Below are 45,458 nucleotides of genomic sequence, written 5' to 3' on the forward strand. Positions count from 1 at the left end.
GTTATTGTTAGGTACTACATACCCGTTTTTTAACGTAAAGGTGTTTTTTATTTGTCTCACTCTAGGGGGTCAGTCCCAAGGAGATACAGGCTTTTTCTTTTCTAATTTAGTTACCATAAGTTTGATTATCGATAGCCAAATAAACTTTTTAAATATTAAATTTTAAGGTTAACACTGACTTTAAGCTCTATCATTAAATACAAATTAATATAAAAAGGAGTATATTGAGAAGATTTAATAAATCAATTTTGATGGGTTGTAGTTTTGGCATTTATAACTATTAGTGACCATTAGCATATTTTTCCCACTACAACTAATTTATTGTAACCCATTGCTTTAGGTAAGTTAGCATAAGCCTGGTCCATTATCAAGATATTAACTAGTAAGGTTTTTAAAAGTATTAAAAATGGTTTTGACAGTAGAAAATGTCGGAAAGAATTTTCCCTTTTTGCAATTTATTATATGTTTCTTCGGCCTCTTTTTCTGTTTTGAATTCTAATATAGTAATATTATTTTCTCTTGAATAAGCATTTATTATAGTAACCATCCACATGAAAAAAACACTCCAGTTCAAAGATTATTTTCACTTTTATACGTATAAATATTCCGGACATGTTCCTTGAATTTTAAAGTTAGATTTTCCCTATTTCCTTCTGACTCTTTAAGGCAATTATCTTTTTATCAAACTTCATGGCTAATACTAATATAAAAGCTATAATTAAAATAATACTTAAGAAAATTAAACCAGATTGCATGTTTCCTGTAGAATCTTTTAACCATCCAACTGCATAAGGGCCAACAAAACCTCCTAGATTTCCAATTGAATTAATTATTGCAATCCCAACAGCTGCTGTGGCTGGACTTAATATCATAGTTGGCAATGACCAAAAAGGACCTTTGAAACAATACATTGCTGCCAATGAGGTTGTTATTAAAATCATCGCAATAAATGGATTAGACACCACCCCTACACTAAATAACGTTAAACCAGATACGAGTAACGGTAAAGCTGTGTGTACACGTCTTTCGCCAGTGCGGTCTGAACGCCTTGACCAGTAGTTCATTACTATTGAAGCAATAATGTAAGGAATTGTAGCAATGAATCCAATCTGTGTGTTTGTTAAGTAGCTCGACAATCCTTTAATAATTTGGGGCATCCAATAACCAACACCTAGTGTGCCTGCAGTATATACAAAGTAAATTAAGGAGAGGTGCCATAGTTTAGGATCAGTCAAGGCTGCCTTATGACTAGAGGTTTGTTGGCCTTTCTTTTCTCTTAGTTCTTCGTCTTTTCTTAATTCTGAAATCAACCAATTTTTTTCTTCATCTGTTAACCACTTTGCTTGTTCTGGTCGGTCTGTTAAGTAGAAATATGTTACAAATCCTAAAACAACAGCAGGGGCACCTTCTATAATAAACATCCAACGCCATCCAGGTATATTCATCCAATGAATATGATCCATAATTAGAGTAGAGACGGGGGCTCCAATAATATAAGAAACTGCGATTGCTGTCATAAACATCGCAATTGTACTTGCTCTTTCCTTAGCTCGAAACCAATAAGTAAGATATAGAATAACACCAGGAAATAAACCTGCTTCTGCTACTCCAAGAAAGAATCTAATAATATAAAGTTGATTAGCACTCTGAGCAAACCCGGTTGCCATAGAGATAATTCCCCAAGTAATGAGAATTCTAGTAATCCAAACTCTTGCCCCAAATTTTTGCATTAAGATATTACTTGGTACTTCAAAGATAAAATAACCAATAAAAAAAATACCTGTAACGAGACCAAACATTTTACTTGTTAGTCCCAGTGCTTCATTCATTTCCAATGCTGCATATCCTACATTTGCCCTGTCTAGATAAGAAATAATATAGAGTAAAAATAGAAATGGGATAATTCTTCGTGTTACCTTTCGAATTGTCTTCTTTTCGAAATTCAATTGAGAATTTTCCATTGAAATTCCTCCTTTTAAAATAATAAAAAGAAATTTTAATAGCGCTTACATTTGTTTTGAAAATAAAGAGATACTCTTATGATTTTGTAAGATGTGTAAGAGTATCTCCATTTATCCTTCTGTTTTCTCCTCAATACAGCCAGCAAAATTAACTAAATTAAGTCTGATAATAAAACTTTTTGTAATAGTGTCAAAAAACGTTTATTTTTAATTAAAAATGCTCTCAATGCTTGGTATACCGTTAAATATTAAATGTTTTGGTTGATAATTAATGTTACCTAACACAGTTTCTCCATCTACATCCGGAAAAGCAGTCTCCGTGGAAGCAGAATCCAGAACCACAAGGTTTTTTGGAGTAGAAGTAAAATTGTTAATTCCTAACAATTTAGGAGCTGTTACCAGAACTGCTCTAAAAGCTTCATCTAAAGACAGTCCACCTACAATCATTTTAGAAATTATGTAGCTCATGTTATAAACAGGGTATTCTCTCCATGACGCGCTTGTTAAATCTGTACTGATAGTGTCTGGTTTAATTCCCTCAGCTAAACATTTATAAAAAACATCCCAATTAAAGTGTTTTCTACCATGGCCGATATCTAATAATATTCCTCTTTCCACTGCAGCTAGAAATTCTTTTTTTACCTTTCCAGCAGTATTTAACACGTTTCCATTCCTTCCTTGAAATGGATGAGTTAGAATGTCCCCTTTATTAAAATATTGTGTTACCTCTTCAATATCTAGTTTTGTTCCAGTTAAATGAACCATTATGCGTAAATTAGTTTGATCGGCTGCTTTTCTTGCTAGTCGTAATAAAGACCGGTCAGTAGTTTCGTCCATCTGGCCTAAGCGAATCTTAATTCCTAATAAACTATCTTCAGCTGAAGATGCAACTTCAACAATTCGATCCAACGAAATGTTTTCTGGTTTGGTCGGGTTAGGGTTGGGGTGATTAGTTAGCCCTTCTGGTAAGGCTGATAACCAAGAACGTACTGTTAACGGGCTGTTTTCCCAGTAACGATTTGCCTCTTCCCATCCGTCATAACCAAAAGTACCTGCGTCCCCAACTGTAGTTACTCCTGAGGAGAGATATTGTTTATCTGTAACACCAATCTCTGCTCCAGGCGCCCATAAATGACAATGAAAATCTACTAGTCCCGGTACAATTACACTAGATTCAGATAAATGAATATCCCTATCATCCTCATGAGTAACTGTTATACTTGTAGACTTATTTGGAATGAACCCTTTTTCTGACCAAATAGAACCACCTTGAAAATTCCATACTCCCATGTAAATACACCCCTTAACTTAAATATTGATATAATAGATGAGTTTATTTAATTGTTTACAGTAACATCTTCTTTATATGCCTTGATAACATCCAACCAATGATCTGGCTTTTGTCCTTTAAACTTTTCTTTTAAATTAAATGAAGCCAATGTTTCTAGCTTACTTTTTGCTGCTTTAGACATAACAGAATCTAAATTACAAGCCTCTAACATTTGAATAGAGCCGTCTAACTCAATTGATCTTCTTAATGCATGTATAGACGTTCCGGTTACTAATCGGTTCATTGTTTCTCTAAAGCCCTTGCTATCAAGAGTTTCACTAATAGAATCTAAGACTAATTGTTCTACATTAAATTCATGAGAAGCTTCTAATAACTCTAGATAAAGAGCAACTACACCTTTCATATAAATGCTGCGGATTAGTTTTACAGCAGAAGCATCACCGGGTTTTTCACTTACTTTAGTTATGTTCATACTGTAAGGATTCATTAAGGATATTAATCGATCTACCCCATTTCCACTTGCTGAAATAGGGACCTTATGTTTGTAAACTGGCAAGGGACCTAGCATTGCGACATCCACAAAAAATGCATTTCTTTCTTGTATATTTGTATTGATTTTTTGTTTCACGACAGGAGTGGAAGCTGATACATCTACATAGATACAACCTTTCTTTATAAATGGTTTTAGCATCTCACTAACTTCAAGTGCTTTATCTGCGGGTACTGCTACCATTACTATATCTACTTGTTTTAAAACTTCTTGAGGTCTACAAAGAAGCTCCACTTGAGCTTGAGCAGCCCGTTCTTTAATTTGTGGACCAAATGTAGGATGGTCTATCATAACATCATGAGCGAAAATGGTTTCTAGCCCTTCGCCTTTTAGACCAATTGACAACTCAAAGGCTGCCTCTCCAAATCCAATAAAACCCAATCTCATTTTAAAGCTCTCCCTTCTGTTTATAACCCATATGCTTTCATTTGTTCTCTTAACCATGAAGGCTGAATGTTGCCTTCAGCTTCACCTTGCAGACGCGCTTTTTCAAATGCTTCAATCGTTTCTAAACGTGTTTTCTCATACTCTAATTTTTTTTCAGCTTTAGAAAGAACCTCTTCAATCTTTTCTTTTGGAACTACAACAACCCCGTCATCATCACCTATAATTAGATCTCCTGGAATAACGGCTACACCTCCACAAGAAATAGGTTTATGTAATTCACCTGGACCGTCTTTTAGAGGGCCATTCGGAATAAACCCTTTTGAAAAAATAGGGAACTCTGATTCGCTGAGCGTCTCCTTATCACGAACTGCCCCGTCTATAATAATGCCCTCTATTCCCATAGCTTTAGCTGCAGCTGCCATTAATTCTCCGAGATAAGCATTTGCGGTATGCCCCTTCCCATCAGCAACTAATACATAACCTTCTGTCCCATCATAGATTGCCTGGTGAAGAAATAAGTTATCTCCAGGTCTTAAACTTACAGTTAAGGCAGTTCCAACTACCTTCATTCCTGGAGATACAGGCTTAATCTTATAATCCATTGAACCTGTACATCCCATTGCATCAGAGATAAGGGTTGTATTAAGACGCTTAGTTCTCTTGATAATATCTTCGGATAGTGCTGGTGCTAAATGACTCATTAATATACACTCCTCTTCTTTTTTTGATAGTAAATAAATGGTACGTAATGAACCTCTTTGAATCTGTTCTACTTAATAAATAAAGGTAACGCTTACAAAATTTTAGATGGTTTAATAGAATTAGTGATGTATTTCTACTCAAAAAATACTTGCAGTTTGTTTGTTGTATCTTCAAAAAGATAAAGAAACATCGTAAAATAACAGTGTTAGTAATAAATATTACTAAAATTTATATTGTAGTAATATTTATTACTTTTAATTTAATTGTATGTTATCACCAATGCTTAATAAAGTAAATCTATTTTTATAAACAAAGCGTCAGAAAAACATGTCCTAAGATTTATTACTTAAAAGAAACATTTTTACATAAAAAATCAAACATGCTAAAATTCAAGTAAGTATTGTGATAAATACTTTTTATATACTTTAAAAAATAAAATTTACAATATAATCTGTTTAATTGGAGCGAATGTATGGAAAATCCAATATTAAAATTAAAAGATAATATATCACAACTAACAGAAACTCAACGTAGAGTAGCAGACTACATCCTTAAAAACCCTGTCGATGTAGCTTTTCTAACTGTTGACCAATTGGCATTAGCAGTAAAAACTAGTACAACTACGATAATGAGATTAACTTTTAGCCTAGGCTATTCTGGGTATGCAGAGTTTCAGAAAGGACTTCAGGAGCTGTTGCGTAATAATGCTGCTCCTCAAATTAGATTGGAAACAAATTTGAAGGGCTTAGATGAGAGTGATTTATGGATGCGTTGTGCAGAAAGTCAGTTCAACAACATTCAATCAACAGTAGAAATGATTTCTACAGAGAGTCTAAATAAAGCGTTAGAAATGATTGTATCTGCAGACCGTATATTTTGTACCAGTGTTAGAAGTGGTTTACCCGTGGCACAGCATCTATCTTTTGGCCTCAATCGATTGCTCGGAAACTGTGAGCTAATTGTATCTGACTTAAGTGATTGGGTGGATAAGGGTATTACCCTTACTTCTAAAGATTTAGTTATTGCAACCTCTTTTCCAAGATACGCTAGAAGAACTGTTGAGTTTGTAACAGCTGCCAAAAGTCACGATGCAAAGGTCATTTCAATTACCGACAGTTATTCTTCTCCTTTAGTTAAGTACTCAGATTTAGTACTGACTTGTAGTTCTAGTAGTATTGCTTTTCACAATTCGCCTATAGCATCACTATTCGTGGCTGATTACCTTGTAAGTGCAATAGCTATAAATTATCCAGAAAAGACAAAAGATCGTTTAGATAAAATTAATTCAGTTCTCACAAAAATTAACTACCATTACACTGATTGAATATATAAGCATGGTAAGAGTATGAGGTATCAAATTGAGAAAATAATTTGATATCTCATGCCCTTGCCATTTTTTATTGAATTAACCGGAGTACTTCCCGTTGACTTATTATTTCAATAAAAAAACATTTACTTTTCTTAAGAAGCCATGATAATATACTTTTAAATAGTCACAATTATTACAACTTTTAAATAAAAAGTAATAATTATTACTTCATTTAAGTTGTAGTGATTAATATGGTTACTTTTATGAAATCACTTTTAGATATCATCCGGAGTTATCTAACTGCTTGACTACTTAGATGCTGTAAAGTGACTATAAGTTTATTGGCTATACTGCTTGTACTTTTTTTAAAACATACAAATAAGAGGGCCTATCTATGTTCCTAATTCACGATTAACATAAACTTAGCATGGGAATGGTTAGTCAAGAATAGAAAGTGGGTTTGTTGATAACAAATTATAAACTATGAGCATTACTTAAAATTCGCGTTAAATTATTTGTAAACCCTTACATAGTATGAGCAAATTGTTAATGAATTACTTTGTAAAAATAAACAAGGGAAATTATAGAGGGGGTATAATATGTTAACACTTTTAGGTTTTTCTATGATTGTAGTATTCATGTATTTAATCATGAGTAAGCGCTTATCTGCTTTTAGTGCATTAACAGTGGTTCCTATCGTCTTTGCTTTATTGGGTGGATTTACTGATTTAGGTCCGATGATGATGAAGGGGCTTGAAACCATTGCTCCGACAGCAATTATGATTATATTTGCTATTCTCTATTTTGGGGTGTTAATTGATACAGGGTTATTTGATCCTTTAGTTGCTAAGATTATAAAGATGGTTGGTGGCGACCCTCTAAAGATTGTAATGGGTACTGGAGTACTTTCTTTAATAGTAGCTTTAGATGGCGACGGTACCATTACATATCTAATTGTAGTAACTGCATTTCTCCCACTATACAAACGATTAGGTATGAATAAACTTATTCTTGCTTGTATTCCAGCTTTAGCAATGGGTGTTATGAATTTGACTCCTTGGGGTGGTCCTGCTGTACAAGCTACGGCGGCCGTAAAGGCAGACGTAACAGACTTGCTATTACCACTTATTCCTTCTATGGTTGCAGGAACTATCTGGGTTTTAGGGATTTCTTATTTCCTTGGACGACGCGAGCGTAAAAGACTAGGTGTTATCAATATAGATACTGAATTTAATAATGAAATTGCTGCAGCTCTTGATGTAGGAATGGATGCATCAATAAAACGCCCAAAATTATTTTGGTTTAACTTAGTTTTAACACTTTTACTTCTTACTTCTTTAGTGCTAGGGTTCTTACCGTTGCCAGCCTTGTTTATGATTGGATTTGCTATCGTAATGATTGTTAATTATCCAAATTTACAAGATCAAAAGGAGCGTTTACATGCTCATGCAGGAAATATATTAACGGTTGTTTCCATGATATTCGCAGCAGGTATATTTACTGGGATTATAGATGGAACAGGGATTGTTAAGGCTATGGCGGATACTTTAATAGCAGTTATTCCTGATGCTCTTGGACCAAAATTAACAGTAATAGTTGCGCTTATAAGCATGCCATTCACATTTTTTATGGCAAATGCCCCTTTCTATTTTGGGATTATCCCTATTATGTCTGAAACAGCTGCTCATTTTGGCATTCCTCCATTAGAAATTGGTCAAGCTTCTTTACTTGGACAACCCTTACACCTACTGAGCCCACTTCAAGGTTCTATCTACGTCTTAGTAGGACTTCTTGGTATTGATATAGGTGATCACATTCGTTTTGCTGCCAAGTATGCCATTGGAACAGCGTTAGTTATGACGATTGTAGCTGTTTTATTTGGAACACTCTCCATATAAGTCATTTATAGTAACAAAAAAAGAGAGCTGACTTTTTAAAATAGCTCTCTTTTTCTCATCTGATTTAACAAATTTCTTTCTATTTATTTCACCAAAAACGTTCGTAAAGATGTAATTACAAAAAAGGACGTTCGTAATTTATTCTCAAACTTAAACGAACGATAGAAACAGTAGATTTCTGATAAAAAATAAACGTTCGTAAACGTATACTTTTACGGACGATGTATTCTTTATCATTTGAATGTAAAGACTTTTTCTACGCTCAAATTATTATCTCTATACAAAGAAAATTGGTATTTTCCTGCAGAGAGTTTCCCTGGACTAATTTTAAATTCGTAACCCGAAGTGGCCTCATCATTAGGAATAGTTTCTTCCATTAAAACATTGTCCTTATCCTTGATATTAGCTAATTTTAATACAAACTTTTTATTTTGCTTTTCTTTTCCTGAAGTGCTTTTAAAATGTGTAGAGACAATTATCTCCTTGTTTCGATCCACTTTATTTTGTAGATCGATGATTTGTTGAGATTCATCATTCGTTTTATATCCTATTTCTATGTTATCTCTGTTGATTTCTCCATCGTCTTTGAGTATAAAAAAGGTAATTACAATAGAGATTAATACAATAGATGAAATCAATAATTTTTTCCTTTTTACCATATAAATTACCTACTTTATTTTACTTATAATTACTCATTTAATTAATATCTAATGCTACGAGCTACATATAAAAAAGGGGTAGAACTTTTTTCTCCCCCTTTTTTCTTATAGAGAGAATTGCCTTTTATTTATTGTCATTAGTTATTTCTAAAGAGATGTTTTGGTTCCCAATTTTATTACCCAAATAAGTAAATAAAATAGTACTACACGTAATCATCGTTACAATGACTGCTGTTAGTACTTTATAGTCGATAATCAGCTTTCCAGGATCTACGAGTAATAAAATATAGGTTAATATAATCCCTAATACTATCCCTATAATTAATCCAATGATGATATAGGTAGTAACTTGTGAAAGGACTATGTTTCGAATTCCTTTAGGCTTAACACCCATTGTACGCAATACAGCATATTCTTTTCTTTTTGAGTAGATATTATTTGCCAGCGAATTAAACACACCAACCATTGTACAGACAACCAAAGTCGCTATTACTACTATAAAGATACCCCAACGTTGATAAAAAATGGATGTAGCTTGTTTAACGGATTGTTCATAGTTACTGATTTTAAGTTCTGGAAACTGACTCTTTATTCCCTCAAGCTCATTGACTGCATCTTTTATATGTGCAGAATCTACATAAAGTGAGTAGAAATCAACATCCATCAATTTTCCATTATTCCAATCCAGATAGGCATCCGCACCATTTAACATCTGCTTCTCTATAGAAGTAACGATATAGCTTCCATTTGGCTCAACAGCTTGTTTAGCTTCAGAGAATTCTCCTAATTGAACGGTTTGTCCTACTTTTAAATGATTTTGTTTTGCAAAACGCTCAGATATGATTAAGCTATTATCCGCAGGTTTACTTTTTAATTGAGACATTAGCCCTTGTGTTTGTAACCTTTCTAAATCAACTACTGCATAATCTATATTTATATTTTTGTCCTCTTCTTGTAAATACGCCAATCCTAAAGTGCTAAAATTACTAACAGACTCCACATCCGGTAACTTCTCTACTGCTTTAGTCAATTCTCTAGAGTTTATTTTTGTATTAGAAAGTCGAGTTTCAACAACAATAGGAGTTCGAAAATCATTTTTTAAACTCTCCTGTTCAGTTACTTGAATAGTCCTTAAGGTAACAGATCCAAACACAGCAATAATCATTAAGGAGCTTATTGTTAAAACAATCATTGTATTTTTTTTGACTTGAGGGATTAAATTTTTAATTGCTATGTAATATTCCCGACCAAATATTTTTTGTCCAAAAGGTAATAGTCCTTCTAAAATTTTGGGTAACCATACGGGGAAAATGATAAAGAACGCCAGTAGGACAAGAACAGCAGCGCTTAGTAAGAAAAAGACCCCATACTCACCCCTAGTGGGCAGCACTTGACTAGCTATTAGTAAAAATAAAGATACACCTATTAAAATCTTAAAAAGAATGACTCTAGCTTTAGAATAGCCAAAATCTAATTGTTCATTTTTCTGCATAACCTTAAGGGGTAATATTTTCGCGCTTCTATAAGACGGTATCAATAAAAATAATTGAATGATGATAAAACTACACAATGAAATAATAAGTGCTATTCCTAAATGAAACTGTGTTGGAGATGAAGAAATTTTAAAGAATTTGCCCATCCATGCATAAACGTATTTTTGACTTAAAGAAGTTCCTAACAGGCCTATGCATATACCTGAAAAATTAATAATAATACTTTGAGTAAAAATTAATTGGCTTATTTGCTTTGTGGTGGCTCCTAATGAGCGCATAATAGCAAATTGATTTTTCATTTTATAAAGTAGTAACTCGAAATTAGAAATAATTAAGAGTGAAGTCACTATTAATACTAAGAAGGATAATACAATAACAAACACTTGTAAGGATTGTAGATTATTCTTAACAAATGGATCTTGCTCTGCTACATCGATTCTTAAATCTTTGTCATACGATTTAATTTGATTCGACAATGTTAATACGTTCATGCCCTTTTTTGCTTTAATTAATAAGTAGGTAGCATCTGCATGTACATGCTCATTTAATCTGTTGTACTCTTTGGCTTTTTTCTGATTCATTAGGATCATGTCAGGAGCAATGCCTGTAGCATCTAAATCATTTATGATTTCTACTAAGGTAAAGGAGTTACCTTGAATAGACACTTCGTCTCCAACCTTAGCATGTAACGTTTTAGCTAGCCCCTTATTCATCGCTATAGAATCATCGTTTAAAACCTGTTTAAAATGATAACGACTCTTTGCTAAGTCACTGTTTTCTACACCTGCTGTGTAGGTAGAAGAGTTAATCTTATCTAGGGTAACATGCGTGACTGATACTCTAGATAGTTGCTCCACGTTCTTATTTTGTGCTATCTGCTCTGTTAAGCTAGGTGAAACAACTTTACTTTGATCGATGTTAAACCCCACAGATAAATCCATATCTCCATACATCTGCTTCAATTCATGTTTTAGAGTACTTTGAGCGTTAAATGAAAATAAAACCATGCTTAAAGTCAGCATGGCTGCAATAGCAATACTGAGTATGGAAGAAACAACAATAAATTTATTCGCACGAAAAAGTCTAAATGAAAGTCCTTTTAATGATTTCATACTACTTGCCTCTTCGTAATTAGTTTAAACTTCTCCAAGATATATTCTAAATCATTGTGTGCATTACACTTGTATTCATCTACGATATGGCCATCATGAAAAAATAGCACACGATCTGCATATGTGGCCACGTGAGGGTCATGCGTGACTAACAAAATGCTCTGTTTAAGCCTTGTTTTTGTATCTACTAAAGCATTTAAAATGTCTATAGATGTATTAAAATCTAAGTTTCCTGTGGGTTCATCAGCTAAGATGATAGGAGGTTCTGTAATAATGGCTCTTCCTATAGCTACACGTTGTTGTTGTCCACCTGACAGCTGAACAGGTCGATGAGATTTCCATTCTGTCAGTCCTATAAGTTCCATCACTTGATTTACCTTTGACGTAATGAGCCCTTCTTTTACTCCTTTTAGAATTAAAGGAAGGGCAATATTCTCCTCTACGGTTAAATCTTTTAACAAATGAAAGGACTGAAAGATAAAACCAATATTGTCTCTTCTATATAACGAGGCTTGAGGTTCCTGGAACATTTCTTTTGAATACTTTCCATTTACTTTAATAGATCCCGTTGTAGGTTCATCTAACGCACCTAAAATGTTTAAGAGCGTACTTTTCCCTGAACCACTTGTCCCCATTACAGCAACCATTTCTCCTTTATACAGTTGAAAGGAGATATCTTTTAGTGCTTCTACTTGTTGCTGTTCACTCTTATAAATTTTTGATAAGTCTTTAATGTCTAATACTGTTTGTTTACTCATGTATTCACCTCGAAGTATGTTTTCATCTTAAAAACTAAATCTGACCTTTCTTATTGTAAAAATACTTGTTCTTAACCCTTCACCACCTACAAGTAGTACGTCCTTAACTGGAAAAAGTTCCATACTTATGAAAAAAATACATAATTTACACATCAGCTGCTTTTTATGCTTATATTCCGTGAAGGAAAGTACGCTAACTAATATTCGATGGATAATATAGTAACTAGCTATTGCATAAGATACATACACAAACAAAAATTAAAGTTAATTAAAATATATATTTAATTTTATTAAAAATAGTTTTAATTTTATTTAACTTTATGGTATATTCTAAATATAGGAAGGGGAGGTTATTTGTGGATAATAAAGATGTTCCTTCGTGGATACTCTCGTTGGAAATGGATGATGTAGAATTTATAAGAAAATTTGTATTAAATTCAGGTTCATTAAAGAAGCTTGCAAAAGACTATGAGGTGTCTTATCCAACTGTTCGTATACGCTTGGATCGTCTAATACAAAAGATTGAAATAAATGAGGAGCATGATAAAGAAGAACTAATCAGTCTTGTTAAAAAACTTGCGATTGAAGAGCGTATTAGCTTGGAAGACGCAAAATTAATTATTGAAAAGTATAAAAAAGAAAAGGATGGCTGTTAATGAATGATACAACCAAGCTATTGGTAGTGATAATAATACTAGGATTTCAACATTTTTTCTCAACTCGAAACAATAAATATTTTGGTGCTATTCTTCCACTAGGATACACACTGGTAATGATTTGGTTGTTTGTAAATAATCAATTCGACAAACCACTGGCATTTATTCTATATCTCTTATTAGGATTAGCCTTTTTGTTATCAGGTTGGAAAGCAGGGAGAAATAAATATCAGAAAGATAGAAAAAACGAATTAAACAAAATGAAAACTAGAGATATATAAACAGGAAAGGGAGATTAAATAATGGATTGGAGTACTATTTTAGTTATTGCAATTGCAATCTTAAGTCATAATTTTTTATCTACTCGAGCGAGTGTGTATTGGGGTGCAATCATTCCAGGATCTTTTTTAGCATATTGTGGGTGGGTCTTGTTTACAAAACATCAAATATTAATTGATCATCCTATAAAAGCTCCCTTAGCCGTACTTTTTGTGTTATCTATATTTATTGTGGAATGGGGAGTAGGCAGAGACTCTTATAAAAAAAAGCAAGAAAAAGAATTGAACAAGATGAAAACGAGAGATATATAAAATCCAATTAAAATTATATAAGGGAGAACACTATACATATGTTTACAATTTGTTTTAGAGAGTTTAAAGATTTATTCAAAAGTATCCGTTCAATAATAGTTATTCTTATTATATTTGGAGTGACATTAGGGGTTGCAAAAATACTTAGTCAATTTGGAGACCAAATTAAATCCTTTGGTTTAGGCAACAATGTATATGCAGCAGGTTTACTTACACTCCTTTTAATAGCAGGTCCACTTTTCGTTACGAGTTTATCCCATAATGTAATAAATCAGGAATTACATTCTAGAACCATTCGATTTCTTGCAACAAAGATATCTAGGGATAAAATAATTTTTGGTAAATTCTTAGGTGTATTACTATTTTGGATAGTATGTCTTTTAACAGCACTTTTATTGGTTGTTCCATTCTCCAAAGCGTTTTATTTTCCTGAGTTTATTCAAGCTGTAATTTATATTTCTTATTTTATTGGAATGACAATCTTGATCTCTACTATAATTGCTAAACCATCTATAACGATGTTTTTAGGCATTGCCATAGCTATAATAATGCCTGTATTAGGAATATGGGGCACGGTCTCTGAGAACATATTCTTAAGAATAGCTAGTCACATCACGCCTTATTTTTACTATACTCAAGAAAACACATCTTACACTTATTACGTAGCGTTTTTCCCAGTGATATTTTTAGTATTAACTATTTTCATTATGAGAAAGAAGGAATTATAAATGTATGCCATTGAAGCTAGCAACTTATCCAAAAAATATGGCGAAAAAGTAGTAGTAAATAATCTTAATCTTAAAGTTAAGGAAGGGAGTATTTTTGGATTTCTTGGAAAGAACGGCGCAGGAAAGTCTACATTTATAAATATGATTACTGGTTTAATTTCTCCTACTTCTGGTTCATTTAAATTGTTTGGTACTACTCAGTATGCAGATAAAGATTTTTATACAAAGATAGGTGTACTTCCGGATTATTCTACCTTTTACGAACATCTAACAGCTCTAGAGCACTTGAAGTACTTTAGTGGAATCTTAGGTCTTTCTATGACTAAAGAAGACCTGATGGATATATTAAGGTTAGTAGAATTAGAGGATTCGGCTAATTTAAAAGCTGGAAAATTTTCTTTTGGGATGAAAAAAAGGTTAGGTATTGCTCAAGCATTAATCAATAATCCACGTATCTTATTTCTTGATGAACCAACTTCTGGTGTAGATGCCAACGCTGTTCTAAACATACATTCTTTAATTAAAAATGTTTCTAAAAAAGGTACAACTATTTTCTTAACATCACACAATTTAGATGAAGTAGAAAAGCTATGTGATGACATCGCAATAATGGATAAAGGAAACATAAAGATACAGGGGAGTATGGAGGAATTAAGAAACGAATACACAAATAATATCACCCTATATATAAAACACGGGGAAGTTCAAGAAGAACAAAGAGAATTTCTTGAGAAGAATTTATTAGCTTTAGCTAAGAGTGTAAAAGTGGGAAACAAGAATACCGAATTAATGATAGATCATGAGGAAACTATTAATTCAGTAAATAGATTATTTTTATCACAGGAAATTAATGTATATAGATTAGAGATAGACGAGCCCTCTTTAGAAGAGATATTCATTAATATAAATATGGATACTATCTAATCAAAAATGAAGAAAATACATATTTTTAATATTATAGCAGGAATAATTATTATTGTTTCAATGAGCTTGGTACTTACTGGAGGAAGTAACAACATACCTTACTTTTTAATTATATTGTTTTTCATCTCTTACTTTATGCAAGCTATGAAGATTGGTAAGAGCGTTTGGGTAATGGTTACAGGATTACTAGTTGTTTGGTCTTTAGGTAGCTTACTTCCTTATTTGTTTGCTCCTTAAAACAATATAGAAGTAGTTTAAGAAGCTTTTTACATAGCTTCTTTTATTACAAAATTACTATAAGATGTCTCATGTTAACTACAAACTTATACTTTAATGAACAAAAATATTCGTATCTATTATAAGATCTTAAAGTAATGGAGCGTTAACAAAATAAAAAGCCACCTCTGGTCGTCGATAGAGGTGGCTTTTTGAACATCATCATTATGGAATTTACCTCTTATATATTAACATTTATTTCTAAAAAAAGCCATATATAATGGGGTGTTGCATATGAATAAAACGTGCACTTTTTATACATCCGCCTCCCACTTGGGTATCGAGTAAATGCCGTCATATCAAGGATGTATAAAAAGATGCATAAAACAGAAACAGGGCCTCATCCATAACCCTTATCCCACAAGGGTTCTTTTTGGTGATGTCTTCCGGAAAGAGTGTTTATGTTAACTAGCGATGTATATCGTATGCAAAGAAAATCTATGTTTTAACCGTGGGTACAAAAGGAGCAGATATGGTAGAGTTAAGAAAATAGTTAAAAGGTGGATCGTATGGAAAAGAAAGATATAAATCAACTTACATATTATGGAGCTATTGGTGGATGGCTATCTATTTTACTAGTATATTTAGGCTTTTTATTTGTAGATACAAGTGTTGTTCTGGAATTTATTTTTTTGTCCTTTGGCGCAATGGGATGTGCAATGGGTTTAATCTATAATTTTTTTTCCTTAGGTCTGCTTGTAGTTGTTTTTAAAAAAGTAAAATCAGAGAAGTTCCTCTTGAGAAACGTTTTACTCATACTGTCATTTATTATTGCTGATTACTTACTTTTCTTCCGTCAACTTAATGATGTTTTTTAATACTATTTCCGATAATATGGATTATGTTGACTAGAAATGAATAGCATAGGCAAAGCATTTTAAGCTTTATATTGTAAAGTTACTTGTTTGTTTTACGATAATCTCTGAAATAATAGATTATAAAAATTGAAATAAAGAAACCAATGAAAAGTCCGATAAGACTTTCTATTTGAATATCTTTATCTCCAATTATTTGACCATAAATTATTCTAAATATAATACCAATAAAAGAGAGAACAGCAGCTATTATGGTAATACGTAAAAGTTTGATAAAAATCACACCTTTTACGTATTACCGTTTTTTAACATATTCAAAAGACTAACAAGTAAAAATTAGTATTTTGAATCGTTCACTCTTCCTAGAACGTGTTTTATGTTAACTAAAGACGATATCATATTCTATAAAAAAAAGAATATCCATTGCTGTTTAGCAGAATGGATACACCAATAGGGAATTATTTAATCTATAATACTCGCCATTTCAATATCGGGAATATTACTTCTCTTCTTTGAATAGAAGAAATTTATAAATTTACATTGGAAACAATCTTTTGTCTAACTAAAATAAATATAGTGATATTTTATTATATAAGTGAGGATGACCTCTTTTTACTTACCTGCTCTAACTGATGTCTTTTTTTTGGAAGAAACATTATATATTTGTATTCCAATTAATCCAAATATAACCGGACCTGCTACAATTGGAATATATTCAATTAAATGGACACCTTTACTAGGGATGATGCTTAATAAAATTGTTCCTAAGACAGACAGCATACCAATAGCTGCAACTGCGTAGGCCATCCAATCTTTTTTGATTTTAAACGGACGGTGACTCACCTTATCTGCGAAACGCAACTTAATATAGGCACTAATAAAGAATACATAAGGTATAAAAAATGCTAGTGTTGACATCAATATCAACATGTTTAATGCTTTTGATACAGTTGGAATAAAGGCAGAAAGTAATAAAATAATTGAAACAACCACAGCTTGTCCAATAATTAGGGTAACAGGCATACCGGACTCGTTTTTCTTTAACATTTTTTCCGAAAAGACGTTTTTAGCACTTTCTGCAATCATAACTGTAGGGTTTAAAATAATAAATGATAAGGAACCTACAAAGGCTAAAACAAAGCATAACCCTAAAAGTTGAGAAAGAGAAAATGGTAAATTAAATCGTTGTGTGATTTGATCTGCAAATAGATATAGTGCTGTTGCAGTTTGATCAGGAGAGATTTTCACTACAAACTGAAATGATAAGGTCGCTAAAATATATATAAGAGCAATGATAAACGATGTCATAAAAATAGCTCTGGGAAATGTTGTTTGGGGTTTCTTTATATTCCCTGCAATAGTCCCAAGCATTTCCGATCCTGAAAAAGAAAACATAAGTGTCGATAAAAACATAATTGCATTAAAAGAAATATGAGTAGGTAAGATATTATTAGGTTTAAAAGTTGTAGCACTACTGTATCCTTTAAATACACTATAAATTCCAAACCCCAATATTAAAGCAGCAGGAACTAAAACTCCTAAAGGTGCTCCCAGACCAGAAAGTTTTTTACTCATTTTTGTGCCGCGAATTGTTAACAAAGTAATAATCCAAAAGAAAACACACGAAAATAAAGCCGTGCTCATTGGATTTTCAGCTAGTTGTGGCTGTTTAATTCCATATGATAATGCTACAGTACTTGTGATTAGCAAAGAAGGATAATAGGTGAAATTAGCAATCCAAAAGAACCAAGAACATAAAAAAGAAGCTTTATCTCCAAAAGCCTTCTTAATCCACACTCCCATACCGCCTTGATTTGGATAGGTCGTAGCAAGTTCAGCTACCATCAAGCTAATAGGAACAAAATAAAGAAAAGCAGCAATAATCCAGAAAAACACGGCAGATGGGCCTATGGTAGATGCAAATGTAATATTACGTAGATTTAAAATAATGTTAATGCTGATGAAAGATAAACTTAAAATGCCTATCTGTTGTTTTGGTGTCGATTTCATGGTTGTTAAAATCCTTTCAAGTGAATAATTTGCATGCCGAATTATCCTCTTTCTTTAATAAAGAGAGGATGATCGGCAGCATACATAAAATTTAAAGTAGTTAGTTAATAGTATAACTTTGCCCAGTCAATACATGCACAGCATCTTTTAGTGTATTAGCTTTTACTAAAAGGTAGTCGGTATCATGCTCAAAAAGAGCAAGAATACCAATCTTGGCTTCAGCTAATGGTGCAGCAAGCGAAGATTAATATTTAAAGGACCTTCCAATTTAATTCCTTACGAATAGAGACTCGTTTATGTCCCCACTAGTCCTACCGGTACTTCAACTTATAAACATATAATGTACAAATTTTCTTCTGTATAGGTGATAGAAGTACACTCTTCATGGTTAAGTACTTTTTTTAAAATAGATTGATTTGGATCTAATATTACAACAGCTACTCTTTGTAGAAATAAGGATAAATTTATGTTATTAAAAATCTATTCTTTTGTAATAATTGTATAAAAATTCAATGTTCCGGGAGATATCATAAATTATATCTCACAGGATTTTGTCCGTTAGTGTGCACAGCAAATTGTGCATTTTCTCGTAAACCAGACTGTATTATACGCTTAATAAGTAGAATCCTTGAAAGCTTTTTATTAACGTTCACCCATTATCTACTGAAAAATTTAGTTTGTCAAGGAATGATTGCGATGTATATATATACGTTTTTTGTTTTTGTGAATTGGATGAAGGATTAGAAAATGTCCAAATAACTTAGCTTTCTCCAATTAATTAAAAAAGTTTTTTTATTCTACATTTTTTATAGTCAAATGCAAAAAATAAGTATATAATTTATATTAAATTCGTACCTATAAATTTAATATGTGGTAATAAATATTGATAGTCAGTATAAAAATAAGGGGTGTTATCATGAAATTTGCAAACGATTTTTTATTTGGGGCTGCATCAGCTTCTTATCAAATAGAAGGAGCTTGGAATGAAGATGGAAAAGGTGAAACTAACTGGGATGCTTTTTCAAAAATTCCTGGAAAAACATATAAAGGTACAAATGGAGATGTAGCCATTGACCATTATCATCGTTACAAGGAAGATATTAAATTAATGGCAGAGATGGGCCTAGAATCATACCGTTTCTCTATTTCGTGGGCACGTATCTTGCCAACTGGTGATGGAGAAGTTAATCAAAAAGGATTAGATTTCTATAATCAAGTGATTAATGAATGCCTGAAATATGGAATTGTTCCATTTGTAACGTTGTATCATTGGGATCTACCCTTAACGCTTGAAGAAGACGGTGGATGGACGAACAAACGAACAGCTGATGCTTTTGTTAAATATGCAGAGGTTTGTTTTAAAGCATTTGGAGACCGCGTTAAACATTGGATTACTTTTAATGAAACCGTTATGTTTTGCGGATTAGGCTATTTAAAAGGCGCTCATCCACCTGGTATTCAAAACGATGAAAAAAAGTATTTTCAAGCTACACACTATGTATTTTACGCACATGCAAAAGCTGTAGAGAGTTATAAGCAGCTCAAACAGTACGGAGAAATTGGTATTACACATGTCTTTTTACCGGCATATAGTGTTGATAATAAAAAGGAAAATATTTCAGCTGCTAGACACGCGAACGAATACGAAACATTTTGGTATTATGACCCAATTTTAAAAGGCGAATATCCATCTTACGTCGTACAGCAATTAAAAGAAAAAGGATGGACTCCAACTTGGACAGAAGAAGAGCTAGATACATTAAAAAGAAATGCGGAGCACAATGATTTCATTGGCCTTAATTATTATCAACCGATTCGAGTAGAGAAAACCCATGAAACTGTATCTTCTATCGAGCACTCGAGGGAAACCTCTACTTTAGCTCCTGGAAATCCATCGTTTGACGGCTTTTATCGCACAGTAAAGATGACAGATAAAACCTATACAAAATGGGGATGGGAAATTTCACCTCAAGGATTTTTAGACGGACTGCATATGTTAAAAGAGCGTTACGGCGATATCAAAATGTATGTAACTGAAAATGGCCTTGGTGATGAAGATCCGATTATTGATGGAGAAATTGTAGACGTTCCTCGTATTAAATATATTGAAGAACATTTAAAAGTGATTAAGCTTGCTATACAACAAGGCATTCACCTAAAAGGTTATTACGCTTGGTCTGTTATTGACTTATTAAGTTGGTTAAATGGTTATAAAAAACAATACGGATTCATTTACGTAGATCATAACGATAACTTAAACCGAAAGAAAAAACTCTCGTTTCATTGGTACAAGCATATTATTAAAACGAGAGGAGAAAACCTATAAGTAAAAAGAAAACCTCTTGATTTTAATCAAGAGGTTTTGTGTATAATAGAGGCAGTAAATTATTGAGAATGCAGACTAGGGAGATTATATGGCTATAAAATATAAAGAAATTGCAGATCGTTTAGAAAAAGAAATTCGAGAAGGAAAGTTTGACCAAACGAAAAAACTGCCGACGGAAGAAGAGTTGATAAAAGAATTTGAAGTGAGCCGTAATACAGTAAGAAAAGCAGTGACTCAGCTCGTTAATCGCGGCTATATTTATCAAGTCCAAGGAAGTGGCATGTTTTTGCGTGAAGAATCAGTTACAGACTATATTAACTTAGGCAGCCTTAGAGGGTTAACGAAAGACTTAAAGTCTAAAAAAGTGGAGACTAAAATTCTTGCTCTGCATGTATTAGCAGCTGATGAATTAGCTGTAAAAGGCTTACGATGTGAACCCGAAACTAAGCTTTATTATGTGAAACGTTTGAGAATTGTAGATGAAGAGCCTTTTTCTATTGAAATCAGTTACTTTAAAAAAGATGTAGTACCTTATCTAAATGAAGAGATTGCGTCAAATTCTATTTATAGTTACCTAATCGATGACTTAGAATTAAACATTGGATTTGCTGACAAAGTCATTAACTGTGAAAAAATTGATGAAGAAAGTGCGGAACTCCTTCATATCGAGCCATTTGATCCAGCAATGGTTATCGAAAATACGGTATGTTTAACGAACGGAACAATCTTTGAATGGTCAAAGTCAATCTTTCACTTTCAAAAAGCAAAAATCTTAAATCGTATCAATTTTAAATAAACACCAGCAAATATAAATACTAATGATAAGCAGCGTTTCGTCATAAAACACGAAATGCTGCTTATTCAATAGGTCCTTTAAATTTTAACCATATATATTATTTAAATGTTTGTAGGTATTCAGATACTTTTTCAAGACCTTTTTGTAATGTTTCCGTTTTACATGCATATCCAATTCGAACATGGCTTTCAATGTCGAAACAAGATCCAGGTGTTAAAAAGGCACCGTTTGCTTTAAAAAGACCTATGCAAAACTCTTCAGAAGACACAGGCAAATCATATTTAAGCATTGCAGTCGTTCCCGCACGTGGTTTAACATATGAAATTAACGGCTCCTTCTCCACCCACGCATCTAAGATAGATAAGTTCTCCTTAATTAATTTACGATTTCGATCCAAAATCTTGTCATAACTCTTTAATGCCTGAACAGCTAAAATATCGTCTAACATGCCGCAACTAATTGTTGTGTAGTCACGATGATGAAAACAATCGGTGATGACTTCTTTTGGAGCTGCAATCCATCCCAGACGTAGACCAGCTAACGAAAGTACTTTAGACATACTAGACGTGCTAATTCCTTTTTCGTAAATGTCAACAATAGATGGAACATGTAAGTCATCTTCTTGTAATAGTCGACGATATACTTCGTCACAAAGAATATATGCGTCACAAGAACGCGCAATTTCTACAATCTCTTCGAGCATCTCTTGTTCGATAATAGCACCAGAAGGATTATTTGGATTATTAAGAATAATCATTTTAGTTTTTTCATTAACTAAAGACTTTAACTCTTTTACATCGGGTAAATAGTTATTTTCTTCTCTTAAAGGTAATAAGTCTACAGTTGCGCCAAATGATGCAGGTACTTCATATAATTGCTGATATGTCGGATGAACAGCAACTACATGATCACCTGGTTGAATTAATGAATAGAGCACTAAAAAGTTTGCACCAATTCCTCCATTAGTAACTAATACATTTTCAGCATCAATTGAATCATATAATCCTGCCACTAATTTTCTGAAATCTGGGGAACCTTCAATGTGTCCGTATGTTAATTGGTTTTTCCCTAGTTCAATTAGAAATTTTTCTGGATCTGTACCGTCAAGTGAAATGAGTTCATTAACTGTCATTGACTCTACACATGTCTCTGCAATATTATATACAGCTTCCATTTCATATAAGTTCATCCACTGTTCTACTGCAAACGTTTTAATATTCATCGTAAAATCTCCTTTTTAATTTTAAAGTGTTGTCAAAAGTCCTACTTCTTTTTCAGCAGCTTTCTCTAGTAAGTAGTTTGCTGTTATTAGATCTTGTAACGAAATTCCTGTACTATCAAAAATCGTTATATCTTCATTTGAATTTCTTCCATTTTCTTTATTTAAAATAACGCTTCCTATTTCAGCTTTAATTTGATTTTCTGCAATGAGGCCCTTTTTATAAGGGATTTCTGTCTCACCTACATTGATGGCTTGGTCTACATCGTCAACAAAGACTTTTGTATCTACAAATAAGTTTTCATCAATCTCTTGCTTTCCTTCCATGTCAGCTCCCACACAAGAAATATGCGTTCCTGGTTTTACCCACTCTTTCTTTATTATTGGTGCTCGGGACGGAGTAGCTGTAATGATGATATCAGCTTGTTCTGTAGCTTCTTGAATATCTTGTGTTGCTTCAAATGTAACATCGATTCGATTCAGCATCTGATTATAAAATTCTTGATCTGTAGATTTGTATGGAGCAATGAGAGATAACAATTTATCTTTAATTGATGTACAAAAATCATTCGCATGCTCAAAGGAAAGAGCATTATAAACCGTTACTTTTTTAATGTTTTCCATATTCATTAATGTAGCGATAATTTGGTAAGGTCCTAAATGTCCTGATCCAACCAATAAAAGATGCTCAGAATCTTTTCTTGCTAAATATTTTGCGCCAATACTTCCAGCAGCTCCGGTACGCATCATCGTAATGTATTCTCCACTCATAATTCCAAGTGGTGCGCCCGTACGGCTATCCAGTACTAAAACTGTTCCCACAACTGCAGGTAAATTTTTTGAAGGATTTTCTCCGAACCAGGAAACTAATTTTAATCCAAAAATATTGGCACCTGTCAATTCACCGGACTTAATATCCATATCTGCTTTTCCAGGTTCAAATTCATGGAAGACCATCGGAAATAAAGAAGCATCTTCTTCAGCCTTTAATTTATACGCTTTTTCTACGAGACCTATTGTCGTTCTCATATCTAATAACTCTTGAATTTGTTCTTGATTTAAAATTCTAAATGGGAACAAATCTATTCCTCCCTTAAGCTTATATTTATTTAAAACGTTGTTATATTGGGTTCTTTTTAAATCTATCACAGCTTAAAAGATGGGAAAAATTAAGATATTCTATGGTATCCATAAGAAAAATTTAGTCATATATTTTTAAAAAGAAGCTTAATAAAAAAGGCTTACGAACATTAATAAAATATTCGCGAGCCTTTTTGAGATTAAAAATTATAGTTGCTCTTCCAAATATAGATTTTTTTCCTTAACCGTATTGAAATGCAATCGTTGTAAATAAAATAAGCGCCACAATAGAAAAATAGCTGCACAAGCTAAACCAGAGATTAATCCGATCCAATAACCAGAAGCTCCTGTAGATGTATAATTAGCTAATATATATCCCAATGGTAGACCAATACCCCAATAAGCTAATAACGTACTTATAAAGGAAATATTAACGTCTTTATATCCCCTTAAAGCGCCTTGAACTGGAGTCGCAATAGCATCAGACAATTGAAATAAAGCAGCAAAGAGTAGAAAACCTTCAGCCACTTTCTTGATATTCGTGTCAGATGTATAAATGCTGACAATAGAATGATTCCAAATGATTATTACTGTAATATAAAGAACCGCAAAGATAAGGGCAGCTCCTATCCCTATAAAGCTATACGTACGCGCTTCTTTAAAACGCTTTGCTCCAGCTTCAAACCCCACCGAAATAGTTAAAGCTAATGCAATACTATAAGGAGTCATATAAAGTAAAGCTTGAAAATTATTTGCAATCTGATGAGCAGCAATTGTATTCGTATCAAATTGACTCATTAGAATAGTAACTGCTGAGAAAACACTTGATTCGAAAAAAATAGAAAAGCCAATAGGTATACCTATTTTTAAGATTTGTTTCCACGTTCTAAAATGGAACGGTAAGAATTTTTTAAACACTTTATATACCGCAAATCGAGGAATTTTAGAAATAACTAAAATAGAAATAGCTAGCATACACCAATAAGTTAAAGACGATGAAATAGCTGCACCATACCCTCCTAGCTTTGGAAACCCCAGATTACCAAACATAAGACAATAATTTAAAAATAAATTAATGGGGATAGAGCACAGGGTAATCATCATTGTTATTTTTGTCTGCCCTAAAGCATCCATAAAACATCTAAGAACCGTATAAATAAACAAGGGAATAACGCCTATAGAGATCATTACTAAAAATTTATAAGCGACATCATATACTTCTGCTTCTAGATTCATCGAATCTAAAATGAAAGGTATACTAATGGCTCCTAACCCAATAATAATGAGTCCTAGTGTAATTGCTAAGTAAACTGCTTGCACGATAAAAGGTGCCACATTACTACGCTTGCGTGCTCCTACATATTGTGAGACAGTAGGCGTTACTGCCAATAGAATTCCTGCTAAACCTGTACTAATTGCTGTCCATATACTTGCTCCAATCGCAACTCCTGCTAAATCTTTTGAACTTACATGACCTGCCATTGTTGTATTAAAGAATTGCATAGCAAAAAGAGAGGTTTGAGTCACAAAGATAGGAATGAATAGTCCAAAAAACTGTTTTAATTTTTGACTAACCGTTTTTGTCTGCTGCATCTAAACACTCTCCTTTCACCCATAACTATAAGAAGCCAATTAGTTCAATATAGTTAAAGGTTGTTATATAAAAAATAAAATTCTAATGTCTTTGCTTTCATGTATATCTTTTGCTAATATAAATACCAGTTAACTTACGCCCTTATCAAATTTATCATAGGTTAAAATAACAAGAAAATTGATTAATTTAATGGTAACTATAAAGATTTTTTAGACATACCTTATATCTTTCAAGGAACTTATTGTTTTCCTATGTGAAAGGAACAAGCATGGAACTTAGAAACTTAAAAACCTTTCAAGTTGTTGCTGAGCATTTAAATATGACGAAAGCAGCTAAAATTTTAGGGTATACACAACCAACTATCACGTTACAAATTAAAGTGCTAGAAGGAGAATTGGGCCATTCACTATTTACTCGTATTGGTAAAAAAACGTTTTTAACGCCAGCAGGTAAAAGACTGCAAATACACACAGATAAGTTGTTTCGTGTCGTTGATGAACTAGAACGGGACTTAGAAGAATTAAATGGTCCATCTGGAACTTTAGCTATTGCTGCATCAGAATATTACTGTAGTCACTATTTATCAAGTTTAGTAAGTGCCTATATAAAGCTACACCCTCAAGTTAGATTGAAATTACTTCCAGCAAACAGTTTAGAAGTTATAAAAAAAGTACTTAATAATGAAGCTGATATGGGGATAATTGCTTGTGAGTGTAATAATCCAGATATTGAGCAATATGTTCTTGGAAAAGAGAAAGCAGTACTTGTAGTATCTGAAGAAATCTTTAAACAACATACTAAAGAAGAGATTTTAATGAATTATCCTTTCCTTTCTTACCATGGAAGTTGTAGTTTTGATACTGTTATTCAACAATGTTTTTCTGAGATGAACTATAACCCCAAAACAACAATAGAATTTGGTGGTAGCGATGAAACAATTAGACGTGCTGTGCTTAATCAAACAGGTGTTGCTTTGTTAGGGGAGAATGTCATAAAAGAAGAGTTAGTCAATGGTACCCTCGTCCCATTACATTATTGTACTCAAGAAATTGAGACTTCTTTAATTTATTTAAAGGATCGAGGAGAGGGTCCTACTATACACTCTTTTAGTGACTTATTAAAAGACACGTGGCAAGCTACAATATAATTTAAGTTGAAATTGAATCTGTTAGCTAATAACTCCTTAATGATATAATTTAGGGATTATTAGCTAACAATTAAATACCGATTTAAGCATAGAAAGATATATAAGAAAGCTATTTAAATTACATAATTTTTATAATTAAGTGCGATTTTAATTAATAAATTGATCGCTGTTTCTAATGCATCTTCATCTATATCGAACTTAGGATGGTGATGTGGATAGCTGCTTTTTTCTCCTCCAACTCCTACAAAAATAAATGCTCCTTTTCTTTCAGCTAAATAATAAGAAAAGTCTTCAGAGGCCATGGTTGGTTTTAGGGAAACAAAAGTTTCGGATCCATATAATTTTTTAACTATATCTTCTACAAAGAGACTTAGCTTCTCATCATTTATTAAAGGGGGTACTCCTCCAAGTATATCTAAATAACCCTTAGCACCAAAGCTACTGCAAATTCCTTCAACGATATTCTCCATTTCTTTACGTATCTTGTACCTTATATCATGAGATAGAGTTCGTATCGCTCCGTACATAGAAACATGGGCTGGAATGATATTATATGAATCCCCAGCTTCAATCTTACCAATTGAGATAACTGCTGGCTCTAAAGTGTCAATTCGTCTACTAATAATAGATTGTATAGCGTTAACAATTAAGCTAGATATGTATACAGAATCTATAGTTTCATGCGGCAGACCACCGTGTCCCCCCTTACCTTCAATACGAATAAGAAAGTCATCTACTGACGCCATCATTGCTCCAGAACATATCCCCACTTTTCCTTTTTGAAGAGGTTGCCATAGATGAATTCCAAAAATGGCATTAACATCTTCTAATACCCCTTGTTTAATCAAAAATTCTGCCCCACTTGGAGAGATTTCTTCAGATGATTGAAAGATAAACACAATGTTTGCTTCTACCTTATGTCTATTTTCTGATAACCATTTTGCAACTGCCAACAAAATAGCCATATGTCCATCGTGTCCACAGGCATGAGAAATCCCATATTTCTTTGAAATATACTTCTTTTCACCTTCCTCGACAATAGGCAATGCATCCATATCAGCTCTTAGTGCAATGGTTGTTGAACCTTTAGTTCCATTTAGATAACCAACTACATTTGGAGCTTGATAATCTAATAAGTCAATTTCCATTTCTCTTAGCTGTTTTTTTATATATTCACAGGTTTCAAACTCTTGACCAGATAATTCTGGATACTGATGTAAATATCGCCTATGTGTAATAGCCCAATCTGACAATTTATTTAGTGTGACGGTATCCATGTCCATTCCCCCTAACCAACTTTTGATTATTGATGAAAATATAAAAGTGTTATTTATTGTTAAATAGTATACTAATCATCCACTTACAACTAATTGAAAAGTTTTATTATTAGCATTAATAATTTTTATGGTTTCCTTCTTTCTAAGCAAAACTATTAATTTTCCTTATCGTAATCATAAAGCTTTTTAATTAGTAAAGATAACTGAATAATTTTACTATTTAGTTAAATAAATAAAGATCCGAGAGTAATGTGATAAATAATATTTAGGGGGAATATCGCTTGGTTCAATTACAAGAAGGTAAAAAGGAAACAAAATTGGAGGTACGTAAAAATAAAACAATTAACGTATTTGTTTTACTACTGTGTGTCCTTTTGATAGCTACTTTACTAACGTATATCGTTCCAGCAGGGGAATTTAACAGAGTTGAACAAAATGGTCGTGAAATTGTAGATGCTCATTCCTTTAAACTAGTGAATCAGTCACCTGTTCAATTTTTGGACTTCTTCAAAGCAATTCACACAGGGATGGTTGAAGCAGCTGATATTATCTTTTTTATTTTTATTATCGGAGGTACATTTGGCGTACTGACAGCTACAGGTACAATTGAAACTTTAATGATGGTTATGTCAAGAAAGCTTGCTAATAAAGAAAAATTGTTAATCCCTATTATGATGCTGTTTTTTGCATTGGGAGGATCACTTATGGGAATGGCCGAAGAAACACTTGCCTACATTCCTATCCTCATTCCTCTTGCTGTTTCCCTAGGCTTCGACGTACTTACTGGTACCGCCATTGTATTGGTAGGAGCTTCAATTGGTTTTACAACTGCAATTATGAACCCATTTACGGTAGGAATCGCTCAAGGCATTGCTGGTCTCCCACTTTTTTCTGGTATCACTTACCGTATTTTATTATTTATTATCTTGTATATTGTGGGAGTTAGTTTTGTATATAGACATGCGATGAGAGTCAAAAACAACTCTTTAGTCGGCTATTTCGGAGATTATAGGGATAGGAACGTTCAAAATGTCTCAAGCTCTCAGGTTGCTATGAATAAAAAACAGAAGTGGATTCTATGCTGCTTTTTCTTAAATTTCGTTTTTTTAGTAGTTGGAGTAATTAAGTTTCACTGGTATATTAATGAAATTGCTGCTCTCTTTATTTTGCTAGCGATTGTTATTGGTGTTATAGGAAGACTTTCCGCTGATGAAATTGTTAACTCTTTTATGAAAGGATCAGCAGGACTGATTGCGGGTGCCTTAGTAATTGGCATATCAAGAGCTACTTTGGTGGTATTGGAAGAAGGACATACAATTGATACAATCCTACACTACACTTCTAATATTCTTCAACATGTTCCCCCTATATTTAGTGCTGGAGGCATGTTTATTCTGCAATCTCTTATTCATTTTATTGTTCCTTCTGGAAGTGGACAAGCTGCCTTAACAATACCCCTTATGGCTCCACTGGCAGATCTAATTGGTGTGACTCGGCAGACGGCTGTTCTTTCATTTTCAATGGCTGATGGAATTGGAAACATTATTTTTCCTACTTCAGGGTACTTTATGGCTGCCATTTCTCTGGCTAGAATTCCATGGGTACGTTGGGTAAAATGGATTTGGCCATTAATTTTAATACAATATGGAATTGGAATTATAGCTGTAATTATTGCTCATCTGATCAAATATGGTCCCTTTTAATAATTAACTCGTATCTCTTATATAAGGGGTTACAGTCTTAGTATGATTTAAAGAAAAGGAGGTTCCAATTGGACACCTTTAGAATTCATCTATTTTGTTTTAGTAGCCTTGGAAAGAAGTTGGGTGCTGATTATAAAACTTAACTTTAAAATAACTATAGTTTGAAACAAAGGAAAAGCCCAATTCCTATAAATTCAAGGAGGAATTGGGCTCTTTCGTTTCTTTATTAAAGTACCTTTAATGGAATAATTGAACATAAATTTTTAATGATAAAATCACTTTTCTCTACTTTCACTCTAGCACCTATTCGTTGATAATTAATCCCTCTTTTCAAAAGCTAACCAAGTTCCTAAACCAATTAGAGTAAATCCACTAACCCTTTTCTGCCATTGCATTACAGTTTTATTTTTTGCTAGAACATTTCTAATTGAATCTGCAATAATTGAATAGCAAACGTCAATGATTAGACCAAGTAATCCAAAAATAACTCCTAGAAATATGAATTGGAAAAAAGTATTTCCTTGGTCGGGACTAATAAATTGTGGGAGAAAAGTAAGAAAAAACAAAGCAACTTTCGGATTAAAAACATCAGTTATAGCTCCTTGCCAAAAAGCTTTCCACATACCCCCTTGATTTTTTTGAATATTAATGTTTATTCCCTCTTTATCTCGAATAGTTTGTATTCCCAAGTAAATTAGATACGCGGCACCAATATATTTTACGATTTGAAAAGCAAGTGCAGAAGTCATCAAGATAGCCGATAAGCCGAATGCGGCGAGGAGAATGTGGAAAAGAATCCCTACTTGCATTCCAAATGCTGTGGCAATTCCGACCTTTCTTCCCCCAGCAATACTACGACTCACTACAAATGCTACATCTGGTCCTGGAATAAGTGATATTACCAATGTAGCGAATAAAAAAGCTGTAAAATTAGTAAAATCTAAATTAATAAAATCAAACATAAATATACCTCCGAAGTAAATAGATATTATTACTATAAAATAATTATGGAATGCTTACAACACTCATCATTACATTAGCCCGCCCTTTCAAGTAAAGAAAACATTATAATTAAGTATTTGAGTGAATTTATTTTAGTTTTACATATAATAAATCATCCAATGTAAATTTCAGTGATATAGAAACTTTTGTCTTCTTTTCCTCTGTTCACAAAAAGAGATGCCCTTATATTTTAAAGGGACACCTTAGTTTTAGAAAACGTGTATAAATAATTATAAATTATGAATTTTACCGTGCATAATCATTAGAGTTTTAGAAATCTATTTCTCCATTCCTCCGATAATTCATCAACGCTCAGTATCTTTTCGATGGATTCTTTATCTTTGTGTCGGTGAAAAAGAATTTTTGTAGCAAAAGCCACTGATATTCTTCTAGGATGCTTATCGATAACGTTTATCTCTGAATCGTTTTTAATAGCTCCTTCCTCCAATACTCGAAAAAAGTAACCTGTTAGAGAGGTTTCAAAAACTTTCTTTAGAAGTTGTTTTTCCTCATTATATTTCGATATTGTATCACAAGGTACCCTTCCTTGCGTCACTTGCACGATTGTATCTCCGATTTGATATATATCGCCTATACAAACTTGTTTTTCAGTCATGCCCGTTGCTGTAATATTTTCTCCGAAGGCCGGTAAGACCATTTTTTTTTGAAAGATTCTTTCCCAATAAGAGTAATGTTCAAATGGATATAAACATACCGCCCTATCAACACCACCATGCTTTTCTTTATTTCCGACATCGTCTCCCACAAAGCCTACCTTTTTTAACTCTGCAATCTTGGTAGAAGACTTTCCTATTCCAGATAGCTTATTTTCGTGGTTCCAGTTATATTCCCTTGGGGATCCAATAGCTAAATTAATAATTCTAGGCAGCAACTTGTAATGACCTCACCTTCAGTGTTTACTTGTACTCTAGCCTGTAGCTTGTCTGCTTTCTTTGGCTAGTGGGAGATATTCATTTAAGTAATATTCATCGTTAGGTATTACCTTCTAGCTATCATTTCTATTTCAATTTGTGCCCCTAGAGGGAGAGAGGCTACACCTATAGTTGTACGAGCAGGATATGGAGCAGAAAACTGTGTTGCATAAACTTCGTTCATTGCTGCAAAATCATTCATATTGGTTAAAAAAACATTTACCTTTTCCACATTATCAGGGGTTAGACCTGATGCCTCCAGCACTTTAAAAAGATTTTTAAAACATTGTTTTGTTTGTTCTACAATATTACCATCTGAGAGCTTCTGAGTCTGTGGTTCAATAGGAGTTTGTCCGGATAAAAATAGTAAATCTCCTGCTTCAACTGCATGAGAGTAGGGACCAACAGCAACAGCTCCATTAGCATTAACACATTTTCTTGTCATATAAAATGCCTCCTTTAGATATTTGTTTTACCAGAGACAGTGTAAAAATTCATAATAGCATTAAACATCTTTTTCTTCAGCCTTGTCTAAAATCCTAAAATTCTGATATCTTTTAATAACTTCCTTGTCTTTTTTATCCATTAAAAGAAGTAACTTTAATGAGGACATCCAATTAATGCATCTTCATTAAAGTCCTTTTTATGTTGTTATTCTATAGTTAGTTATTGAACACTTCGATTACGTTAACGGGTGAATTTATAACTCCTCTTTTCTCTTTTTCGAAGTTCCTCTGTCATGAATTGTGCTTCATTAGCTTTAAACGATCAATCAACGCTAGTATTTTCGACAATAGATATCAATAAATCCTCTTCGCGAATATTTAGTTTCGCATTTAAATTGTTAAATACACTCTTGTAGAAAGCTACTTTTGCTTCTTCAGGTCTTTTCTTACTAATTACTTGTATAACAATTACATCATCAGTCCTCATAAGCCTTAGAACGGTGTCTTCCAAAACCCTTTCGTAAGGTTCATAATTACTAACAATTTAATAACGGTCATTTTCTGGTACACGAAATGCTTTCACTACATTTTGATGCATATTATGTCTAAGAATTTCTTTATTTCTTCTTGTTTTTTCTTTTTGAAAATATCAACTCTTATTAATGGCATATATATATCCTTATTAATCACTCTTCTTCTAAAAGTGCTAAAGGACTAAAAGATTCATAATGAATTTGTTCTTTCGATACTCCCCATTTGATTAATGTGTTTAGAATAGATTCCATAAATAGAACAGATCCACAGAGGTAAAATACAGATTCTTTTGAAGGAACAATGACTTTTAACAATTCTAAATCGATAATTCCCTCTTTATCAAAATCATCACCAAGTCGATCCTCTTCGCTAGGCGAACTATAGCAGGTGAAGGATGTGACATTTTCGTTATTATTATCTAATTGAGCCACATGTTCTTTAAAAGCGTGTGTTTTTCCATTGATGGCTGCATGAATAAAGGTAACCTGACGCGTTGGCTGCTTTTCTACGATGGTATTGAGCATACTGAGCAAAGGTGTAATACCTATTCCTCCACTAATGAGTACAACAGGTTGCTCACTATGCTCAAGCACGAAATCTCCAGCTGGAGCTGAGAACTTAAGCGTGCCTCCTATTTGAACTTGTTGATGTAAATAGTTTGAGACAATCCCTGCTGGGACACCATCACGTGCATCTTCTCGTTTTACGCTGATTCGATAATAATTTTTTCCAGGTGCTTCAGAAAGACTATAATGACGAATATGTGTGTATTTCTCTCCAGGAATGGCTGCTGCTAATGTAAGGTATTGTCCTGCTTTATAAGAGGGAATTGCTTTCTTATTTTTAGGTTTCAAATAAAAAGACGTCACGTTATCACTTTCTTCTACCTTTTTATCAATATAAAAGCTTCGGTATCCTTCCCAACCTCCAGGTTGGCTCTCTGTCTCTTTGTAGAGATCGTCTTCTAGCTCAATGAAAGCATTGGCAATATACCCGTATGCTTTTCCCCAGGCCTCAATAATGTCATCTGAAGCTGCATCTCCTAAAACATCCTTTACTGCTTGAAGTAAAGTTTCACCAACAACCGGATATTGTTCAGCTTTTACACCTATCGCGCGGTGTTTTTGTGAAATCCTTTCAATGACGGGTTTAATGGCTTCTAAGTTTGTAATGTGTTCCCCTGCAGCATACACGGCATAGCCTAATGCTTCCTGCTGAATTCCTCTTTTTTGATTCGTTTGATTAAACATATTATACAAATTTGGTGCCTTTTCAAATAATAACTCATAAAACCTTTTCCCTATTTGCTTACTATGCTCTTTCAAAACAGGTACTGTTGATTGAACGATTTCTATTGTTTTAGAATCAAGCATGTTACACCATCCACCTTTTAAGAAGTTTGTAATATATATTGGCACTGAATACTTTATTTAATGCACCTGAATTTATCCAATTCTATACTGCTCTTGTAAGTCTATAAGTAATACCCACATTGGATCTTCATTTTAAAACTTCGTTCATTTTTTAATCTATACGGTCTTTAAACAGCATAAGATAGAACTAACCCTATTTAAACCACCAAACAATCCGTAGAACTTCTAATCTACGGGTTTCCTTTGTAAATAAAATTTTATTTACAAAGGAATGTCCATTTATAATTTACCGTTTAAAAACTGAGCCTCACCTAGTCCAAAGCTCCAATCTGCATCACCGTTGGTAACAATAGAAACCATAATATCATTCGGCTCTATTCCACAACTTTCTCCAAGCTCTTGAACCAAAAGTTTATATAAGTTCTTCTTTTGTTCATCGCTTCTTTGCTTACTAGTTACGCTTATTACTACTAGGTTTTTACTTCTCTCAAAACCTAATCCAGTATCTTCTATAATTAATTCATGAGCAGGATGTTGGTGAACAATTTGATAACGATCCCTTTCAGGAACACCAAAAGCTTTAACCATGGCTCGGTGAGAAGCGTCCAATAAATTTCTTAACGATTTATCGTCTCGTCCTTCTATTACATCGAATCTAATTAATGGCATATTAAATAACCTCCAAAGTTAATATTTAGTTGCGTTAAGTTAAATGGCACTTAGAATTAACTTATTTTCATCGTAAAACATGACCAATTTCTTTAATCTTTTCATTCGTTAAATGATCATCTAACGTTTTTAAATTGCTTAGCATTTAGTTTAAGTTTGCTCTTGAAATTAAAACGTCAATTGAATTGAATCACGTACTAAAAATCAAGCACAATTCACATTATCCAATTCTAAGTTCTAGTGCAAAAAAAGTGGGACAATTCCACGTTTAAACTTGTTAATACGTTAAATACCGTTATTTTTCAAGAAATTTAACATTAATTCCCCGATTTCATTTGCATGTGTTTCTAGGGCAAAGTGGCCACTGTCTAATAAGTGAATTTCCGCATCTGGTAAATCCTTTTTGAAAGCTTCGGCCCCTTCTGGAATAAAGGAAACATCATTTTTACCCCAAACTGCTAATAAGGGTGGCTGATGATTACGGAGATATTGTTGAAATTCAGGATACATCTTTACATTGGTTTGATAATCAAATATTAAATCTAACTGTTTTTCATCATTTTCCGGTCGTTTCATATAGGTAATGTCAAGCGTATAACCATCTGGGGAAACTGTATTTTCCTGCGTCCCGTCGATATACTGATGCTTAATGGTTTCTGATGCAAAAGCCGTTCGATAACTTTGTCTTTTTTCCGGCGTGGGATTTTCCCAGTATTCTTCTCTAGTCGCCCATTTTGATCCCAAACCTTCTCGATAAATGTTTCCGTTTTGGCTAATAATTGCTGTTACACGCTCTGGGTTATGCATGGCTAAACGGAAACCAATCGGAGCACCATAATCAAAAACATATAGAGCATACTTATCAAGTTCTAATGTATTAGCAAAAGCTTCGATTACCTCCGTAATATGATCAAATGTATAGTCAAATTCTTTTCGATCAGGCGAAGTTGTATTTCCAAAGCCAGGATAATCCGGGGCAATTACATAATAATCTTTTTCTAGAACCGGAATAAGATCTCGGAACATGTGGCTTGCAGATGGAAAACCATGTAGCAATAAGATGGTTGGTTTATCTGGATTCCCTGCCTTTCGATAAAATATATTCAGACCTTTCGCTTCTAAAGTATGATACGTTACCATACACACTCTCCTATCCTAATTATTAAACGTTCAAGTGACTAAACTCTCTTCTAAACAACTATTATCAATGAAGGCTTTATTTTCAGCTAAAGTTACTGACTGCTTTCTTCAGAGATTTCTTAATCAATACCTATACTTTATAATAGAATTTCCTAGCATGTATAATTCGATACTAAGATGGGGGGTATCTCTAAAAGCGATACCTCCTTAAGTTAGGAGGCAATATAAATATTCAATTGCTTCGTGTCTTTTTGTTTAAAAAGCATCATATCAAGGCTTTTTCTTTAAAAACTAATACAATAGCTTTTATTTATTCAACCTGTAGTGATTAAAATGACTCAAACAACGGTAGATGAACAAAGCAATGCTTTAAATTGTTCTTTCTCTTTCTACTACTTCCTTCTCAACTACGTGCCTTCAATACTTATTAGACACATAAAAGTTAATTTTCGTCATTCTGTATATTTTCTTTAGACTTTTCTGTAATTACAATCGTAACTGGCTTGTTATCAAATCGAATCCCTGATAATAAAAAGAGAGCCCCAATTAATACAACAATTGCAGCCCCAATTAAAGCCGAGTTGTAATTATGACTAGCAGATGCAAGGTGGCCGGCAAGCAAGGGGCCTATCATTTGACCAGCAGCATAAATAGCTGTAAGGTAACCGATGATACGGCTACTATTCTTGGGATTAATTCGGCTTGCTAATGTTGTAGCAAGCGTTGTAATACCCATAAATGTTGCTCCAAATAATAGTGCACTGACAATTAAACCTATTTTAGTCATGAGTAATACTGGAACTACAATACCAAACGCTTGTAATAGCATGGCGACAATTAAGCACTTAACAAACCCTAATTTCTTGGCAAGTGAAGACCAGATGATGCAAGATGGAATAGCAGCTAAACCTACTATCATCCAAATAAAAGTTGCATCGCCATTAAAATTTGGTATTTGTCCTGCAATAGATATGATAAAGGTACCCGTTACAATATACCCGAGACCTTCTAGCCCGTAGGCTATAATCAACCAAGGAATCCATTTTGTTGGAGGTCCATGAGTAGGTATCTCCTTCTTCTCATTCTGGGTAGAACTAGACGTCTCATCTTTTAACCAAATCCATACTAGAAAAGTGAATACAATGCTTATAATAGAGAGTCCAACCCAGGTTCCTTCCCATTTAAAATAATGATTTAAACTAGGAATAATGATTCCAGTAAGAAAAATCCCGACTCCAACTCCTCCATAGAAAATCCCAGACCAATTTGTTTTTTCCTTTTCAGCAAGTTTGTCTAATACAATACTTGAAGCTAAAACAAGTACAAATGCACTAGAAAAACCAGATACGAAGCGAAAAACATACCACGCTGAATACATTTGAAATAACCCCATACCTGCAGTGGTAACTACACTAAGAATTAGACTTAATCTCAAAAATGCTTTTCTACGCTGCTTTAAAGGAAGGATACCTACTAAAACTGCCCCAACTAGATATCCTGCGTAGTTGCTTGTAGCAAGATAACCGGCAACTTTATTTGAAAATAACATGTCATTTTGCATAAGAGGCAGAATAGGCGTATAGGAAAACCGTGCGATCCCCATTGCAATAACTAACGATAATATTCCACCTACTAAGATTTTAATCAAGTTCTCATCTCCTTTAAAAACGTTACTATTTCAGCATATCTCTATTTGGGTATATAATAAAATACTTAAAATAGATAACAGATATCTTTAAAACAGATATCAAAATTCATGGAAGCTTGTATTTTCTCTTAGGCTTCTCACTGAATCTGCTAGCGCGTTCATGACTTTCTAAATCTATAGATCTTTCTTCACTACCATATTTACACATATGTAAAAGCCCTTTGCTTAATAAGAGCAAAAGGCTTTTTATTAAATGAAATATGATAACTTCAATTACTATGGTCGGGTTTATTGTATATACGTAAACACTTTTTAATTATGAACAACGTTGTAGTTGTTTAAAAATCTTTATCTATATAACGAGGATGCAAGCCCCTTCTCTAGGATATTATAGGGGACTAACGCTCTCCTCTTGAAACATTTCTACAAATTTAATAAGAGGTGTAGAGAAAGTGACGTCAGTACGATAAATAAAAAGCGTATCGACAAGCGAAAATTTTTCTGGAATAGGATAATGAGTAACATTTTCTAGATAGCTGTATCTTTGTACAATAGACAGAGGTAGTAGAGTAACTCCGAGTCCAGCTGCTATACATCCCATAAGGGCATCCAAGGAGCCAAACTCCATGACTTTAGAAGGTATTACCCCTTCTTCATGTAACCAATGCTTTAACTTCTCACGATAAAAACAACCTTTGTGTAAAACTAACAGTGTCAAATCATCAACTTTACGAGATTTTAAAGATTGAGAAAGTAATGAATTCCCTACCAATACTAATTCTTCACTGAAAACTTTCTTTGTAATAAGGTCAGGATGAGATAGAGGTCCAGAGACAAATGCACCGTCTAATTTATAATTTAAAACTGCTTCAATATGCTGACTTGTAGGCCCCGTTTTTAAGTTTAAATCTACTTGCGGATAAACAGAGTGATATCTAGAAAGAAACCTAGGCAAATGAACGGCAGCTGTTGTCTCCATTGATCCGATACTTAATGAACCTTGAGGTTCTTCTTGATCCCTCATTACTTCTGTTGTTTCATCTAAAAGACGAAAGATTTTATCAGCATAAGTTATTAATAATTCTCCTTTTGCTGTTAGTGTAACTCCTTTATTATGTCGATAGAACAAGACCGTTTGTAAGCTATTTTCTAACTGTTGCATTCGAGTCGTAATATTAGATTGTGCATAATTTAGCTCCTTTGCAGCCTTTGAGATACTGCCATACTCGGCAACTGATTTAAAAATACGCAAGGATTGAATATCCATGTTTCTTCACACCTAATTTCTCTTTGCCATCTGTCAAAACGATGGCAAATATCTTTTTTTTGAATTATACCATATGGAGAAAAACATATATGATAAATTTGGAGCATCTTTTATGAGTCTCACATGTGCTCTTAATAAAAATGAATTAACTACCAGACCACATCATTTATTTAAGTCTTAATACAACTCGTGTAGTCTACTTCATAATCCGGGGGAGAAAAATGAATTTAGATAATCGTGTTTGTGAAATTTTAGATATTAAAGTACCCATTATACAGGCTGGTATGGCGGGAGATAAAATTACAACAGTAGATCTCATTGTAAACGTATGCGAAGCAGGTGGGCTTGGGACATTAGGCGCTGCTTATATGCATCCAGAGGATATCAGACAAGCTGTAAGGGAGATTCGAAAATATACCAAAAGGCCCTTTGCCGTTAATCTTTTTGCTACCGAAATGGCAGATAATATAGGTGGGTTAGAAGAGGTACAGCAGGTATTAGACACGATGCGAGGCATTTTATCTATTAAGCGTGTTGAACAAGAAGTCAAAACTAAAAGTTTATTTAAAGAGCAATTTAAGGTATTGGTAGAAGAACAAGTACCTATAGTAAGCACAGCTTTTGGTGTTCTTCCGCCCTATGCGATGAAAATAGCAAAAGAAAATGACCTAAAAGTTATGACAATGGTTACAACAGTCAAAGAAGCTCTAACTGCACAAGAACAGGGTACGGATGTGATTATAGCTCAAGGAAGTGAAGCAGGTGGTCATCGGGGAACATTTGATATAAATGAGCATCCTTATGGAGCGAATATTGGGCTCTTTTCACTTGTACCTCAAATAGTGGATCAAGTGGATATTCCTGTCGTTGCCACTGGTGGAATTATGGATGGAAGAGGATTAATCGCGGCTTTGGCTTTGGGTGCGAGTGGTGTACAAATGGGAACGGCCTTTTTAGCTACACAAGAATCTGGAGCACATCCTTGTTATAAAGAGGCCCTTCACGAAAGCAATGAAGAAAGCACGGTTCTCACTAAACACTTTTCCGGTCGTCCTGCACGAGGAATAGCCAATACTTTTATTAAGGAATTCGAAAACTCTAAGATTCAACCGTTATGTTTTCCTACACAAAATACCATTACGGGAGATATTCGAAGAGCTGCAGCAAAACTAGGTGATAAAGAGTTTATGTCTTTATGGTGTGGCCAAAGTACGAGGCTATTGGAAAGAGATCGAACAGCAGCTGATTTAGTAAAAGCTACTATGCAACAAGCCGAAAATATTCTAAAAACACTCAATTATAGTTAAATTAATAAATGAGCCTCTTTCTATAGTGATTATCGTTTGAACCTATAGAACTGGGCTTTTCCTATTTAATCATTTACTCTAAGTGTATAATAAATGATGTGAAAAAATATTTGAATTGTAAGGTGAACAACATGAGAATTGGTTTTTTTGACTCTGGTATTGGAGGAATATCGGTATTAAATGAAGCAATAAAACATTTTCCAAAAGAAGATTTTTTATATTATGCTGATACACACAATGTCCCATATGGAACCAAGACAAAAGAAGAAGTAAATAGGCATGTCCAAACCGCAGTAGAAGATATTCTTAAACAAGAGGTTAAAGCACTTGTTATTGCCTGTAATACAGCTACTAGCATCTCTATTAACGAATTAAGGTCTACTTACGATATTCCAATCATCGGAATGGAGCCTGCTGCAAAACCTGCTATTGAGCTAAGTAGTCCAATGGATAAAAGAGTGCTTGTTTTTGCTACAGACTTAACATTAAAAGAATTGAAATATAGAAAATTAATTACTAGGATCGATAAGGGTTCAATTGTTGACGCATTACCTCTCCCAGAATTAGTTGAATTCTGTGAACAGCTAAATTTTAATTGGAATGAATTAAGTACGTATTTTAGTTCAAAGCTAGAAAGATTTGATTTAAATGAATATGGTACGGTTGTACTAGGTTGCACTCATTTCCCTTATTACAAGCCTATATTAGAAGATTTGTTGCCCTCTCACATTCAACTTATTGATGGAAGTAAGGGTACCATAGAAAGACTTTCAAGTCTTCTAGAAGAAAAGAATTTATTAAGTAATAATGGGACCAATGATATTTCGTTTCAATGTTCTAATCAGGATGAGAACTATATAATAAAGATGAAGAATGCATTAGAAATACTTCAGAACACATTAAATAAACCAGAAAATAACTAAAGTGTTCTATATCCGAACTAAAGAAAAAGCTTTCAAGGATGAGAGCTTTTTCTTTTTTATGGATTTCTCTTTACACTTTATACCACTATTTAATCTTTCTCTTTAACATATAGTTTCGGACTGCAACGCGACTCCATATGCATCTGTCACTTATTCAACAACTGTCTTTTATTAAAGGGCAATTTATTTTCTAGATTAAGGTGCTGATAGGATTATGAGAAGGTTACTATGACAAATCTTTCTTTAAGAGTTCAACACATCTCGTAATAGGTATGAAAAACTGTATGTGAAGGACACCTATCTTGGCTAAAAACCTTACTCTAAGAAAGATTATTTGTTGTGATTAGTTCCTATGGAAGTAGTTATATAACCTATTGGTGTATATTAGGTACATACCTAAATAAAAAAGACTTTATAGTTTCTGACTATCTCTCTAGTCTAGTTATTTCTCTCCACCCAATCATTAATATAGTGAATCATCTTGTTAACAGATGGGGTTGCTACATGTTTTTTTGTATTCATTAGGATTCCAAGCTGCCTAGAAACAATAGTCTCTAAAGGCTTAATTACTATACCTTCAGGACATCTACTTAATAACAAGTTTGGAAGTAAGCTTATTCCTAAATTATTCTTTACCATTGAAATGATTGTTTCATCACCTCTGACTTGATATGCGATTTTAGGTAATATCTGCTCCTTTTTAAATACATTATGTACTTCAAAATGTGAATCTGAATACGGTAGAATAAATTCTGCAGATTCTATTGCTTCTAGGGTTATTAAGTTTAATTTAGCTAATTTATGATGCGGACTCATAATGACAAGAATGGGATCTTGAACTAAAGGTTGAAATTCCCACTTATCATTATGGGATGTACCAATCCCAAAATCTATTTGATCTTCTTCTAGCCAGTGATTTAATTCAGATGCGTTTCCTTCATATACTTGAATCTCTATAAAAGGATGTAAATTTTTGAATTCAGTTAATATTTTTGGAATCCAGTTTGTAGCTATGCTTGTGTAAGCCCCTATACGAATTTTCCCTGTTTCTAATCCATTAATTTGATTAACTGTTTCTGATAACTTTTCATAACCTCTTTGAATTTCTCGCATGGCATGCAGCACTGCTAGACCATTTTTCGTAGGCTTAACACCATTTTTTTGCCTTATCAATAATGGAAAACCACATTCTTCTTCCAAGCTACTAATCATCTGACTAATGTTTGGTTGTGTGTAGTTCAACATTTCTGCTGCTTTTGTTAAACTCCCGACTTCGACTACTTTAATATAAGCACTATATTTTTTTAGACTCATTTAACCCTTCCTTATGACATAATATTTTCTTATATCTACTATCATTTATATTTAGTTTACTTATATATCCTCAGAAAATAAAATAGAAACCGAGATCATTTCATATTAAAATTGATATTTAATTGACAGACAATAAGGAGAGAAAATAGTGGCTTATATTTTACAGTTTTTTTTGGGTGGAACCATCATGGTATGTGCTTCGCTTTTAAGTAAGTCGAGATATTTATTTTTATCAGGTATTATCACATTACTACCCATCATGACATTAGTTAATATTCAATTACAAATGAGAAATATGAACATTACAGATTTTAGAGTGACTCAAAAAAATGCTATTTTTGGCTCTTTTGGTGCAGTTATATTAATTAGTCTTATTTTTATACTGACAAATTGGTTTAAGCCTTTATATGCTGTAATAAGTGCATTTATTATTTATACTTTTTACATGGTTGGATGTAAGTATTTTTTCTCTTAATAAAGCTCAAATAGGTATAAAACATTAGTTTTAATAATTTAGCCATTCTGCTTGGGTTATTAGTTTCCTATAGTTCACATTAAATAATCTTACTTATAATAAATAGCGCTGAATAAAAAAGAATCCTTTGCAAATCTACAAAGGATTTTCAAATTTATTGGAATAGGGGGGAATACGTTATTAGTCTAGCCAGATTTGTAGAGTCATATACATATAATTTTAAAAATAAATATTGTTATGGAATCTACTTAGAAAAAAGCAACCTTTCTCTTCACCATGTTCCATGATTCATCAAGTAAATACTAAAATATTTTATATACCATTAAATTTTTATTATTTATACTTATTGACGACAAATAGCGTGATTTTCCTCGTTAAATGTATGCATAAATGGTTGTTTTCTTTGATGAGATAGCTAACGTGTTCATAACATTTTCAATGGTAATGATTTTACTAGGACTATCGTTCATATAACACACTCCATTTCTTTATGTTATCTAATAATCTATTATATTATATTAACACAAAGTTACATATTAAAAATTTTTATGTTAGATATGTAAAAGGTATAACTAACTTATAAAAAGTTAAATTACATCAATTACTCTTAGTGACGACAAATTATTGGTTTTTCTACAAGGTATGTAATAGGTAACGCTATTTTTAATAAAATACGTTATCAATTACTTCTATTAATAACATTAAATTAAATTTACTTAAAAATTTATATCCCTTTTAATCTCGTATTATTTTTTATGAGATTATACAATTTATATATAGAAAGAATAATGCAAACAATTTGTCGTCACCTAAAGTAAATGGTGAAATATTAGTAATATCTAACATACTTTAATATTTACTCAACAAATAATATCACTTAAATAAAGTTATTTTATAAAAGGATATTTAATCGAAATATTTATTTTTAAAGCTATATGTATATGAATCTACAAATTTGGACAGACTAATAACATATTCCCCCTTTTCCAATAAATTTGAAAATCCTTTGCCTGATGGGCAAGGGATTATTTTTTAAGAAAATTTACTTTTATTAGTTGTTAAGCTAAATAAAAGGGAACTACATATATTAATAACACACAAAGGAGATATGCATTGGAGACAAATTATGGGTACTATACTGGATCTCTATTCGTGAGGGAATTAGAACGTTTAAAAGAAGAATATACTCAATTTGATCTCGACAATATGAAAGTAATGATGAAGGAAGACATTTTACTTCTAGAAAAAGCAATGGATATGTTGTGTAGGAATAAAGTGTAGTAAATTAAACAGACTACCTAAGACGCCGTGAGGTATCTACCACTAAAAACATATTCGTATCCCCAACAGAACACCCTAATGTACAGCAGGGTGTTCTGTTTTATAAATGTATATAGCTACACTATACCTCTCTAGTTACCATAAACACTTTTCTTAGAAACAAAATTTTTGTCGTTATCTATTTTTTTAATATCTCAAAGACAGATTAATAAGTATTTACACCTACACAGCTTACTTAAACTAACATCCTAATAACTATATTTAATGTTTTTATATTCTATTTGTGTAATTATATAACAAATTGAATTATACTAATTTGTAGTAAGTAGATGATAAGGAGTGTTTTAAACTATGGGAGTAACTGAAATTGTTGAAGGTAAAGAATATTTACTAAGAAAAGTACATCTAGAACTTGCTTTAACTTATCAATCACATTCTAACTATGATTATGTTAAATTATCAGGTGATTCAAAGTCTGGAACACCTGTTGTTTTTGAACAACATCCCGACAGACCAGGTGAATACTACATTAGAATGACAAGCAGTAACTGGTCAGATTATTACTACTTAACCCGTGACAGCAAAGGATGGGTATATTTAGATAAAAAATCAAATGCTTCACGTTTTTGCTTTTTCCTAGATGCTTGGGGAAGAATCAAATTCTGGCATTATAGTGGAAACGAGGACAAACTAAATTTTAAACTTCACACTCGCGGTGATACAAAATGGTTAAGTACAGACGGGTATAAAAGATATTTAAGAGATGATGAGCCAAACACTCGTACAGGTGAAAGAGCAGAAATTAACAGAGATTTATTTGAGGTAGTAAACGCTTAATGACTAAAACAAGAAAAAACTCCACTATATGTGGAGTTTTTTTGTTTTTCAAGGTGAACATTAGGGACACATGCAAAAAAGGAATGATTTTATCGTCACTGAGTATAAAGAAACTTAGTATTTAATTCATAAAATATAGAACTTAAATAAAAGGATTTCTCTTCTGGTTTTTCTGTTTATATAATTAAATTGTTAACAATTTAATTATATGGTTATATATTCTATTTATGTAATTTTATTAAATTTTGAGTTATAATATTGTTTTAAGAAAACTACTGGTAAGGGGTGCTCAAAACATATGAACGTAAGAAAGGACTACAGAAATCTTGAAGGTCATGAGTTTTTTATGAAAAAAGAGCTTACAGGACCTGCGTTAACGTTCGGAGGAACATATGATCAAGATGGGCAAGACTATGTTATGCTAACAAATGATCCAAATTCTGGAACTCCTGTCGTTTTTGAGAAAGTTCCCAATGAAAGAAATGTTTATTACATCAAAATGACAAATTCTACTCTGAAACATAGGAACTACTTTTCTATTGCACCTAGAGGCTTAGTTTGTCTAAATGAGAAGGGAAAAGCTGCAGTTTTTTACGTTGAATATTTAGGTGGTCGTGGATATATCAATATTTGGGACTATCGTTTAGGAGACAGCTCGACAATTGTTGATTTTGTAAAGGACTCAGACAAAGAAATACAGTGGTTATATCATCAGTATAAGGCAGCCAGAAAGATTGACCAACAGGCTATCGTTAGCAGAAGGCCTCGTCCTGACAGAGAGTTGAAGCCTCGGACAAGAGAATTCCGTACTGTAAAACCCTATTCAGGAATAACAGTTCGGAGTACTATTAGATTAATAGAGGTTGAATAACTAAGAAATAAAAAACTCCCAAGCATGGGACTGACCCCTGTTTTTGAGACAGGGATCAAAACACCTTTTAAACGACCAGTTGCCGATATTGTACAGGTGAATGGTTGTTTAGTTTTGTTTGAATACGGGCATTGTTATAATAAGTAATATAGTTTTTGACGGTTTGCTCTACGATGGT

The 45,458-nt window shown here is 33.1% G+C and carries 41 protein-coding genes and 1 pseudogene; 18 read left to right on the forward strand and 24 right to left on the reverse strand.

Going from position 1 to position 45,458, the window contains the following annotated elements; translation table 11 throughout:
- Window positions 1-632: 632 nt before the first annotated feature.
- The 4 genes from ACH0CI_RS25340 to ACH0CI_RS25355 all read right to left on the reverse strand — a co-directional run bounded on the left by ACH0CI_RS25340 (window position 633) and on the right by ACH0CI_RS25355 (window position 4,890).
- Window positions 633-1,961, reverse strand: a complete 1,329-nt coding sequence (locus ACH0CI_RS25340) for an MFS transporter (protein WP_154992495.1) — start codon at window positions 1,959-1,961, stop codon at window positions 633-635.
- Between the two features lie 207 nt (window positions 1,962-2,168).
- The gene (locus tag ACH0CI_RS25345) at window positions 2,169-3,251 is read right to left on the reverse strand and encodes an amidohydrolase family protein (RefSeq protein ID WP_154992496.1); all 1,083 of its coding nucleotides are present in this window, start codon (window positions 3,249-3,251) and stop codon (window positions 2,169-2,171) included.
- A 47-nt stretch (window positions 3,252-3,298) separates the two neighbouring features.
- The gene (locus ACH0CI_RS25350; protein ID WP_406902405.1) at window positions 3,299-4,189 is read right to left on the reverse strand and encodes a prephenate dehydrogenase/arogenate dehydrogenase family protein; all 891 of its coding nucleotides are present in this window, start codon (window positions 4,187-4,189) and stop codon (window positions 3,299-3,301) included.
- A 20-nt stretch (window positions 4,190-4,209) separates the two neighbouring features.
- Window positions 4,210-4,890 carry an RraA family protein gene (locus ACH0CI_RS25355; protein WP_154992499.1) on the reverse strand — a complete coding sequence of 227 codons (681 nt, stop codon included), beginning with the start codon at window positions 4,888-4,890 and terminating at the stop codon, window positions 4,210-4,212.
- 473 nt (window positions 4,891-5,363) lie between these two features.
- On the opposite strand from ACH0CI_RS25355, the gene ACH0CI_RS25360 reads away from it, so the two are divergent.
- Both ACH0CI_RS25360 and ACH0CI_RS25365 read left to right on the forward strand, forming a co-directional pair.
- Entirely contained in the window at window positions 5,364-6,215 is an 852-nt protein-coding gene (locus ACH0CI_RS25360; protein WP_221817296.1) for a MurR/RpiR family transcriptional regulator, read from the forward strand.
- A gap of 584 nt (window positions 6,216-6,799) precedes the next feature.
- Window positions 6,800-8,098 (forward strand): CitMHS family transporter, encoded by a 1,299-nt coding sequence (locus ACH0CI_RS25365; RefSeq protein ID WP_154992501.1) that lies wholly within the window; start codon window positions 6,800-6,802, stop codon window positions 8,096-8,098.
- Window positions 8,099-8,331: 233 nt separating this feature from the next.
- Here the strand turns inward: ACH0CI_RS25365 and ACH0CI_RS25370 are convergent, their stop codons facing one another.
- From ACH0CI_RS25370 to ACH0CI_RS25380, 3 genes are all read right to left on the reverse strand, one after another.
- Complete coding sequence (locus ACH0CI_RS25370) at window positions 8,332-8,757, reverse strand: hypothetical protein (protein ID WP_394557188.1); 426 nt, start codon at window positions 8,755-8,757, stop codon at window positions 8,332-8,334.
- Between the two features lie 124 nt (window positions 8,758-8,881).
- Complete coding sequence (locus ACH0CI_RS25375) at window positions 8,882-11,362, reverse strand: FtsX-like permease family protein (RefSeq protein WP_394557187.1); 2,481 nt, start codon at window positions 11,360-11,362, stop codon at window positions 8,882-8,884.
- Window positions 11,359-12,120 carry an ABC transporter ATP-binding protein gene (locus tag ACH0CI_RS25380; RefSeq protein ID WP_406902406.1) on the reverse strand — a complete coding sequence of 254 codons (762 nt, stop codon included), beginning with the start codon at window positions 12,118-12,120 and terminating at the stop codon, window positions 11,359-11,361. The genes ACH0CI_RS25375 and ACH0CI_RS25380 overlap by 4 nt, the downstream gene beginning before the upstream one ends.
- A 356-nt stretch (window positions 12,121-12,476) precedes the next feature.
- On the opposite strand from ACH0CI_RS25380, the gene ACH0CI_RS25385 reads away from it, so the two are divergent.
- The 6 genes from ACH0CI_RS25385 to ACH0CI_RS25410 all read left to right on the forward strand — a co-directional run bounded on the left by ACH0CI_RS25385 (window position 12,477) and on the right by ACH0CI_RS25410 (window position 16,112).
- Window positions 12,477-12,776, forward strand: a complete 300-nt coding sequence (locus ACH0CI_RS25385; RefSeq protein ID WP_394530739.1) for a DUF2089 family protein — start codon at window positions 12,477-12,479, stop codon at window positions 12,774-12,776.
- Window positions 12,776-13,057 (forward strand): hypothetical protein, encoded by a 282-nt coding sequence (locus tag ACH0CI_RS25390; RefSeq protein WP_394530740.1) that lies wholly within the window; start codon window positions 12,776-12,778, stop codon window positions 13,055-13,057. The genes ACH0CI_RS25385 and ACH0CI_RS25390 overlap by 1 nt, the downstream gene beginning before the upstream one ends.
- Window positions 13,058-13,078: 21 nt before the next feature.
- Window positions 13,079-13,366 carry a hypothetical protein gene (locus ACH0CI_RS25395; protein ID WP_394530741.1) on the forward strand — a complete coding sequence of 96 codons (288 nt, stop codon included), beginning with the start codon at window positions 13,079-13,081 and terminating at the stop codon, window positions 13,364-13,366.
- 38 nt (window positions 13,367-13,404) lie between these two features.
- Window positions 13,405-14,094 (forward strand): ABC transporter permease, encoded by a 690-nt coding sequence (locus ACH0CI_RS25400; protein ID WP_394530742.1) that lies wholly within the window; start codon window positions 13,405-13,407, stop codon window positions 14,092-14,094.
- Window positions 14,095-15,018, forward strand: a complete 924-nt coding sequence (locus ACH0CI_RS25405; RefSeq protein WP_098598731.1) for an ABC transporter ATP-binding protein — start codon at window positions 14,095-14,097, stop codon at window positions 15,016-15,018.
- 785 nt (window positions 15,019-15,803) lie between these two features.
- On the forward strand, window positions 15,804-16,112 hold the full coding sequence (locus tag ACH0CI_RS25410; RefSeq protein ID WP_406902407.1) for a hypothetical protein: 309 nt from the start codon (window positions 15,804-15,806) through the stop codon (window positions 16,110-16,112).
- A 609-nt stretch (window positions 16,113-16,721) separates the two neighbouring features.
- On the opposite strand, the gene ACH0CI_RS25415 is transcribed toward ACH0CI_RS25410, so the two are convergent.
- Complete coding sequence (locus ACH0CI_RS25415; RefSeq protein ID WP_406902408.1) at window positions 16,722-18,119, reverse strand: APC family permease; 1,398 nt, start codon at window positions 18,117-18,119, stop codon at window positions 16,722-16,724.
- A 100-nt stretch (window positions 18,120-18,219) separates the two neighbouring features.
- Window positions 18,220-18,348, reverse strand: a pseudogene (locus ACH0CI_RS25420) (ACT domain-containing protein); the annotation flags it as partial.
- A 687-nt stretch (window positions 18,349-19,035) separates the two neighbouring features.
- Here ACH0CI_RS25420 and ACH0CI_RS25425 point away from each other — a divergent pair.
- On the forward strand, window positions 19,036-20,445 hold the full coding sequence (locus tag ACH0CI_RS25425) for a GH1 family beta-glucosidase (protein WP_406902409.1): 1,410 nt from the start codon (window positions 19,036-19,038) through the stop codon (window positions 20,443-20,445).
- A gap of 88 nt (window positions 20,446-20,533) precedes the next feature.
- A complete protein-coding gene (locus tag ACH0CI_RS25430; RefSeq protein WP_406902410.1) occupies window positions 20,534-21,241 on the forward strand; it encodes a GntR family transcriptional regulator in 708 nt (235 codons plus the stop codon).
- Between the two features lie 97 nt (window positions 21,242-21,338).
- On the opposite strand, the gene ACH0CI_RS25435 is transcribed toward ACH0CI_RS25430, so the two are convergent.
- The 3 genes from ACH0CI_RS25435 to ACH0CI_RS25445 all read right to left on the reverse strand — a co-directional run bounded on the left by ACH0CI_RS25435 (window position 21,339) and on the right by ACH0CI_RS25445 (window position 25,133).
- Window positions 21,339-22,463 (reverse strand): aminotransferase, encoded by a 1,125-nt coding sequence (locus ACH0CI_RS25435; protein ID WP_406902411.1) that lies wholly within the window; start codon window positions 22,461-22,463, stop codon window positions 21,339-21,341.
- Window positions 22,464-22,484: 21 nt separating this feature from the next.
- On the reverse strand, window positions 22,485-23,540 hold the full coding sequence (locus ACH0CI_RS25440; protein WP_406902412.1) for an ornithine cyclodeaminase family protein: 1,056 nt from the start codon (window positions 23,538-23,540) through the stop codon (window positions 22,485-22,487).
- Between the two features lie 207 nt (window positions 23,541-23,747).
- Entirely contained in the window at window positions 23,748-25,133 is a 1,386-nt protein-coding gene (locus ACH0CI_RS25445; protein ID WP_406902413.1) for an MATE family efflux transporter, read from the reverse strand.
- Window positions 25,134-25,402: 269 nt separating this feature from the next.
- Between ACH0CI_RS25445 and ACH0CI_RS25450 the strand changes: the two genes are divergently transcribed.
- Window positions 25,403-26,281, forward strand: coding sequence for a LysR family transcriptional regulator (locus tag ACH0CI_RS25450; RefSeq protein WP_251621800.1), 879 nt, complete (start codon window positions 25,403-25,405; stop codon window positions 26,279-26,281).
- A 113-nt stretch (window positions 26,282-26,394) separates the two neighbouring features.
- Here ACH0CI_RS25450 and ACH0CI_RS25455 read toward each other — a convergent pair whose 3' ends face one another.
- Window positions 26,395-27,558 carry a M20 metallopeptidase family protein gene (locus ACH0CI_RS25455; protein ID WP_406902414.1) on the reverse strand — a complete coding sequence of 388 codons (1,164 nt, stop codon included), beginning with the start codon at window positions 27,556-27,558 and terminating at the stop codon, window positions 26,395-26,397.
- 281 nt (window positions 27,559-27,839) lie between these two features.
- Between ACH0CI_RS25455 and ACH0CI_RS25460 the strand changes: the two genes are divergently transcribed.
- Complete coding sequence (locus ACH0CI_RS25460; RefSeq protein WP_406902415.1) at window positions 27,840-29,261, forward strand: YfcC family protein; 1,422 nt, start codon at window positions 27,840-27,842, stop codon at window positions 29,259-29,261.
- Between the two features lie 317 nt (window positions 29,262-29,578).
- Here ACH0CI_RS25460 and ACH0CI_RS25465 read toward each other — a convergent pair whose 3' ends face one another.
- The 9 genes from ACH0CI_RS25465 to ACH0CI_RS25505 all read right to left on the reverse strand — a co-directional run bounded on the left by ACH0CI_RS25465 (window position 29,579) and on the right by ACH0CI_RS25505 (window position 38,272).
- On the reverse strand, window positions 29,579-30,223 hold the full coding sequence (locus tag ACH0CI_RS25465; RefSeq protein ID WP_406902416.1) for a LysE family translocator: 645 nt from the start codon (window positions 30,221-30,223) through the stop codon (window positions 29,579-29,581).
- A 302-nt stretch (window positions 30,224-30,525) separates the two neighbouring features.
- Window positions 30,526-31,155, reverse strand: a complete 630-nt coding sequence (locus ACH0CI_RS25470; RefSeq protein ID WP_406902417.1) for an MOSC domain-containing protein — start codon at window positions 31,153-31,155, stop codon at window positions 30,526-30,528.
- A 107-nt stretch (window positions 31,156-31,262) separates the two neighbouring features.
- Complete coding sequence (locus tag ACH0CI_RS25475; RefSeq protein ID WP_406902418.1) at window positions 31,263-31,640, reverse strand: RidA family protein; 378 nt, start codon at window positions 31,638-31,640, stop codon at window positions 31,263-31,265.
- Between the two features lie 323 nt (window positions 31,641-31,963).
- Window positions 31,964-32,185, reverse strand: coding sequence for a tautomerase family protein (locus tag ACH0CI_RS25480; protein ID WP_406902429.1), 222 nt, complete (start codon window positions 32,183-32,185; stop codon window positions 31,964-31,966).
- 142 nt (window positions 32,186-32,327) lie between these two features.
- Window positions 32,328-33,548, reverse strand: a complete 1,221-nt coding sequence (gene hmpA, locus ACH0CI_RS25485) for an NO-inducible flavohemoprotein (protein ID WP_406902419.1) — start codon at window positions 33,546-33,548, stop codon at window positions 32,328-32,330.
- Between the two features lie 279 nt (window positions 33,549-33,827).
- Complete coding sequence (locus ACH0CI_RS25490; protein ID WP_394549173.1) at window positions 33,828-34,217, reverse strand: tautomerase family protein; 390 nt, start codon at window positions 34,215-34,217, stop codon at window positions 33,828-33,830.
- 285 nt (window positions 34,218-34,502) lie between these two features.
- On the reverse strand, window positions 34,503-35,357 hold the full coding sequence (locus ACH0CI_RS25495; RefSeq protein ID WP_406902420.1) for an alpha/beta fold hydrolase: 855 nt from the start codon (window positions 35,355-35,357) through the stop codon (window positions 34,503-34,505).
- A gap of 442 nt (window positions 35,358-35,799) precedes the next feature.
- Window positions 35,800-37,005: a YbfB/YjiJ family MFS transporter gene (locus tag ACH0CI_RS25500; RefSeq protein ID WP_377585847.1), complete on the reverse strand. Its 1,206-nt coding sequence runs from the start codon at window positions 37,003-37,005 to the stop codon at window positions 35,800-35,802.
- A 388-nt stretch (window positions 37,006-37,393) separates the two neighbouring features.
- Complete coding sequence (locus tag ACH0CI_RS25505; RefSeq protein ID WP_406902421.1) at window positions 37,394-38,272, reverse strand: LysR family transcriptional regulator; 879 nt, start codon at window positions 38,270-38,272, stop codon at window positions 37,394-37,396.
- Between the two features lie 221 nt (window positions 38,273-38,493).
- Between ACH0CI_RS25505 and ACH0CI_RS25510 the strand changes: the two genes are divergently transcribed.
- Together ACH0CI_RS25510 and murI are read left to right on the forward strand one after the other, a co-directional pair.
- Complete coding sequence (locus ACH0CI_RS25510; protein ID WP_406902422.1) at window positions 38,494-39,579, forward strand: NAD(P)H-dependent flavin oxidoreductase; 1,086 nt, start codon at window positions 38,494-38,496, stop codon at window positions 39,577-39,579.
- Window positions 39,580-39,710: 131 nt separating this feature from the next.
- Window positions 39,711-40,502 carry a glutamate racemase gene (murI, locus tag ACH0CI_RS25515; RefSeq protein ID WP_406902423.1) on the forward strand — a complete coding sequence of 264 codons (792 nt, stop codon included), beginning with the start codon at window positions 39,711-39,713 and terminating at the stop codon, window positions 40,500-40,502.
- Between the two features lie 438 nt (window positions 40,503-40,940).
- On the opposite strand, the gene ACH0CI_RS25520 is transcribed toward murI, so the two are convergent.
- On the reverse strand, window positions 40,941-41,816 hold the full coding sequence (locus tag ACH0CI_RS25520) for a LysR family transcriptional regulator (protein ID WP_406902424.1): 876 nt from the start codon (window positions 41,814-41,816) through the stop codon (window positions 40,941-40,943).
- A gap of 148 nt (window positions 41,817-41,964) precedes the next feature.
- On the opposite strand from ACH0CI_RS25520, the gene ACH0CI_RS25525 reads away from it, so the two are divergent.
- From ACH0CI_RS25525 to ACH0CI_RS25540, 4 genes are all read left to right on the forward strand, one after another.
- On the forward strand, window positions 41,965-42,291 hold the full coding sequence (locus ACH0CI_RS25525; RefSeq protein WP_406902425.1) for a GlpM family protein: 327 nt from the start codon (window positions 41,965-41,967) through the stop codon (window positions 42,289-42,291).
- Between the two features lie 1,113 nt (window positions 42,292-43,404).
- Window positions 43,405-43,572 carry a hypothetical protein gene (locus ACH0CI_RS25530; protein ID WP_406902426.1) on the forward strand — a complete coding sequence of 56 codons (168 nt, stop codon included), beginning with the start codon at window positions 43,405-43,407 and terminating at the stop codon, window positions 43,570-43,572.
- Between the two features lie 351 nt (window positions 43,573-43,923).
- Window positions 43,924-44,409, forward strand: a complete 486-nt coding sequence (locus ACH0CI_RS25535) for a hypothetical protein (protein ID WP_406902427.1) — start codon at window positions 43,924-43,926, stop codon at window positions 44,407-44,409.
- Between the two features lie 298 nt (window positions 44,410-44,707).
- Complete coding sequence (locus ACH0CI_RS25540) at window positions 44,708-45,280, forward strand: hypothetical protein (RefSeq protein WP_406902428.1); 573 nt, start codon at window positions 44,708-44,710, stop codon at window positions 45,278-45,280.
- Window positions 45,281-45,347: 67 nt separating this feature from the next.
- Here ACH0CI_RS25540 and ACH0CI_RS25545 read toward each other — a convergent pair.
- Window positions 45,348-45,458: IS3 family transposase (locus ACH0CI_RS25545; RefSeq protein WP_406902430.1), on the reverse strand; the 111-nt coding region annotated here is incomplete at its 5' end.

Source organism: Priestia sp. 179-F W1.4 NHS (genome assembly GCF_045369295.1).
GTDB classification, from domain to species: Bacteria; Bacillota; Bacilli; order Bacillales; family Bacillaceae_H; genus Priestia; species Priestia zanthoxyli.

Bases quoted from the DNA above. Each gene is read 5' to 3' on its own strand.
- ACH0CI_RS25340 (WP_154992495.1), bottom strand. From the start codon at position 1,961: ATGGAAAATTCTCAATTGAATTTCGAAAAGAAGACAATTCGAAAGGTA.
- ACH0CI_RS25345 (WP_154992496.1), bottom strand. From the start codon at position 3,251: ATGGGAGTATGGAATTTTCAAGGTGGTTCTATTTGGTCAGAAAAAGGG.
- ACH0CI_RS25350 (WP_406902405.1), bottom strand. From the start codon at position 4,189: ATGAGATTGGGTTTTATTGGATTTGGAGAGGCAGCCTTTGAGTTGTCA.
- ACH0CI_RS25355 (WP_154992499.1), bottom strand. From the start codon at position 4,890: ATGAGTCATTTAGCACCAGCACTATCCGAAGATATTATCAAGAGAACT.
- ACH0CI_RS25360 (WP_221817296.1), top strand. From the start codon at position 5,364: ATGGAAAATCCAATATTAAAATTAAAAGATAATATATCACAACTAACA.
- ACH0CI_RS25365 (WP_154992501.1), top strand. From the start codon at position 6,800: ATGTTAACACTTTTAGGTTTTTCTATGATTGTAGTATTCATGTATTTA.
- ACH0CI_RS25370 (WP_394557188.1), bottom strand. From the start codon at position 8,757: ATGGTAAAAAGGAAAAAATTATTGATTTCATCTATTGTATTAATCTCT.
- ACH0CI_RS25375 (WP_394557187.1), bottom strand. From the start codon at position 11,362: ATGAAATCATTAAAAGGACTTTCATTTAGACTTTTTCGTGCGAATAAA.
- ACH0CI_RS25380 (WP_406902406.1), bottom strand. From the start codon at position 12,120: ATGAGTAAACAAACAGTATTAGACATTAAAGACTTATCAAAAATTTAT.
- ACH0CI_RS25390 (WP_394530740.1), top strand. From the start codon at position 12,776: ATGAATGATACAACCAAGCTATTGGTAGTGATAATAATACTAGGATTT.
- ACH0CI_RS25395 (WP_394530741.1), top strand. From the start codon at position 13,079: ATGGATTGGAGTACTATTTTAGTTATTGCAATTGCAATCTTAAGTCAT.
- ACH0CI_RS25400 (WP_394530742.1), top strand. From the start codon at position 13,405: ATGTTTACAATTTGTTTTAGAGAGTTTAAAGATTTATTCAAAAGTATC.
- ACH0CI_RS25405 (WP_098598731.1), top strand. From the start codon at position 14,095: ATGTATGCCATTGAAGCTAGCAACTTATCCAAAAAATATGGCGAAAAA.
- ACH0CI_RS25410 (WP_406902407.1), top strand. From the start codon at position 15,804: ATGGAAAAGAAAGATATAAATCAACTTACATATTATGGAGCTATTGGT.
- ACH0CI_RS25415 (WP_406902408.1), bottom strand. From the start codon at position 18,119: ATGAAATCGACACCAAAACAACAGATAGGCATTTTAAGTTTATCTTTC.
- ACH0CI_RS25425 (WP_406902409.1), top strand. From the start codon at position 19,036: ATGAAATTTGCAAACGATTTTTTATTTGGGGCTGCATCAGCTTCTTAT.
- ACH0CI_RS25430 (WP_406902410.1), top strand. From the start codon at position 20,534: ATGGCTATAAAATATAAAGAAATTGCAGATCGTTTAGAAAAAGAAATT.
- ACH0CI_RS25435 (WP_406902411.1), bottom strand. From the start codon at position 22,463: ATGAATATTAAAACGTTTGCAGTAGAACAGTGGATGAACTTATATGAA.
- ACH0CI_RS25445 (WP_406902413.1), bottom strand. From the start codon at position 25,133: ATGCAGCAGACAAAAACGGTTAGTCAAAAATTAAAACAGTTTTTTGGA.
- ACH0CI_RS25450 (WP_251621800.1), top strand. From the start codon at position 25,403: ATGGAACTTAGAAACTTAAAAACCTTTCAAGTTGTTGCTGAGCATTTA.
- ACH0CI_RS25455 (WP_406902414.1), bottom strand. From the start codon at position 27,558: ATGGATACCGTCACACTAAATAAATTGTCAGATTGGGCTATTACACAT.
- ACH0CI_RS25465 (WP_406902416.1), bottom strand. From the start codon at position 30,223: ATGTTTGATTTTATTAATTTAGATTTTACTAATTTTACAGCTTTTTTA.
- ACH0CI_RS25475 (WP_406902418.1), bottom strand. From the start codon at position 31,640: ATGACAAGAAAATGTGTTAATGCTAATGGAGCTGTTGCTGTTGGTCCC.
- hmpA (WP_406902419.1), bottom strand. From the start codon at position 33,548: ATGCTTGATTCTAAAACAATAGAAATCGTTCAATCAACAGTACCTGTT.
- ACH0CI_RS25490 (WP_394549173.1), bottom strand. From the start codon at position 34,217: ATGCCATTAATTAGATTCGATGTAATAGAAGGACGAGACGATAAATCG.
- ACH0CI_RS25495 (WP_406902420.1), bottom strand. From the start codon at position 35,357: ATGGTAACGTATCATACTTTAGAAGCGAAAGGTCTGAATATATTTTAT.
- ACH0CI_RS25505 (WP_406902421.1), bottom strand. From the start codon at position 38,272: ATGGATATTCAATCCTTGCGTATTTTTAAATCAGTTGCCGAGTATGGC.
- ACH0CI_RS25510 (WP_406902422.1), top strand. From the start codon at position 38,494: ATGAATTTAGATAATCGTGTTTGTGAAATTTTAGATATTAAAGTACCC.
- murI (WP_406902423.1), top strand. From the start codon at position 39,711: ATGAGAATTGGTTTTTTTGACTCTGGTATTGGAGGAATATCGGTATTA.
- ACH0CI_RS25520 (WP_406902424.1), bottom strand. From the start codon at position 41,816: ATGAGTCTAAAAAAATATAGTGCTTATATTAAAGTAGTCGAAGTCGGG.
- ACH0CI_RS25535 (WP_406902427.1), top strand. From the start codon at position 43,924: ATGGGAGTAACTGAAATTGTTGAAGGTAAAGAATATTTACTAAGAAAA.
- ACH0CI_RS25540 (WP_406902428.1), top strand. From the start codon at position 44,708: ATGAACGTAAGAAAGGACTACAGAAATCTTGAAGGTCATGAGTTTTTT.